This is a genomic window from Soehngenia longivitae, from assembly GCF_004684055.1.
GTDB lineage: Bacteria > Bacillota > Clostridia > Tissierellales > Tissierellaceae > Soehngenia > Soehngenia longivitae.
In genome coordinates, this window is record NZ_SRIB01000006.1 from 1 (window position 1) to 57671 (window position 57671).

Below are 57671 nucleotides of genomic sequence, written 5' to 3' on the forward strand. Positions count from 1 at the left end.
AATAGAGAAAGAAAGTCATCTTGATTTTGATTATAAAACTTATCAAAATCATTAGAAATATCACAAAGATTTAATTGCTTAGCTGAAACTGGCATAAGATTCTCCTTTCTGTTTTTGTTTTGAGTTATACACATTTTGACACTGTATATATACCCAAAATGGGGTGAATCTAGCCATTTCAATATAAACAAAGGCAGTAAATATGCGAGTTGGAGAGTTCTGCAACGAGCTACTTTTAATTCTATATAGGAGGATGCCGATTGTCTGTTTTATTTTTATAATAACATCCTCCTATTTTAACATACTAATCTTTTTTGTTATAATCAAAGCGAATCAATAATTGACAGCAAATTTTGACAGCAAATTTTGATAGGAATCCACCAGTTAAAATATAATATTGCTATTTTTGATATCAACTTTGGCACTTTCTATTGTATCCTTAAAATGGTTTATCCACTTTATATTCTATATTCTTTAATTCCATAATTCATATATGGTACAACAACACTTTTATAGTATTTTCCTTATCCCTGTTATAGACATTCTGCCAATCTATATCATTGACTATTTCCTCTCCAAATGAAAATGAAATTATTAAAACCTTATCATTAGAATTAATATATATCTCTACTATATCCATTGCCCAATTTTCGATAAAATCATATCACTAAATAGCATATTTACCATAGATATTCTCTCCTTAATCAAGCAGCATAATACTAATGCAACAAACTTATTTAGTTCAGCTTTTATAAATGATGTTCATCTAAACTCGGAAATACTTATTAAGTCTAACATATTCAATATAATCATTGCAGAGTTATTTGCTGCTATAATTTCAAATTCATCATAATTTAAAGTAGCATTATCATCTGCATTATCAGATATACTCCGTATGATAATAAAGGGTACTTCATTAATTTCTGCTACATGACCAATAGCTGCTCCTTCCATCTCCACACAATAAGGATTGTATCTACTTATAATCTTTTCTTTTAATTCATCTTCACAAACAAATGTTTCTCCAGTTACAATTCTACCGATATGATAATTATACTCTTTAGGTGACATATTTTCATAAGCTTTAACTGCTATTTCTACTAATTGCTTATTGGCGGTAAAAAATTCTTTAAAAGGAAAGTAAGTCTTCATCTGAGTTTGTCTAACATCATGGTATGTAACATTTTCTGAAATAACAATATCACATAAGCCCACCTTTTTATTCAAACTTCCACCAATACCAGTATTAATAATTTCTGTTACATTAAATCTATCAATTAATATTTGTGTGCAACTGGCAGCATTTACTTTCCCTATACCACATGAAGTTAAAATTATATTCAAGCCTTTATATTTTCCTATGTAGAATATAAATCCAGCATATTTTCTTTCATCTTCTATTATTATTTTATTCTTTATCAATTCTATTTCAATATTCATTGCACCAATAATTCCAATAGTTTTCAACTATACATCCTCCCTTATTATGCACTTATCTACATACACGTAACTACCATCATCCTAATATATTTATACTAAATAAATGTCAACTATTACTATTTAAGAACCAAAATCCCGCTAAATGCAAGTTAAAATAAAACACTTTTTCTAAATCAAAAAGAGTTTCCAAATAGGTTTAAGAGCTATTTACCCTTAATATCTTTTCTCATAAAAACGGCTGATAAAAATCATAATAATAGGATCTATAACTATCATGCTACCTGCTATAATAGCAGGTATGTACCATTCATACACTATAAATACAACTGTTATGATTCCAATGAATGAAATTAAAACAACTGAGTTCATAGCATTTACTTTATCTCTTATCATTTCATTTCTTTCATCTTTTGAGAGAATATTATATTCTTTATCTTTTGCAATCATTTTGTTATGAATGACATTTACATGTGTAATTGCGAGTACAAAAGAAAATAAAATAGTGACAGCTGTTTGAGTTGATCTATTTAAATCTAGAGTAAAAATAACTATTAGCAAAACTAATGAAATTAAGTATCCTAAATACCATTTTTTATTATTCTTCATTTTCATCCTCCTTGTAAATAAAAATTTCTTCAATTGGCACGCCAAAGTATCTAGAAATTTTAAATGCTAAAATAATTGATGGATTGTACCTGCCATTTTCTAGCGATCCAATTGTTTGTCTAGATACTTCAAGAGCTGATGCTAATTCTTCTTGGGTGATTCCTTTTTTCTTTCTAAGTTCTTCCAATTTGTTTTCCATATTACCTCCTAAAAAAGTAAAGCATGCTTTACATATATTATATCAATTATTTTTTTATATGTAAAGTATACTTTCCGTTTATATGAATTTAAATTTTCATGTTACATACAAAAAAGAGAGCAAGTCTTATTTGCCCTCTCTTCTTTTAAAAATAACAAAATTTATTTATAGTCAGGAAATCTCTCTAAAAATACCTCATTTGCTTTCAATAGATTTTCATAATATTTATCATATGATGGTGATAGTTTTCTCATAGCAGGTATAAATATGTCATTATATCCACTACTTTCTCCAAAAGCCTTCATAGTTTCCATTAGAATTCCATAAGGAGAGGATAAATATTCATCAGAATCCTTGAAATCTTGGTATTTTTTGATTTCCTCTGAGTAATCCATTAGAAATTTTTCAGGGTTTTCAATGCTTTGTAATTTGTTGTTTTCTATTTCTTCAATTCTGTCATCTGTCCAAAAATCTAGTGCCTCATCAATCTCATTTAGGATGTCATGTGGTAATTCTGGTGGATTTATGCTGTCTAAAAAATCAATAATTGTGTTATAAGCTTCTTCTTGTTCTTCTGTCTTGATGGGTTCTTCCAAAAATCTACTAAAATGAATTAAATAAAACCTCCCATAAAACCCTGGGAATATCTCTAATAGCCTTTCCTTTATAGATTTCTTTTTGTTTAATTCTCTAATTTCTTCATTTATCTCTTCTAAGTCTGCATTGTATAAAAGTTTTTCTAACAATTCAGTTTGTTTGTTCCTTAATTCATTTTCAATTTGTTTGTTGATAATACATTTTCTCAATTCTTCTTTGGAAAATTTTGATTCTGTGATTTTTCTTATTTCGTTTAATGATAATCCTAGCGATCTAAATAGACTCACTTCTTTTAATTTATTAACATCAGATTCGCTAAATTCCCTATACCCATTTTCATCCTGTTTTGGATTTATGATTCCTTTTTCTTGATAATAATTTATAGCCTTTTTTGTTAATCCAGTAATGTTTGCTACTTCATTTATTTTCATAAAAACACCTCCTAGATTAACTATAAGCTATTCCCTAAGGGATTAGTCAAATCAAAACTAAATTTATAATATTTTAATTTATAATTCTAATTATTCGACAATCGCTATAGCATTTAAGTCAATATTATTAAACTGATTTTTCAACATGTCATTGTGAGTGACCATTATAAAAGAATATTGACTAGACAATTTATCAACTAAAAAATTCATGTTGAATATAAGAAACAAGCCGCATAATTAATATTATCCAAAAGTCCGGATTAACGGGTTATCCTCAATTCCCCTGATACTTATTACATCAATATTTGTTGAAGAACAGTTATTGTTTATGTTAATTCTTATTTCTAAATTTTAACCTTAAAATATTAAAATATACAGATCCTGTAAGATTTATAAGAATATGCATTAATATACTCATCCAAAGTGAACGAGTTAGTAAAACTAAAAATCCTATTGCATTGCCTATAATGACAATCATAAAAAATCCAAAAATATAATCTTTGCTTAATTTAAAATTATATTCATAGTTGATATGAAATAAAGCAAATAATATGGAACTTATTATTACGAAAGGTTCTTCATATTTTATTATTGGAAATTTATTAAGTAAATTCATTAATATAATACCCCTAAATAATATTTCCTCAAAAATAGGAGTAATAAAGCAAAAATAATAAAACTCTTTACTATCCCAACTCAATGCTGCAGCACTTTTGAATAGATTCTGACTGTTTAAAGAGTAATATGCCAACAATCCCAGTATCCATGGAATTATATGCTTGAAAGCTTCTTTAATATATAAAATATCTCCCCAAGGTTTATATTCACCAGGTATAACAAAATTTAGTAATATTAGTAACACAGAGCCCCATATGAAAGTGAAAGGACTAGACCAAAGCCGCCTATTCTCACTTAGCCAATTTCCTTTATATAAAATCCTCTCTAAAATTGTATAGAGAAAAAATGCTAGTATTATAATTATCAATTTCATATAATCATTTTTCGTATGATTAATTTTAAAAACCATACTCTCCTTATATAATATATTTAGATTTTAGAGGAGAATCTATTTAACCTTTAACATAAGTTAACAATATGATCTGCAAAATTAATTAGTTCAGGATTATGCAAAATTATTATAAATATAGTATATCTTGCATGTCAATTATTGGTATTGATTTCCAAACATAATCACGAAATTTATCTAAATCTTTTAAAGCTAAATATCCTTCCGCATTATTACCATTATATACTGCTTTTTTCATAGAATTTAAAACTTGATAAGGGTTGTCAAGCCCTGAATATATTTTAATATGTGGTTCTAAAACTTTTGTATCTGTTTTACTTAAACATTTTTTTATAACTAAAGGACTTAACTTTCTAAAATCCGAAGGTGAACTTGCTACACTATCTATTTGTGCTGCTAGTAAAATAAATTTAACATCTGTTAATTCATTGCCTTTTTTCCCTAATACTTTAATATTATTCCTAATTCCTTCCTGAGCTCCAATTATATATGAATTAGGAAAATGACTTGTATTTAATTTACTCTCAAATGTAATGATATTATTACAGCCCTTTATAGGTACTAACTTATATTTCAAAGAAGCATAATAAGGATTTCCTTCTTCAAACATTCTTATCTCTGATATAACCTCTTCTAATATAGTTTCTTTCAAAGCTATTTTAGGTTTTGTAGTCTCACACAATATATTGAACCTTTCTTTTAAAATCCAGAGTATATAATCTATTAATAAATGGCCACTAACTCTACATGTTATTACATTATTATCCGCACTAACTATACTAAAGTTATTATTCTCTAATTCAATCATTTTAAAATATTTCATATAATTTTTATTATGGGATTCATATACTTTAAATCCAACAGTGTAAAGTTTATTTGGAAAATAATTAATTTTAAATTGATATCCATTTTCAGATATTATATCTCCTACTGCAACATTCGGTATATCCTTGACTACAGCTATATCATTTGCAGATACAATTTCACAATTATCCAAGCGTGTTCCATTTATACAAAATAAATTATTTAATTTTATTTTTCTAGAATTAATATTTATATGTTGTTTTATTCTAAGAGGTTGATTAAATAATCGAATATATATTTCATTTCCTGTTGAGTAATGATTCACTTTGTATACTAGTCCATATATGCCTCCTATAAAATTATTCACATTAAAACTTTCAATTGAATCAATTATCTTCGATATGTTTAATTTGTTTAATGCTGATCCATATATAATAGATATCACATTATCTAGATAATTGTTTTTCTGTAATGTACTAATTTTATCTTCTACTTCTTGCAAATTATCACAAAGATCTATTTTATTTATAAATAATATTATTGGTGTTTTTTCTCGTTTAAGCAATTTGATGACTTCATATATATACAATGTATTATTTTGATTACATGCTAATACAACTATTGCTAAATCAATTGCTTTAATTGTAATATTTACATTATTTATAAAATCAATATGTCCTGGATTATCTAATAAATTATACTTATTAGAATTTCGATAGAATGATACTGTGTTTTCTTTAAAGGTGATTCCACGCTTCCTTTCAATTTCTAAGTTATCAACTGTAGTATTTCCTGCCTTGATTGTACCAGAACTAGTTATTACCCCTAAATATTCCAACATAGCCTCTGTTAGTGTTGTTTTCCCACTATCTACATGTCCATAAATTCCTATATTTATCGTTTTAATAGTTTTTATACCATTCATATCCTAACTCCCCATATGGAACAAATAAATAATTATCATTGTATTTAGTTAGTTTTTTTATAAATTACCATCCTTAATGATTTCAAAACTAAATTTATAATATTTTAATTTATAATTCTAATTATTCGACAATCGCTATAGCATTTAAGTCAATATTATTAAACTGATTTTTCAACATGTCATTGTGAGTGACCATTATAAAAGAATATTGACTAGACAATTTATCAACTAAAAAATTCATGCTTTTATCATCTAGATTTGAGTCGAATTCATCTATTAATAATATATTAGGATTTGTAATTAAAGCACGTGCTATTGCTAATCTCTTTTTTTCTCCTTCAGATAATCCAATAGAATCTATATTTAACATATAGTTTAAATCATAGTTAATTTTCTTTAAATAATTATTTAGACCTACATATGAGAATATATCTAATAATATTTCATGGCTTATTTCCCTTCCTAACAAAACATTGTTAGCTAAAGTATCATTAAAAATATATGTGTTCTGTGGAATATATCCAATTTTATTTGTAAATAGTATATTCTCTTTATATATATTATAGTTATTAATCATAATATTTCCTGCACTTGGAGGCAATACTCCTATTATTGATTTTAAAATTGTACTTTTCCCTGTACCGTTATTTCCAGATAAAACGTAGTTGTTAGGAAAATCAAAAGATAAATTTAAATCCTTTAGTATGATATTATCATCATAACCTAAAGTGCAATCCTTTATGTTAATACTTTCAACATCTTCATCTTTTATTTGAAAGTTTACTATAGGATTTTCACAGATAAATTCATTTATTTTATCTTTTGATAAGAGTAGACTTTGTACTCCTCTATATAAACTTGTTATAGAGCTAAATAAGAACGTAAGCCCAGTAGAAATTTGTAAAATCATAAGTAGGGAGTTAAATGGCATTTTACCGATAGATATCAAATAACTTCCATACACTATAACTATTATAGTCAAAAAAGATTCCAACAAAATTCCTTCAATTATTCCCAATCTAGTTTTTAATTTACTATATATATGTTCATATTTGTTTAAATTTTTATTTAAATCTGTTAGTTTATTAGTTATATATTCTTCCATAGAGTACATTTTTATCGTTCTAAGATTATTTGACATTTCATATAGAAACTGGTTTCTCTCAGTTCTCCATTCTCTTATATCATTCATGATTTTTCTTAATTTCTTTTGAAAAAAAAGATTAATAATTATAAAGAAAACTCCACTCATTAATATAAGAAAAGCCATAACTATTGAATATCTACTTAATATTATAATAGAAATTATCCCTGCGATTATGGCCTGTAAGAATATTGCTAACGGCCAGCTATATAAGCTAGATACAGCTTCAGAATCTTGCTGGAGTAAAAATAGTCCTTTATTATTTTCTATATTTTTCCTAGCTTTTATTAGATGCTCCATGACATTAAGTTTTAATAATCTTCTGTATTTAGCTTCTGTATTCTCCATGATATAGCCCACTAAAGGGATAATTATCCAGAAATAAATGCATGCAATAACTATGATTATTAGTAATTTTAAATAATTTATATCTTTGCCAAATAAAATCATATAAATATAACCTAATAAAATATTAGCTAAACTAGTTTGAAGTATGTTTAAAATAAAGCTGATTATCGCTAAAGGATTTAAAACTTTCTTAAGTATTTTATTTGTATTCAAATTAAGCCTCCTTCATTAAGGTACCATCCATATTGAAAACATAATGACTGTCAAAAAATTCTCTTATGTTTTTATTATGAGTGATAACTATTATAGTAGAGTTAGCTTTTGTTATTAATTCATATACTTTGTCTATTCCACTAACATCTAGAGCAAAATCAGGTTCATCTAATAGCATTAACTTTCTTTGTGAAAACAAAGCTCTAGCAACTAAAACTCTCAATTTTTGACCACCTGATAAGTTTTGCCCATTTTTTTCTATATATTCTTTCTCTTTGCAGAGGCTTTTTAATTCTAAATCTTCAATTATTTTTTCTAATCTAATAGCTTCATCATCAGTCAAATCAGTTTTCAGTGCTATATTAAATTCCACACTTTCTTTAAAAAATTCTTGATGGTCATCTACAATAGCAATATTTCTATATATAGTTTTTTCATTTTTATATGGATCTACTCCAAATACTTTAACCTTTCCATTTGTTGGTTCTATTAGTCCATATATAAGTTTAATCAATGTAGACTTTCCTATACCTGAAGGTCCTGTGATAAGAACTTTTTCGTTTTTATTTATGGATAAATTATTTTGATTAAGAGTAGAGCTTGAATGGACTTCATAAGCAAAAGACATGTTACTGATGTCCACATGAATTTCCTCATTGTTTGCTGGAAGATTATTATAAGTTTTAGCAGTGTTAAGCTTAGTAAAGTTTTCTTCATATACATCCAATATCTTTAGTTCATAAACTATTCTTAAAAACTTAGTAAATGGTAAAGAAACCTGATTTGTCAATCCAACCATCATTATAAAATCTCCATAGCTTAACTCTCCATTTAATATTAGCTTTAAGGATACAAAGCTAAGTACCAATATAGGTAAATACTCGTTTATCAGCCCAGGTATATAAGATATGTACTTAACTTTTAAGGTTGATTTATCACTTGAATACATTATATTTAATAAGTCATCAAATTTGTTGAGCACATAGTCATATATACGTTGTGATCTAACAAAATCTTGATTTTGCATAATATCTTGTTCATATGAATTTAAGTTGTGAGTTATATTAATATTCGATTTTAATTCCTTTCTGATTTTCTCCGAAATTAATACATTAAATAAAGATGAAACTATAATTATTGGTATCAAAATTAACCCTATTGTATAATTTATTCTTATCATAAATATAAAAGAAAAAATAAATGAAATAGGGTAGAAAAATATTTTTTCAATATTTTTTTCTATGAATTGTTTGATTCTTAATCCATCTCTGGTCAGTATATTATTAATTTCATATCTTCCATAACTATCAAGCATATTTTGATTCATCATTGTTAATGAATTCATAGTGTTTAATAATAATTGATTTTCTGCAGTGTATGAAATCTTTGTTGACATATAATCCTTGGTTCTATCTATTACAATCTTCAATATAGTAAACCCTATAAAAAACATACCGATTTTTAGATTTAATTGTCTTAATACTAATGCTTCTTGAACTATATTCCCAGATAGGAAAATATTAAATAATGTTATAAAAACTGATATGAGTGATAAAACATAAAGATTTATAAGCTCTGTTGGCTTAATATACTTATATAAAAATCTAATATTTTTAATCAATCGCAAACCTCCATTTACTTTGATAAAAACAAAATAATATAGTAATGCAAAGATAGTAAAATCAGTGCACCAAATTCCTAGCTTTTTTTCATCAAGGGAGGATTCAAGATAACAATGCTTACATCTAAGATTACTTTTATTTGTTCTTTGTATTAAAAGTCTTTACTTCTTTCTTCATTTCAATTTCTGTCGATTCAAGTTTTGATACTTTTTTATTATTATTTTCTTTCTCAATAGATTCTAATTTTTCTTTTTTCATATTTTTGAATGAAATAGTTAATCAATTCTCTCATAATGTGAGATTAAATTATGGTTTTAAGGCTGTAATCGGAACCACATAAACCCCATCATCCCTTAAATATGCAGCCTTGCAAATTCCACAGACTACGCACATAACCTTTGGTGGTTTTCCACCATCAGCTATTACTTTGTTCTTTATTCTTATCAATGTATTTGCTGCTTCATCAATCTGATTGCTACCAAGCTTTATCTCTATGGCAATCCAGTCTCCATTCTCTAATTCTACAACTGAGTCGATCTCATCCCCATTATAATCTTGATAGTGATATAGCTTGCCATTAAAGGATTCTGCATAGATCCTCAAGTCTCTTTCACATAGTGCTTCAAATAGAAAGCCTAATGTGTTCAAATCATTAATAAGCATCTTCGGAGTTGCATTCAATAAGGCACAGGCTAATGAAGGGTCTACAAAGTGCCTTTTATCCATTTTTTTCAGTTTAGTTGATGATCGTATATTTGAAGAGAACGCCTTCTGATTCTCTATCAGGAACATTCTTTCAAAAAGAGTCAAATATGTTGAGATGGTATCTTCATCCAGATCATCTTCTTCGTGTTCCCTTATATCTTGTCTTAAAGTTCTCATTGAAACTGTTGTGCTTTCATTCCTGGCCAATGACCTAAGGAGAAGATTCATCTTCCGAGTGTTCCTATTGATCCCTTCAAGTCTATATATATCATGGTTGATAGTTGCATTTAAATATTCTCTTGCAAGAGTGGTATACTCCGATGCTTCAATACCTAAACTCCCTGGCCATCCCCCCCTTATTATTAGGTTTATGATCCAGTCTAAACTTGCCTCATCAACCCCAATGTTCTTGTAGTTCCCGTTGCAAATTTCAAAAAAGGAAATCAGCCCAGATGAATCCTTCGACTCGTACAAAGACATTGGTCTCATCCTTAAAGTTGATATTCTCCCTGCACCACTATGCAGAATCCCCTTTTGCGCAGGAGTAGCGGAACCTGTCAATATAAATTGCCCCTTTTTACCTCTTCGGTCCACTTCAAATCTTACTGCATCCCATAGTTCAGGAACTTCTTGCCATTCGTCTATCAACCTTGGTGTATCCCCCTCCAAAACTAGTTTGGGATCTATTTTTGCCAAAGACTTGTTCTGGAAATTTCCAGCAGGATCTCCCAGATTTCATTCGGTCACTTTTCCATTTTTCATTCGGTCACTTTTCCGTTTTATATTCGGTCACTTTTTTAATTTATGACTCTTGCATTAACAAACTATATAAACAAGAAGAGCTAAACACACTTACTAGAAGATTTGGCTGCTTTTATACTTTATTTGAATTTTCATAGTCTACTCCATGAATTCCTGAATAAATCCTGTTTCCCCAAAATTTCTCTAAATTTTAATCGAAAATTCCTCTTTCTGCAATCTCTTTTTTTATGTTCTTAAGTGTTGCAAGCTCCTCCTCTGTTGGAGACGCATCAAAATAGCCAGTTGATGGTGATAATTTTCTCATACTAGGTATGAATATGTCATTAATGGATTAGTCAAATCAAAATTATATTTTTTCTTTAAGTGTATTAATTACTTTTTCTTTAACATCCTTATTTAATTTATCTAGCTTTAGTTCATAGTTTATATAATCCCAGAAAGCCTCTACTATGTTTTCTTCATCAAAGTATATTACTACACCATTATCATTGGCGTCCCAAACAAATAATCCTACACCTTCTTTTAAATAAAAATTATAGTTCCTGACATTTTCGCCAGTTAGAAGCATTAGATTATAATCAGGATGGTTTTCTAATAAATAAATACAATTTTTTAAATGCAATAACAGCTCTTCACTAGAATGATATAAATCTTTCCCCGAAAGAAAATTATATGGTTTATTTTTAGAAAAATCTTCTTTTGATTCTAATATGTCGCTTTCTAGTATTTCAGTGAACGAATTTTTATTCAAAGTTTCAGGTAATTTAAGGATGTTTTCTTCATATATGTCTATAAGATCTTTAGGGAGATTTAAAGTTTGTTTGTCTGAAATAGAATTATATAATTCTATTGGCATAGTCAATATTGATGGATATGAGGATTTAAATACTGTATTTCTCTGAGTCTTTTCGAACTCAAATAATTTCATATAGTATTGTATCTTTGTCTTTTCCGTGAATATTTCTGCTAAAGGTTTACAAAGGGCTTTGTAATTTAAGTATTCTCTTTTTAATGCATCAATTGTTTTTTTATCAAAAGTCAATATATTTGCTGTGTTTTTTATTTCATAAAATACAGATGTTGCTTCTATTGCAGCGGTATTTGATGCAACAAACAATGTTCTTTGAAACACACCATCTCTTTTTTTAGGGTAATAATAGGGTTTAACATGGCCAGTTAAATAAAACGGCATCCATCCTCTAATTGCAGATAGCATCTCATCAAAGTTTCTTGTTATCGTGTGTATGATCTCGATTTCATTACCTTTTTCTATGACTTCATGCATGAGAATGCTCCATTCTCTAAAAAAATTTAGATCATCAATGAGCCAACTTAAGTTTTCATCACTAAATAAAAGTAATGTCTGGGGTTTTTCTTCTTCTATGACAAGATTTAGAAATTTCAAAGCAGCTTCTCTCTTTCCTTCAATACCGAAGTATACCTCAAAATCTTTTTGTATCATGCTCTTATCTATTCTCTCAGTCATTATATGTTTTTTATTTTCTTCATTCCCTAAATTAACATACCTAATCAAAATTGAGTCAATGCTTTCGTCATTTTCATCACTTAGCCATTGGATGATATTTTCTTTAAATGCTTTACTATCTTTTTCGGATTCAATTTTAAGCATTTTCGTAAAATACAAGGCTATCATGTCAATGTATTCGATATTATTAGGAAATTTTCTCTCTCCTCTTCTCAATCTACTTATATACGAGGGGTCTAATTTAAGGTAATGAGCAAGAGAACTGTTTTTGGTATTGGTTATACTCATCAACAAGTTTAATTTTTCATAAAATTCCATATTTTCACCCCATTCACATTTTATCTCTTAATATTACAAGTAAAAGATGTTTTTGTCAACTAAAATGACAAGAATTGTGTAGTTATTCTATGATAATGTCATATTAAATTTATTCTGATAAAATGTCAGTATGAGAGAGGAGATATTTAATATGACTCAAAAAGAAATATCTAGACTTAGAGTCATCAATCAAACTATTGATAGAATATTAACCATTCGTGAAGCTGCTGAGCTTTTAAACCTAAGTGAACGCCAAGTATTAAGGTTAAAGAAAGGGGTTGTAAATGAAGGACCTGCGTTCATTATCCATAAAAATAGAGGTAGAAAACCTAAGCATGCGACATCGGATGAAACTAAAGATTCAATCATCAGTCTTAAAAAAACAAAGTATAAAGAGGCTAATTTAAAACATTTTCAGGAATTATTAGATGAACATGAAGATATTAAAGTTAGCTATTCTACTGTTCATAGAATTTTGACTGATGCTGGAATTAAAAGCCCTAAAAAACATCGCAAGCGCAAAACACATCATAGAAGAAAAAGAAAACCTCAAAAAGGTATGTTGGTACAAATTGATGCTTCTCCACATATGTGGATTATTGGCAATGATTCTTTTCACCTTCATGGTGCTATTGATGATGCTACTGGTGAAATCCTAGCTCTTTATTTTACTCCTAATGAGTGTATGGAAGGCTATTTTGAGATAGTTAGGCAAATTATCTCAAAACATGGTATTCCTATTAGCCTTTATTCTGATTCTCATACTATATTTGTATCACCTAATAAAGGAAAATTATCTGTTGAAGATCAATTAGCTGGAAAAACTGTTAATTTAACTCAATTTGGTAGAGCTATGGATGAACTAGGAATTAATATCATTATTGCTAGTTCCCCACAAGCTAAGGGCCGAATTGAAAGGCTATGGGAGACTCTACAAAGTAGATTGCCTGTTGAATTTAAAATTCATGGTATTACTACTATGGAGGCTGCTAATGCTTTTTTAGATGAATTCATTAATGAATATAATGAAAAATTTAGTGTCTATCCAGAAAATCCTGAATCTGCTTTTAGACAACTGGATTCAAATATTAATCTTGACTATATTCTTTGTATAAAAGAAGAACGTATGATTATTGAAAATGCTGCTTTTTCTTATGGTGGTAAATATTATCAGCTTATGATAAATGACAAAATATCTAATGCATTACCAAAGACTAAATTAACCGTTTTAACTAGCAATAAAATTGGAGTCAAGGCAATGTATTCAAATGTGGTCTATGATACAAAGGAGTTAGATGAACGACCTAAAAAAGCAATTTCTAATCAGCCTAAGAAAAAGATTAGCCAGACTAAACCACCTAAAGATCATCCTTGGAGAAAACCTTATAACGAAAAAACCATACCCTATGTGGAGAAAAGTCTGTATGAAACAGATACAGAAATCGACGAGATCTTAAAAAGATTGTTCAACTCCACTAGAGCATGGTTATAAAGAGATCCCACTCTTTAGAATATCATACTCATTTTAAAGCTCTTTTTCAAGAGGTTTGTTTTCCTATGCCTATTTTAAATTATAAATTCACAGACACCATTATTTAAGCGTTTATGCCGCAAGAGCCTATTGATATGGGGTGGATCCCTCTGGTAAAATCTCGAGGCGGAAAGCCGCCTATTATGATACATTCCCGTCATAAGTTATTGCCCAGATGGATCAGAGGACTCATGTCAATAGGACTGTGGAATTAATACGGTTGTTATGTTCTAAATGTTGGTGACATTTTCATTGAATAAAACTCTATATTATTAGGTGACATTTTCACTGACTATTGACACTATTTTTTGGGGTACTTTTAGATTAACATAAACAACGGGCAAAGTTGATAAATACGGTTATGAAATAGAAGACCGAGAATACAATGTCAAGGACTATGATAGAAATCTGGTCATTGACGATCGAACAAGAGTGGTGGCATCCAAAATCACGGAGTTTCTGAGAAAAACAGATCGGTTTAGCAAGACAATTGTTTTCTGTGTGGATATTGAACATGCTGAGCGAATGCGCCAAGCCTTGATTAATGAAAATAAAGATTTATACGCTGAGAATGATCACTATATTATGCGGATCACAGGTGACAATGATATTGGGAAAGCACAACTCGAGAACTTCATCGATGAAGAAAGTACCTATCCAGTCATCGCAGTAACCAGTAAGCTTATGACCACTGGTGTGGATGCCAAGATGTGTAAACTTATTGTGCTAGAGAATAACATCAACAGCATGACCGAGTTCAAACAGATCATTGGTCGTGGCACAAGACTTCTAGAAGATTACGGAAAGACCTACTTTACAATTATGGACTTTAGAAATGCCAGCAGACTCTTTGCTGATCCTGCCTTTGATGGCAACCCGGTAATGTATAGAGAGCTTAGTGGTGATGATCCGGTAGATGATCCAGAAACACCCATAGACGAAGATGAAGAATGGACTGACGAGAATACAGGTACCGATGGTGTCAAAGAAAACGAGGGTGAATATGGAACAGGCGATGTTCCACCATTCGATGATGATGGTGAAGATAAACCGAGAAAATATTATGTTGGTGATGTCATGGTAAAAGTCCTTTCAGAAAGAGTTCAATACGTCGATAAAGACGGTAAACTCATTACAGAGAGCCTTATTGACTACACTAAGAAGAACATCCTCCAGCAATATTCAAGGCTGGATGATTTTCTACGCACCTGGACAGAAGCCGAGAAAAAACAAGCTATAATTGATGAACTACAAGATGATGGGGTGCTACTTGATGCAGTGCGTGAAGAGTTAGGAAAGTCTGAGCTGGATGACTTTGACCTCATTTGCCACATAGCCTATGACAAAGCACCACTGACAAAGAAGGAAAGGGCAGAAAATGTGAAGAAGAGACATTACCTGTACAAATACTCAGATGTAGCTAAAGAGGTTATTGAAGCCTTGCTTGATAAGTATGCCAATGATGGAATCAAAGAGATAGAAGATACAAAGGTGCTTCAACTCAAGGAGTTTCAGAAAATCGGCAGCCCAATGAAGATTATTAAAGCTTTTGGTGGTAAGGAAGCTTATCTTAAGGCAGTACAGGATCTGGAAAACGAAATATATTATGCATAAATAATAGAAAAGGCAGGTAGATAAAATGGCGATTAGTAACTTTGTGAAACGAATCCAGGATGTGATGCGAAACGACTCAGGGGTCAATGGTGATGCTCAGAGAATTGAGCAGATCGTGTGGATTCTATTCCTTAAAATATATGATGCCAAAGAAGAAACGTGGGAATTGTTAGATGACAATTACAAATCCATCATCCAAGAAGGACTAAAGTGGAGAGATTGGGCAGTAGATAGAAAAGATGGAGAAGCACTCACAGGAGATGGACTTCTTGATTTTGTCAACAACACCCTGTTTCCAACCCTTAAGAATCTAGAAATTGATGAAACCACGCCAATGAGACAGGTAATTGTCCGCAATGCCTTTGAAGATGCCAACAACTATCAGAAAGATGGTGTCCTTCTAAGACAGGTGATAAATATCATTGATGAGATTGATTTTACGGAATACAAGGAACGTCACGAGTTTGGTGCTATTTATGAGTCGTTCCTTAAAGACCTCCAAAGCGCAGGTAATGCTGGTGAGTTCTATACACCGAGAGCAGTGACGGACTTTATGGTTAAAGTGGTGAAACCTGTCCTGGGCGATAGAATTGGAGACTTTGCTTGTGGCACCGGTGGATTTTTGGTCTCTGCACTGAATGAACTGGACAAGCAAGTGGGAAACTCTCTGGAAAATAGAGAAATCTACAACAATTCTGTCTTCGGGATTGAAAAGAAGGCATTGCCCCATATGCTTTGTGTCACTAATATGTTGATCCATGATATTGATGATCCAAACATCCTTCATGGTAATGCACTGGAGATGGACTACAAGGATATGCGAAAAATGGAGCATTTTGATGTGATTCTAATGAATCCACCTTATGGAGGAAGTGAAAAAGACAGCGTGAAGGCTAACTTCCCAACAGTACTTAGAAGTTCTGAAACAGCAGATTTATTTATTAATGTAATCATGTATAGGCTTAAGAAAAATGGGAGATGTGCAGTAATCATTCCGGATGGTTTCTTGTTTGGTACAGATAATGGGAAGTTCAATATCAAGAAAAAGCTCTTCAGTGAGTTCAATGTCCACACAGTGGTGAGAATGCCACATAGTGTCTTTGCGCCTTATACATCCATTAGAACTAATATATTGTTTTTCGATAACACAGAACCGACCAAAGAAACCTGGTTCTATCGTGTGGACATGCCAGAAGGCTATAAGAACTTCTCCAAGACAAGACCGATGAAACTGGAGCATTTCAACGATGCCCTAAACTGGTGGGAAAATAGAAAAGAAATTGAAATGGATGGCTTTCCAAAAGCAAAGAAATATTCAATTGATGAAATCGTAGAAAGAAGCTACAATATTGAACTCTGCGGGTATCCTCATCAAGAGGAAGTAATCCCTGAGCCGATGGAATTGATTCAAGAATATCAGGAGAAGAGAGCATCACTGAATGCAGAAATTGATCACGTATTAGAACAGATTACTTCTATGCTTGGAGGTAATTAAATGAATGCACAGGACTTGAAAAACAGCATCCTTCAACTTGCCATACAGGGAAAACTTGTAGAACAGCGAGAAGAGGAAGGTACTGCAAAGGAATTGATTGAGAAAATCAAGCAAGAAAAAAAGAGACTAATCAAAGATAAAATAATAAAAAAAGAAACCCAACTGAAGGATTTGACAGAAGATGATATTCCTTTTGATATTCCTAAAAATTGGGAGTGGGTCAAATTGGGAGAAATTGTCTCTGTAAATGGAGGTAAGAGAATACCAGCAGGAAGATCATTGGCTGATGAAGATACTGGATATAAATACATTCGAGTAGCAGATATGAAGAATGGCAGCATTTTATTAGATGACATAAAATATATACCTCGTGATATCTATCCAAAAATAAAAAATTACACAATTTCGAAAGATGATATTTATATAACAGTAGCAGGTACGATTGGGCAAGTGGGTCTAGTTCCTGATGAATTAGATAATGCTAATTTAACAGAAAATGCGGATAAATTAGTCATTTATTTCAATTTTAAAGAATTCATGTATTATATGCTGAGTAGCAATTTTATTCAATATCAAATTAGGGAGCATACTACAAAAGTAGGACAACCTAAACTAGCTATTAAACGGATAAAAGAGTTGATTATTCCTCTCCCCCCACTAGAAGAACAAAAACGCATCGTAGCAAAAATAGAAGAGCTGATGCCTTATGTGGATAAATACGATGTAGCTTATTCGGAATTGGAGGAGCTGAATAAAAAGTTCCCAGAAGATATGCAAAAGTCTATTTTGCTACATGCCATTCAAGGCAAGCTAGTAGTGCAGCGAGAAGAAGATGGAACAGCTGAAGACCTTTACAAGCAGATTCAAGAAGAGAAGAAAAAGCTGATTAAGGAAGGCAAGATTAAAAAGACCAATGCACTTCCAGAGATTACTGAGGATGAAATACCATTTGACATTCCGGAGAATTGGAAGTGGGTTAGGTTGGGAGATATAGTCAATTTTAATATTGGGAAAACACCTCCTAGGAATGATGCGAAATATTGGAATGAAGATTATAATTGGGTATCAATTGCTGATATGATCACTAGCGGATATATTATAGAGACAAAAGAGAAAATTAGTGAAGCTGCATTGTCAGAAAAATTTAAGATGGCACTTGTTCCAAAAGGAACCTTACTTATGAGTTTTAAACTAACGGTAGGGAAAGTAAGTATTTTAAATATTGATGCAGTTCACAATGAAGCTATTATATCTATATATCCTTATTCAGATATAGAGAACATAATTCGTAATTATCTGTTTACAATGCTTCCACAATTATCAACGTATGGGGACACAAAAGGAGCAATTAAAGGAAAAACACTAAATAGCACAAGTCTCAATAATTTACTAATTCCTCTCCCTCCACTAGCAGAACAAAAACGCATCGTGGGAAAAATTAAAGAACTTCTACCTTACACGAAAAAATTAGCAAAAAAAGTGGATTAAGATACCAAAAGAAAAGATTAAATTAATAAGATGAATGAACTAATTATATAAGTAGTCAATGGACCTACTGATGAATGAAAGGAATGATTTACATGGCAGAAATAAAATATGAAATTAAACAAACCGTGGGTACTCTTTCGGAAAATAACAAAGGCTGGTCAAAGGAACTGAATTTAATCAGCTGGAATGACAGGGAGCCTAAATATGACATCAGGGATTGGGCACCTGAACATGATAAAATGAGCAAAGGTATAACCTTATGTGCCGAGGAGCTTAAAAAGCTTAGGGATTTATTGAATGAAATGAAACTCTAAAGGTGGAGATTATGTACAGTATTAAGTGGAAACAAGCTGCTAGGATTGAACCGGTCACTTTTTCAGAACTAAATATGACTGAAAATGATATTGAAGAAATTTTAAGAAACAGTATTGATATGATCTGTGATGAAGAGGAATCTATGCTTATTTTCAGTAGACAAGTTAAAAATGAGAAGAATGGAAGAAGTGATTTGACTGCAGTCGATAACAATGGAAATATTGTGCTTACAGAAATTAAGAGGGATCGCAACGATATTGAGTATCGCAGAGAAGCTTTTGAGTTTCAGGCAATAAGATACGCCGCTAGCTATGCAACTATTGAAAAGACCGACGATTTAGTAAAAAAATTTACGCTCCATATATTGAAAAGTACAGAAGTGAATTTGAACTTGGTGAATTGACTTCATATGAACTTGGAATTCGAAAACTCAACAATTTTCTTCGAGTTAATGATGCTGAGAAAAACTTTAATAAAAAGCAGAGGATAATCCTTATAGCATCTGATTTTGACGAACAGACACTTTCTGCTGTAGCATGGTTAAATAGTAACAACGTAGATATGAGTTGTTTTAGACTTACCCCTTACAAAATTAGTGATGAGATATATTTCTATGTTGAAAAATTGCTTCCTGTTACAAAATATGATGATTATTATGTGAATTTAATGGATAAATCTATTATCATCTCTATTCCAAGTGATAAGAAAATTACACGTCGTTCTTTGCCCAAAATTGACCTAATGATTGAGTGGGGCGTTGTCAAAGAAGGAGATATTATATATTATCGTAGCCAAAGGAAAGGAAGATGAGGGTACACTTCTTTCTAATGGAAATGTTATTGTAAACGGAGAAGAAAGATCTATGCAAGCATGGTTGAAAGAGGTTTATGGATGGTCTAGTGTGCAGACTTATGTTTTTGCTGTACACAAACGAACTGGAAAAACTCTGTCTCAGATTCGTGAAGAATATATGGCCCAAAAGGAGAGGGATAATACTGAAATATAGAAAATGAGAAGTTAAGCTGATAGGAGTATGAGGAATGGTGAACTAATCTCTTTTAGAGATGTTCTACAATACTTATTATATAATGGAATATTTGATGAGCTTTCATTTTATATAAAATAAAATCTTCCGAGATTGGACACAATTCCTATGATGTCGGATGTCCAGATGAATAGCCCTTGTTATGATATAATAATAATCAGTAGCCATATACAAATAATTTAAGGATCTATGGTTGAACTGGTTGGTAAAATATATGAAAAATGAAGATAAGAGGTTTTGCAAGTGGAATTAGGTCTTGAAAATGATTTAATCATTCGATGCGATAGGTGTAGTTCAATTCATATAATCGATAAAGATTCTTTAGATGTAGATACATATTCATACGAGCGTAATATGGGTTTTGAGGTCGAATATGTCTTTGCCGGAGAATATAGTTGCGAAAAATGTGGTAATTTTATGCACTATACAGTTAGAGCATATGAGTATCCAGTCGGAATATTAAATTATGAGGATTATGAGAGCCGAGGATGTACTTTTGCACAAGCACCATCAATAGCAGTCAATTATTATGAATTTGACTACAGAAATTATGAAGAAGTGGAAATAGGTACAGAAGTTAATCGTGCTTATTTAAATATTTATAAGGTTTTACATGATAGAGAGGAAATATATAATCTTTCATCAAGAGAATTCGAGGAATTTGTTGCTGAATTATTTAGGCAGCAAGGATTTGATGTAGCATTAACTCCAGAAACAAGAGATGGCGGATGTGACATTATCGCCACTAAAAATATCGGAGGGCTTCCATTTATGTTGCTTATTGAATGTAAAAAGCATGCAAAAAGAAATCCTGTTGGAGTTAGTTTGGTAAGAAGTTTGTTAGGAGTACAAGCTGACCGTAAGGCAAATAAAGCGGTTTTGGTAACTACTTCAAGTTTTACAAAACCAGCAAGACAGTTTGCTGAACGTCAGCAACATTTGATTTCACTAGTAGATATCAATGACTTGATGCAAATGATTCGGTAGTGATAAATATTATTAGCAAATAGAGGTATGCATAATAGCTCAGAGCCGTAGTTGTAAAAAAAAAAAAGAAAAGGCAAATAAAATATTACTGAGCTTGCAAGCATTGTTCGTTCTAAGATGTTTATAATAAATTCAAAGAAGATTATGCAGACGATTAGGAAAAATCAATCAGATTTATTTGCTACATGAAAACCGTTATAAAAAAGAAAAGCAGATTCGATATCTAAACCTAACCAATACATGAATAATATGTACACTTTTGGCAAGGAAATATTTATTTTAAAAGTGTCAATTTGTTCCCATTAATGAGTACCAATAATGGATATGTTTTAATCTACGAGTGTGCATATATTCTCAATGATAACAGGGGTTTAAAATGCAAATTCGGTAACTATCAACTTATTTCCCAACATATTGACGGCGGTATTGATGTTAAGGGTTGATGAATATAGCATTCAAAATACTGACAAATAAGGGTTTCCAAGAGTGAAGAATTTTTGCTTAATATCTAGCATTGCCTTTTAGCGAAGTATTTATATACTCTGGCTTTTTATTGCTTTAGTGTATTCATATTAAACGATATTTGATAACTACTTATACATTTTAGCAGAGATAAAAAGTGTTTCATTTTAACTTGCATTTAGTATTGAGGAATAATTCAGTCAATTAGTATTGATTTTAATAGAGAGTATGATATATTGAGGGTAAGTATTAAATAATGTAAACTTTGATAAATTTAATGAGGTGAAAAGAATGAATAGATTGAGAAAATCCTTCTAAGACAATAGGAGGAAGATTTTACCCTTCTATTGTTATGAAATAATTAAATAGGAGGATAAAAAATGAAAAAATATATAAAAAATAACTGGGTGCTGTTATTTCTTACGGCCATTTTTTCTTCATTAACTGCAATATTTGCTGTAAGCGTCCAATTTCTTAAAGGAGATGTATTGGATTATGCTTTATCAAATAATTTTGATAAAACCATAAGATATGGTTGTTATCTTGGTATATTTATAATTGCAGAGCTAGGGTTCTATTATCTTTATGATATGTCTAGGGGAAAATTCGCTGTTGATTCTATGAAAAAATTAAGAGCAGATTACTTTGACAGCTTAATATCCAAGGATTACCCGAAATTTTTGACAAAGAAACAAGGTGAATATATTGCACAATATACTAATGAAATGGAGATAATTGAAAATCAATATTTTGGAACTATTCCAATGCTAGCTGAGATTATAATTAAAATAGTAATTGTAAGTATATCGCTATTTATTTTAGAATATAGAATAGCAATAATTACTTTAGTTCTCCTAACATTGCCTTTATATATACCTAAGCTAATTGAAAAGAAATTACAAAGAGCCCAGGTAGAATTTGTTGATCAATTTGAAAAGCATATAAAGGAGATAACAGATTGGCTTAGAGGATTTGAAATGATTAAAAATTTTTCTATAGAAAGAATTATTAGTGAAAAGTTCAGAGTATCTAATAATATCACTATGGAAAAGAACTTAAGAAAAAGACAAATAAATTACCTAACCAAATCTATTTCAGCCACACTTTCATATTTCTCTCACTTTATAATATTAGTATTTGCAGCATACCTGGTATTAAAGGGGGATTTTACAGCTGGACAGTTTTTTATTGCTGTTGGTATGATTGACCAATTATCATATCCAATAATATCCTTATCCTACTTTATACAAGATCTGATATCAGTAAAACCAGTAAACAAATCAATTCTAAAATTTATTGATGAAAGAACAGTTAAGTATGCAGATGTAGAAATAGACAAAGAAGATTTTCAAGAAGTGATATTTGATGATGTATCTTTTGGATATGAGAACCAAGAACATATTTTAAAAAATATTAATATGAGATTTATGAAAAACAATCAATATTTATTGCGAGGAGCAAGTGGTTCTGGGAAAACAACGAGTATGAACCTATTATTAGATTATTATAGGCCAAGTTCAGGTTGTGTAAAAATTAACGATATACCAGTAAATGAAATTAAAAATTTAAATGACATTATCACTGTAATGAGGCAAGATGCAATATTGTTTGAAGATACATTAAGGAATAATTTAACGATGTATCAAGATATATCTGATGAAAAGTTAATTGCTGCGTTATTTAAGGTGGGCCTAGAAAATTACGCAAATAGTGAAAAATTAGATATGTTAATTCAAGAAAATGGAGTGAATCTTTCAGGAGGAGAAAAAAGGAGAATTACATTGGCTAGGTCGATGCTCCGAGAAACACCTATACTAATTTTAGATGAACCGTTAGCTAATCTAGATGAGAAAAATGCTAAATCAATTGAACAACAGCTAATATCAATTAAGGATAGAACTTTAATTATTATTTCACATCAATTCACAGAAATGAATAGTTTTTATGAGGTTTATGTCTTTAATTAATCTAAATCTACTACTTAATGTTTGAGAGGTGAATATAATGATCAATAAAAAATGGTGTGCACATAAAGTTTAGGTAATAGACAAAAAATTTATTGAATCAATTTAACAAAAGATAATTTATAGATGAATTGCAGGCTTGACAAGTCTGCAAATTTTTTACATATTGGCATTATAGTCTAATGGTGTTAGACTATAATTGTCTAATATATTGTGGGCAGTTGCTTTTATTAGACTAATTTTACCTATCATTTGAAAGTGGTATGAGCTTGATTCCAGCAAATCTCGCCCCTATTTCTAACGATATTTTATACGACACATCTTCTAATATAAATGGGGGTATGGTTAACATTAATCAATCTATCAGTGGTGCTCTACCAGAGGCAAATGTAGCCGCTAATGTAAATCCAATGCAGTTATGGGTCTTCTTTGGATCAATGCTTTGGTTTTTGGGAATTGCAGTACTTTTAATCTTTGGGCTGGTATCCCTTAGAAGAATTAAAGACAGATAAAAAGATTTTAGGTAATTTGAAATAACTTTTTTTCTATTAGGGAACAACAAAAAAGTTGATGAATATACAAATGAATTGAATTGACAATCTATAAAGACACCATAGAAATCACTGAAAAGTTAAAAGCTCTAGAATGAGGGCTTAGATAAATTAAGAGAATTTCAACGGGGAGGAATCAAATATGTTAGGAGCTATTATTGGGGACATCGTCGGTTCTCGTTTTGAATGGAATAACAACAGGAGCAAGCAATTTGCATTAATGACTTATAAATGTAGCGTTACAGATGACTCTATCATGTCTTTGGCAATAGCAAAAGCTTTATTGGAAAGCAAAGCAGATTACAGTGATCTTTCTGAGAATGCTGTAAAATATATGCAAGAAATCGGAAGGCATTATCCTGATTGCGGATATGGCGGGAAATTTAGTAGGTGGATTTTCTCAAACAATCCTCAACCTTATGGTAGTTATGGAAACGGAGCTGCAATGCGTGTCAGCCCATGTGGTTTTGTGGCTAACGATCTAGACGAAGTTAAACAACTATCAAAAGCAGTGACTATTGTTACGCATAATCACCCAGAAGGGTTGAAAGGTGAAGAAGCTACAGCGGTTGCTATTTTCCTAGCACGTTCTGGAAAGAGTCTATTTGATATTCGTAATTATATAACGGAGAACTACTATTCGCTAGATTTTACACTTGATGAAATTCGTGACAGTTATGAGTTTAATGAAAGCTGCCAAGGGACAGTGCCTCAAGCATTGGAAGCTTTCTTTGAGTCAAAAAATTTTGAAGACGCAATTAGGAATGCTATATCAATAGGTGGTGACAGTGATACACTTGCAGCCATTACAGGAGGCATCGCAGAGGCCTACTATGGTATACCGACAGATATCAGAAAGCAAGCTCTTACCTTTCTTGATGAGCGATTACTTAAGATATTGGTAGAATTTGAAAATAAGTATCCATCAAAGATGGAAAAACCCAATGCTGTTGATAGTGTTGACATTGAAAGAAACAAATAAGTAAGGTTTGAGATAGAAAATCGATTTTTACATGGTTAAAAGGACTTCAAGATAACCTAGTGTGATTCATTTCACTATTCGAATTATCTCGATGTCAGTAAGTTTAAGGCATTTGACTGTGTGTTGCTAATACGTCCTTTTTCCTGAAGAATTAGGAGTTGAAGAGCTTTGTATGAGTATATGTTTGAACAAAGAGCGTTGTTTAATATTCCATGGATTATGGCTTGTATGCTCTACACCGTAGGGGATCAAACATCGTGACCTAATAAAAATTGCAACAAAATCAAGGGAGTTGATTATATGTCAATTACAATTAAACGAAATACCGGATGGCAAGGGATAGCTTTAAAAATGTGTATAAAAGTAAACGGAGAAAAGGTCGCTATGGTCGAGGAGCAAAAAAAGGCGGAAGTCAATATTTCTCGAGATAGAGCATATGTACAAGTAACACAATCTGGGATTAAGAGCAATGAAATTGAGGTTGAAGATGGGGACATAGTATAATTGCGATCATTATTATTGGAACATTAGACATTATTAGTTTATTTTTATTTAAGGGATTTCATATAAAAGTATCTGAGAGAGAAGAATAATCTGATATACAATTTAGTAATCTTTAATTACATATAATATTTATTTTACGAAATACTATTATTTCTATGACATTAAGAAGAAAATCTTGATGCCTTTTTTTAAGTATAAAAATGAATATATTTGTTATTTTGAAAATATTAGTCTAACCATGTATATTGTATTATAATAAAAATAAACATAAAGTCATCTTAGAACAAGTTACTTCAGATGAAAGGTGGAAGAATATTGCTTATTATTTATTTATATACACAAGGAGGCAAGTAATGATTAGAGTTGGAATAATTGGCTGCGGGAAAATTGCTCAAGTTAGGCATATTCCTGAGTATTTAGACAATAAAAATGCTAAACTAATAGGACTGTTTGACAGAACAGCCGAAAGATCTAAAGAGCTAGCTGACAAGTATAATGTAATACAATATAAAGATTATCACGATATGCTTAATGATGATAATATTGATGCTGTTAGCATTTGTTTAGCTAATAATATGCACGCTAAAGTAACAATTGAGGCTTTAGAAAAAGGGAAACATGTACTATGTGAAAAACCAATGGCTACAAATCTAGAAGACTGCATGATAATGGCTAAAACTGCCAAGGAAAACAATAAAAAATTATTAATAGGTCATAATCAGAGGTTAACAAAGGCACATATCTATGCAAAAAAGCTAATTGCGGATGATATAATTGGGGATTGCTTAAGTTTTAGAACTACATTTGGACACACTGGTCCTGAAACGTGGAGCATAAATCCAGGTTTAAATGTATGGTTTTTCAATAAAGATATCGCTTCAATGGGAGTTTTAGCTGATCTAGGTATTCATAAGACTGATTTAATCAACTATTTGTTAGATGATGAAATAATTGAAACAACTGCTATTTTATCGACTTTAGATAAAAAATATGAAACTGGTGACCCGATTTTAGTTGAGGATAACGCAATATGTATATACAAGACAAAAAAAGGGGCCATAGGCACTATGACCGCTAGCTGGACTTACTATGGGGCTGAAGATAATAGCACCGTCATCTATGGGACTAAAGGAATAATGAGGATTTATGACGATGAGAAATATGCTATAAAAATATTGTTAAGAAATGGAGAAAAAATAGATTTTGATTTAGAAAGAATTCAGACAAATGACAATCAGACTAAAAGTGGAGTTATAGACGAATTTATAGATTGCTTAGAGAAAAACACTGATTCTGTCCTTTCTGTTGAACATATACTTCCTTCAATGAAAGCAATCTTTGCCAGCATAAATTCATATATTTCAGGAACCACTGTAAAAATTGAGTAAATATGGTATATTAATAGTTAATATTATTAATCAATATTAATTGTATAATTATCGTATAAACATATGAGAGGAGCCATTATGGAAAACAAAACAAAAAAATTAGTTCAAGCTTCAGTACTACTTGCAATAGCAATCATATTCCAAATAATAGGGAGAACTATACCTGAAATCAATCAGTTTATAGTGGGGCCTATAGTCAATATGGTGCTTATTTTAACTGTTTACATTTGTGGAAGATGGTTTGGGGTAGGTGTAGGGATATTAACTCCTGTATTAGCTTATCTTGTGGGTCAATTAGCAGCGCCATTAGCACCATTTATTCCGTTTATTATGGTAGGAAATGCTATATATGTACTGACATTTAGCATCTCTATGGAAAAGGGTAAAATTCAGAGGATTATCGGAGTTATTATTGGATCGGTTTTAAAATTTTTATTTTTATCATTTTCTGCAAAAAATCTTATATACGTCTTTGGATTAGAGTTTCCAACTAAAGTAGCGAATGCACTATCTGCAAGTATGAGTACTCCTCAACTCATAACAGCTTTAATTGGAGGTGCATTTGCTATAACAGGTATAAATATATTGCACAAGAGGAGAATAATTTAAATTTTTTTGGAGGTAAAAATGGAAAAAATATTTTACAATGGGAAATTTTATCAAGGAAGAGATATGTTCAAACAAGCCATGTTTGTTAAAGATGGGATCATCGAAAAAATAGGGACAAATGAAGAAATATTGTCTTTGAATAAAAATTGTGAACTAATAGATCTGCAAGGAAGAACTGTTATACCAGGCTTTAATGATTCTCATCTTCATTTAGAAGGTGTAGGATATAGATTATCAAACCTAAATTTGTACGGGCTTCAATCCATTGATGAAGTTATTGAAAATGCAAAAAAATATATTATAGATAATAAAATTGACGACGTATTGCTAGGAAATGGCTGGAATCAAGATTACTTTGTTGGTGAAAAAAGATTACTAAATAGACATGATTTAGATCAAATTTCAAGAGATATACCTATAGTGTTTACAAGGGTTTGTGGCCACATTCTTGTAGCAAACACAAAGGCTTTAGAAATATTAGAAATAGATGAAAACACATTAGATGTAGAAGGCGGTAAAATAATTAGAGAAGATGATGGATTTCCGAATGGAGTATTTTGCGAAAATGCAATGAAACTTTTCAACAAATTCTTAAATACGACTACTGCTGAACAAAGAAAAAAATATATTAAATTGGCAATTGCTCATGCATTAGAAAATGGGGTAACATCAGTTCAAACAAATGATGTCAGTGGCGATAATTTCGAAGAAGTACTGTCAGCTTATAAAGAGATAGAAAAAGAAGGGAAACTTTATATAAGGATTACACACCAATGCGCGTTTGAAAATATTTCAGCTATTTCTAGATTTATTAATAATTTCAATGAAAGAGAATACAATACGAATTTTAACAAAATCGGACCTATAAAATTATTTGCAGATGGATCTCTTGGAGCAAGAACGGCATATTTAAGAGATGAATATAAAGATGATATAGGCAATAGTGGTGTTAATATATACACAGATGAAGAACTTGATGAAATAACAAAATACATTGATTCAAATAATAGACAAATGCTCATACACGCGATAGGGGATGGAGCTATTGAACAGGTTCTTAATTCATATGAAAAGATAATTAACAATGGCAATAAAAACAGACATGGGATAGTACACTTACAAATTACAGATGAAGAAATTATAGCAAAGATGAAAAAATTAGAGTGTTTGGCATTAGTTCAACCTATATTTTTAAATTATGATATTCACATTGTAGAAGATAGAGTTGGGGAAAGATTAGCAAAAACATCTTACGCATTTAATACTTTGGTGAAAAAAGGTGTGCACGTATCACTAGGAACTGATGCTCCTGTGGAAGATCTTAATCCATTTAATAATATTTACTGCGCAGTGAATAGAAAAGATTTAAGTGGTGAGCTTGACAAATCGTGGAATGAAAGTGAAATAATGGACATTTATGATGCAATAGATGCATATACTAAGGGGTCGGCATATGTAAGTTTTGAAGAAAGCATCAAAGGTAGATTAGAGGAAAATTATTATGCTGATTTTGCTGTGTTGGATGATGATATATTTAAGATAGATGCAGAAAGAATAAAAGATATTAAAACAGTTATGACAGTAGTAGGCGGGGAAATAGTTTATAGAAAGCAATAGAACAATATAATTTAAAAATATAGAATTATCACCTGAATTATATGGTTTTTAGAGCGGATTAGCTAAAGGTATCATATTTTTCAGGTATTTTTTTATGTTTCATAACTTTTGATTTAGAAATTCGAATAAAAATCATGTAAAACAATATAAATATATTGAAAAACGATAAATAATCCTTTATTATGGAGTAAAGGAGAGATATTATGTACGATATAATTATTATTGGAGCTGGTCCTGCTGGTTCTAATCTAGCGAGATTAGTGAGTAAAAAGAAGAAAGTATTGTTAGTAGATAGAAGAAATTTTAGGAATATGTCTAGCTATAATGAGAAACTGTGTGGAGGATTGTTGGCTCCAGATGCACAACTTATGTTTGCAAAATTAAATTTATCCTTACCAAATAATGTTTTAGTAAATCCACAGATATTTGCAGTGAAAACAATTGATCTAAACAGCAATATAGAAAGATATTACCAGAGGTTTTATTTGAACATCGACAGATTTAAATTTGACAGTTGGATGTTTGAAATGATACCAGATAATATCGATAAAATGCTCGATACTGTTTTTATTAATTGTGAGAAAAAATCGGACAGAGTAATTGTAAAGCTTCGTACACAAAATAAAGAAACAGAACTTGAAACTAAACTGTTAGTTGGCGCTGATGGCGCAAATTCTGTAGTAAGAAAGAGTGCATATAATAATCATAAATGGCCTAAACAATACCTTTCAATTCAAGAAGTCTATGAATCAAAGAAAATATTGCCATATTATATAGCAATATTTGATAATAATATCACTGATTTTTATTCTTGGGTAATTCCAAAAGAAAATACCATATCAATTGGTGCTGCTTTAGATAAAGTTGATGCTAAAGAAAAATTTGAATTGTTGAAAATGAGATTGTCAAGTAAGGGTTTTGATTTTTCAAATTTGGTCAGTAGAAAAGGGACTTTTATAAATAGAGCTACTCGCAATAACGAAATTTATTATGGGGAAGATAACATTCTGTTAATTGGAGAAGCTTCAGGATTAATTAGTCCAAGTTCTGCTGAAGGCATTAGTTACGCACTGTACAGTTCAAGTATTCTTTCTAATTGTATAAATGACAATCAAAATGATGATGTAGGAAGAGTATATAAAAATAAAATGTCTAAAATGAATTTAAAAATGACGTTAAAACACATAAAATCGCCTTTTATGTTTAATAAAAATTTGAGAAAAATTGCTATGAAATCATCATTTATGAGTATAAAAGGCTTGTAGATGTATTCAATTAAATATGAAGAAGCACTAAGAGATAGGCTTAAGGACTATTTTTTTAGTGCTTCTTCAAGAGTATGCCATGGTAAAACTGCACATTTTACTCTTGCGGGCATGTTCGATATATTTTCAAATGCAACTGCATCTTCTAATTTTTCTAATTCATTATCATCTTCAATTTCTTTTTTTATCATTTTTATAAATAATTCGGCTAGTTCTAACGCATCTTCTGTACTTTTGCCTTTGATGAGATCAATCATTATTGAAGTTGAAGCTTGAGATATAGCACATCCTGAGCCTGTGAAACTAGCATCTACAATTACACCGTTTTTTTCGATCAGATTGAGAGTTATATCGTCTCCACAGCTTGGATTGTGACCATGTTCAACTATTGTTGGATCATCTAAGGCTCTTTTATTTTGAGTATTTTTATTATGTTCCATTATCAATTGAGTATAAATTTGACTAAGATCCATATCCTAACCACTTCCTTACATTTTTGATACTTTCAATGAATACATCTATATCTTCTAAACTGTTATATAGATAAAAACTTATTCTCACGCTTGCATTTATTCCCATATATCTCATAAGTGGTTGGCAGCAATGGTGTCCAGCTCTACTTGATATACCATAACTATCTAACACAGTGCTAACATCATGAGGATGTACGTCTTTTACATTAAAAGAAATAATTCCTCCATGCTTTTCTAAATCCATTGGTCCGTAAATATTGATATAAGGAATTTTTAACATTTCTTGCATCGCATATTCAGTAAGTATTTTTTCATGGTTTTCAATATTTTGCAACCCTATTTTTTCGAGATAATGAATTGCAGCTTCAAGACCAAAAGCACCTTCGACATTTTGAGTTCCTGCTTCAAGTTTGAAAGGTATTTCTGCATATGTTGCATGATCTTCATAAACATATTCAATCATATCTCCACCTAATAAAAAAGGAGGCATGTCATCCAACAAATGCTTTTTCCCATATAATACTCCTATGCCCATTGGACCTAGCATTTTATGTGCAGAGAAAACCATGAAATCAGCATCTATATCTTTTACATCTACTTTCTTATGAGGGATACTTTGAGCGGCATCTATTACTACAATTGCACCTTTTTCATGGGCTATTTGACTGATTTTTTTAACAGGGAATATAGTACCTAAGACATTAGACATTTGTGCAATTGACACTAATTTCGTTTTATTATTTATTTTTTCATATTCCTTTTCTGGGATAATGCCTTCATCATTTACATATAAATAATTTAATTTTAAATTTTTATCTTTTGAAAGTCTCATCCAAGGCAATATATTGCTGTGATGTTCAGAAACACATAGGAGTATTTCATCTCCTTCTTCGAAAAAACCTGATAAGCTAAAGGCTAATAGATTAAGTGATTCAGTGCAATTTTTTGTAAATATTATTTCATCTTTAGAATTTGCATTTATAAATTTTTTTACTGTCTCTTTTGCACTATCATAGAGAGAGGTTGCCTCAACACTTAATGTATAAGCACCCCTATGAGGATTAGCATTGTGATTATTATAATAATCTGAGATAGCATCTATTACATTTCTAGGTTTTTGAGTAGTTGCTGCATTATCTAAATATACCAATCGATTTCCGTTAATTTTTCTCTCTAAAATAGGAAAATCATTTATAATTTTTGGATCAATTAAATTCATCACTTATATTCTCCTTTCAATCTCGAGAAGAATGATCTTTTTTAAATTCTCATCAGGAATTTTTTCAAGTATTGGGTTAAATGATGATTCAACTATCAATTTCTTTGCACTAAATTCATCAAGCCCTCTACTTTGAAGGTAAAATAATTTATTTTCATCTATCCTTCCAGCACTAACAGCATGATTTCCATCTACATCATCTTCGTGGCACATCAAAGCAGGGATTGAATCGCTTTTTACACTAGGACTTAATAAGGTGGTATATTCAGATTCACTACCTTTTGATTTCTTAGCACCTTTTAGAAATTCTAGATTTCCTCTAAAAACTTTGACTGAATTATCTTTTAAAGCTCCTTTGGATTGAATATTACTTTCACTTCTTCTGCCTTTATGAATCATCGTGTAATTTAAGTCCAATTTTCTGTTCCCATCACCTAAATAAATTGAACTTAGATTAGCTGAACTATTTTCACCATGTAGATAATTTGTATAATTAACAGCAGTTATTTTAGCACCTAGCTCAATGGTTATCAAATTAACTTTTCCACTATCCTTTATGAGTATAATATTTGTGTCAAAATTGTTGCTAGAGCTATTTAGCCTTTGTAGCTTTATTATATTAAGGGATGCATTTTCATTTACAGTTACATCAGTTAAGCCGTTGTGAAACAAATCAGTTGTGTCATCACTTGCATAATCAAATATTAATGTCAGTACAGAATTTTTCCCTACATCTATTAAGTTATGATCTATCAATACAGGATTGTTGTTATCCAAGTAATAATTAATTAATAATGGTTCTTTTATTGTTACATCATCATCTAATTTTAACTCAATACCAGCATTATTATGATTTTGTGGTATTTTTTCTAGTTCCTCACCTAATCCTCTGTAACTATCTAATACAGGGCGATTTTTTCTATTAATTGTTTTTGTGATTTTTAAATTCATTCCATTTATATTTGGCAAAAATTCATTGTTATATTCTTTAAATTCTGGTAAATTTAATTCTTTTAGTCCGATTCTTTTCCAGATCATTTTATCAACTCCTAACCTATCGCACCTTCAAGCTCAATATTAATCAAATTATTCAATTCAACTGCGTATTCTAAAGGCAACTCTTTAGTGATTGGCTCTACAAATCCTCGTACAATCATAGCTTTGGCTTCTTCTTCAGAAATACCTCTGCTCATTAAATAGAATATAGCATCATCACTGATTCTACCAATCTTAGCTTCATGTCCTATATCGATATTGTCATTATCTATTTCAATGATAGGTAATGTATCTGACTTGGATTCGTTATCTAACATTAAAGAAGTACATGAAACAGTTGATTTACATCCTGTTGCATTTTTACTTACTCTTAATAAACCTCTATAAAATGCATGTCCACCGTCTTTTGAGATAGACTTAGAATTTACTGTAGAAGTCGTATTGTTTGCAGCATGAACGACTTTTGTCCCTGTATCGAGATATTGGCCTTTTGCAGCAAAAGTAACTCCAGTAAACTCAGATCTTGCACCTTCTCCTCTCAAAATACTCATAGGATATAGCATTGATACTTTAGACCCAAAGGACCCAGATACCCACTCTATAGTTCCGTTTTTATCGACTACAGCTCTCTTAGTGTTTAAGTTATACATGTTTTTAGACCAATTTTCAATCGTGCTATATCTTAAAGTTGCATTCTCTTTAACAAATAGCTCAACACATCCAGCATGTAAATTATTTACTTTATATTTAGGTGCAGAACAGCCTTCAATAAAGTGGAGGTAAGAATTTTTTTCAACAATTATTAAAGTATGTTCAAATTGACCTGCGCCTGGTGCATTTAATCTAAAATAAGACTGAAGTGGTATATCTACTTTTACTCCTTCTGGAACATAAACAAAAGAACCACCTGACCAAACTGCACCATGCAATGCTGCAAACTTATGATCTGTTGGGGGTACTAATTTCATAAAGTATTCTCTTACAATATCTTCATAATCTCTTAAAGCTGTCTCCATATCAGTGTATATAACGCCCTTATCTACTAATTCTTGCCTAATATTATGATAGACAACTTCGGAGTCGTATTGTGCGCCTACGCCCGCTAAGGATTCTCTTTCTGCTTGTGGTAGTCCTAGAAGTTCGAAAGTATTTTTTATATCTTCAGGCACGTCATTCCAATCATGTTTCATTTGTGTATTGGGCCTTATATAAGTTACGATATTGTCCATATCTAAATCACTCAAATCAGCCCCCCATTTTGGAAAAGGCTTTTGACTGTATATTTCTAAAGATTTTAGCCTGAAATCTCTCATCCACTCCGGTTCATTTTTTTGTTTTGAAATATCTAATATTATATCTTTAGTTAGACCGCTATCAGTTTTAAAACTATAGTTTAGCTCATTTTTTATATCATATATTCTTCTATCAATATCTTTTACATTAGTTTTCTTTTTTTCCATTTTTTACACCTCTATAAGCCTGCAAACTCATTTTTAATTTTTTCATATCCATATTCATCAATTTCATCTGCTAATTCAATGCCTCCAGACTTGACAATTCTTCCATTTAATAAAATATGGACAAAATCAGGCTTAATATATTCTAGCAATTTGTTATAATGAGTGATTATTAAAAAAGCATTTTCATCATTTCTTATTTTGTTTACTCCTTCTGCAACAATTTTTATTGCATCGACATCCAATCCAGAATCAGTTTCATCCAATATAGAGAGCTTAGGATTCAAAATTGACATTTGCAATATTTCATTTTTCTTTTTTTCTCCTCCAGAAAAGCCTACATTTAAATATCTAGAAGCATATTCTTCATTCATACTTAATTCTTCCATTTTTTTATTTATCAATCTTTTAAATGGAATTATTTTTTGTTGCTCATCTGTAATAGCGGTTTTTGCAGTACGCAAAAATTCCTCAACTGTTACCCCTTCTATTTCTTCTGGGTATTGAAAAGATAGAAATAGTCCCATTTTAGCTCTTTGGTGGGTTTTTAAATCGTTTATTTTAGTATCGCAAAATATTATTTCACCATTCGTAATCTTATATTTAGGATGTCCCATCAAAGTATAGGCAAGAGTTGACTTCCCACCACCATTTGGACCCATAATTACATGAATTTCTCCTTTATTAACTTTTAGGTTTATTCCTTTTAATATTTCCTTGTTATCATCGGCTACTTCTACTTTTAAATCATTTATAGTTAGTAAATTTTTAGACATTTAATCTCCTCGCTTTTTAACAATGATAATTACTATCAAACACTTAATTATTATATACCTATACTTTAGCGTTGTAAACATATTGTTTTACTAGGAATTAAAAATTTTTCAATTCGCGACTAATATCGAGTATAATATAATTATATTGCGTAAATAATACAAGAAAAAGGTAAGAAGAGGTATATAATGGAAAATTACGTAGACTTATTGAAAGATTGCATACTGTGCCCAAGAGAATGTCATGTCGATAGAATTAAAGGGGAAGTAGGGTATTGCGGAGAAACATCAGAATTGCGTTTAGCTAGAGCGAGTCTTCATATGTGGGAAGAACCTTGTATATCAGGAGAGGAAGGTTCTGGGACTATTTTTTTCACAGGATGCTCTTTAAGATGCGTTTACTGTCAGAATAATATTATTGCAAATGGGTCATTTGGCAAAGCCATAGATAATGAGAGGTTTATTGAAATATTATTTGAGTTGAAAGACAAAGGAGCACAAAATATTAATTTAGTTACCCCAACTCATTTTATCCCTCAAATAATTAGGGCATTAGATTTTGCTAAAAAACGAGGGTTGGATTTACCTATTGTATATAATACTAGTGGTTATGAAAAAAAAGAATCGATTAAACTATTGGATGGTTACATTGATGTGTATTTACCTGACTTTAAATATTATGATGAAAGCATTTCTATTAGATATTCGAATGCTTCCAATTATCGAGATTATGCGAAGGAATCAATTAAAGAAATGGTAAAGCAAGTTGGCAAGCCAAAATTTAATGAAAAGGGATATATGACTAAAGGAGTTATAGTTAGACATTTGGTGCTTCCAGGGTTAAATGAAGATTCTAAAAAAATCATTGAATATTTGCATAAAGAATACGGAGAAGACATATATTTAAGTATAATGAGTCAATATACACCTTTAGATCATGTTAATAAATATCCTGAGATAAATCGAAAACTAACAGAGGATGAATATAACGAGGTGGTTGATTTTGCGATATCAATTGGAGTAGAAAATGGTTTTATTCAAGATGGAGAGAGTGCACAAGAAAGTTTTATACCACCGTTTAATTATGAAGGAGTGTAATTAGTAAACACTCCCTATATATACGTTCTCTTTTTTAGTTCATAAATGATATTTTTACCTTCAAATATAAATATTGCTGCTAGTGATATTATGCTTACAGTTACAGATATTATTGAAGGAAATATTATCTCAACTAAATCTAAAGCAATAAAAATGATAGGTATTATGCCAAAAAAAGTGTCTATCAGTATATATGTGATGTAATCATTAATACTTAATTTTAAGACTAATGCTAAAATATACATAACTAACATCGCTAATATACATATTATTGGAAACACAAATTCTATTGACCAACCATTAAATCCTGTATATATATCCCAAAAAATGCATATAACTGTTATTATAAACACCTGCCAAATTATTTTTTTAGGCAGATGTGTTTTTTTCTTATAAGGAAGAAGAAATCCAACCAAACACTAAGTAGTCCAAATAAAACTAGAATGGGCCAATTAATATTTGAGGGAAATAGAAAATATATAGCAAAACTCAGAACAATTAACGCTATGCTAATGAACCCCATAATTTTTAATGCTAGATTTCTTTTATAGATGGATGGTATTTTAGGGAATATTTGTTCGTGTTCTTCATTTATATTTTCTAATTTATTCTCACATAGTGGGCAATTTTCTCTATCTTCGCGGGTGTAGACTTTACAGTATTCACAGTATTTCATTGTATTCCTCCATCAAAAATTTGAAATGATTTCCACTTCTATACCATTGTTAGTTAAGAATGTGAAAAAATTTCTCTGTATATCAGTTTCTTTAAAAGGTGAAATAAAAGAAATTGTCAATTTATCTTTATATGAACACATCACAATTTGAGGTCTTCTTGCACTTACACATATACTAAATTGATTAACATATGGTTCAAATTCAGGTGGTAATTCTATTTTCCCAACATTTGAGAAAGAAGAGGTAATTTTTCTATCGGCAAGATTATTTGCAAATTTCAGTATTAAATCTTTTATTGGTAATGGTACAATTCTTGCCAAAGGGTTTTTTTCTATAGAAATCAATTTATTCAGATGTGAATTTAATTTTTCTTTTGTTAACTCTGATTTAAAGCTATCGCTTACAACATTTACTATTTTTTCTAAATTATCTTCTCCTGTTGGGTTATAAATAATATTCATTGTGCTAAAAAAATTTCTCGCAGTATAAGATTTAAAATACTGTCTTAAATTAATAGGTACAGAAATAACAACTGGTAAGTTTTTAGATCTACGAGGCATATCCTCTATAGTTGAATATATCAGTAAAGAAGTTAAGAATATCGTCACTGTTGTATTATATTTATGAGATAGGGCAATTACTTTCTGTGTAGACATGGTTCCCTCAATTAATTTAGTGATATTTTCTTCTGTAAAAGACCCTTTTATTTGAAAGGCTTTTCTCAATTTTTTATCTTCATTTTCAGTTATTTTTTCTTTGCTGTAGTATTTAGTGAAGCTATCATCCATCATTTGGCTAATTGCAGCTTTATGACGAAGTTTTAAGTTTTTCCCATAAAAGGCAGCTGCATATTTTTTAGTGAGATATAAATGAATAATAGTTTCCATAAACCAGACGACTCCAGCTCCGTCTGTAAGAGCATGAAACACTTCTAAATTGATCCTTTTATTAAAATAAGACACTCTATACAACAAATTTTTTTTCTCTTTATCATATAAAGGTGCACATAGTGGCATTGACTCTATTTCAACTATTGGTTTTTGGCTAGAATACTCAAAGTAATACCAAAAGACTCCTCTCCTAAGCACATAATTAAATATAGGAAAGAATTCGACAGCTTCATTTATAGAAGCTTGGAGGGCATCTTTATCAACGTAATCATTCAATTCAACAGAAATTCTGAAAACTTTAGTATCCCTGCTTGTATAAGTAGCAGGGAAAATTTTTGAAGCATTATCTAATTTAATCCAATTTAAATTTTCATTTTTTTGCTCTTTCATATAATCACCTAAAGCAAATCATCTACAAATTTACTAATAATAGAATAAGTTTCTTTTATTGCACTACTTTCAATTGGAGAATTCAAAAATCCATGGACAGCGTCTTTTACTCTGAAAATATGAACAGTGTTACCAAATGATTCAAGTTTTTTGCCATAAGCTTCGCCTTCATCTCTCAAAGGATCATATTCAGCTGTAATAACCAAGGTTTCAGGTTGATTTGAGAGATCATTAGATAAAATAGGGGCTACATACGGACTTTCTCTATCTTCATAATTTGGTACATAAAGATCCATATAGTCTTGAATTCTCTTAGATGTTAATATATAGCCCTCTCCTAATTCAGTGACTGATTTAAAAGGGGAACTTTCAGTATGGTCATAATTAGTCGCTGGATATATAAGTATTTGTTTTTTTGGAACTATTTCTTTTCTATCTCTTAGTAGCAGAGAAACACATGCAGCTAGATTTCCTCCTGCACTATCTCCAATTAAAAATATATCTTCTTTAGTACATGACAATAGATGTAAATTATTGAGAAGATATTTTGTAACCTGATAACAATCTTCTAATCCACAGGGATAAGGATATTCAGGTGCGAGTCTGTAGTCAACAGATATAACTCGCCTATTTGTTTCGTTAGCTAATCTTGAACATAGATTAGTGTATGAATCAATATCGCCAGTTACCCAGCCTCCTCCATGAAAAAATAGTAAGACTTGATTATTTTTCTGAAACTCAGGGATAAAAAGTCGAACAGGTATTTCATTGCCATTTGAGTAGATTTTTTCATCTAACTTCTTATAAACTGGAGTTATTGCTGGATTTAAAATTTTTTGTATGAACCTATGTGATTTATAGTGTTCCTTAATATTTATATTTATTTTTGAAACAGTATTTAAAATTATTTTTTTAAATGGTCTCATGAGCTCTCCTATTATTAATTATGAATTATTAATTTTCATTTTATCACAGTTATTAAATATGTATATAATTTTTTATATACATATTTATTTTAATATATTATAATGTAATTAGGTACTCGAAATAGTCAAGAGGTGCAAAATGAAAACAAATGATAAATCTAAATTAATACTAAATGGCAATATATACAAAGCACTGTTGTCTTTATCAGTTCCAATAATGATTAACAGCTTAATACAAACCTTATATAACTTGGTAGATGGCATATGGGTAAGCAAAATATCTTCTGTTCATTTTGCAGCTACTGCATTTGTTTGGCCTGTAAATTTTTTATTTATTTCTATCGGGATAGGTTTATCGATTGCAGGCACTTCAATCATTTCTCAACTTATAGGGGCGAACAAGATAAAAGAGGCTAATCGTCATGCAGCTCAATTGATTGTACTAACAGTATTATGTGCAATCACTTTCAGTGTAGTTGGAATAACATTGACACCGTATATTGTAAAATGGATGGGAGCTACTGGGGACTTAGCTAAATATAGCATAATCTACTTGAGAATAACTTTTCTTGATATGGTGTTTATGTTTTTGTTTTTTAATTATTCATCAATCATGAATTCACAAGGGAACACTGTACATCCAACAATATTTAGTGGCATATCTGCTGTTTTAAACACAATATTGGATCCTATTTTTATTTTTACTTTTGACTTAGGGATTGCTGGAGCTGCTTATGCAACACTTATATCAAGAATTTTGCTAGCCGTTATTGGTTTTATACATCTATATAAAGGTAATTCTATGATTGTTCCAAGATTTAGAGGTTTTAAATTTGATAAAGAGATTATAAACAACATAGTAAAAGTAGGGTTGCCCACATCAATCGGGCAATCTGGTGCTGCTATTGGATTTATCGTATTAAATATGTTTATTGGATCTTATGGTACTGCTACGATCGCTGCCTATGCGATGGTAAATAGGATTACTTCTCTTATTTCTCAGCCAGCCATGGGATTAGGATCTGCTTTAACAGCAATAGTAGGACAAAACACAGGAGCAAATAAAGAGAATAGAGTAAGAGAATCTTTTCATAAAGCAACATTATTAACTTCAGTATTTGGATTTATTGGATGTTCTATCTTATTGATTTTTGATATAGAAATAATTAATTTTTTTATGCAATCGAAAGACGATCCTTCAGTTATAGAATTATCAGTAAATTATTTGAAATACATATCGTGGTCTATGCCGTTGATGGGAATTTTTTCAGTATTACAAGGCCTATTTCAAGGTACTGGCAAAACCAAATATTCTATGACAATGGAAATCGGAAGACTTTGGTTTGTCAGATTGCCTATGATTCTCCTCTTTAAGAATTTTACTGATTGGGGAGCTTCTGGCATATGGTTTTCAATGAGCTTTAGCAATCTTATAGTATGCCTCTATGGATTTTTGATCTACTTGAAAGGAAATTGGAAGAGCAGTGTTATTAAATTGGAGTCTCTATAACTTTTCCCCGCATGATTTGCAATAAGTTGAATCTTCGTCATTTAAAGTTCCACAGTTTCTGCATTTTATTTTTATTATTTCTTTATTTGCACTTTTAGTGTCAAAATTTGACATAACATCATCAATTACTCCACCCATGGCTTTACTATATGGTTTTACATCCTCTCTTGCTTTTTCTGGATCTAATATAATTCCTGAACCAGCAATTCCTTTGGCTCCAATTATTCTTATTATTTGGCCTATAGCTATCATAAAAAATCCTACTAATGGAACTATTGGATTGAAATTAAAAATGTTACCAGTAAAAATCGCAACAAAATTACTTAGAAATAAAATTATTCCTATAATTGACAGAATCATACCAAAATAATACAGCATTTTTCGACTTCTTGGAAATTCATCAGACATTTAATCACCTTCTTTTTTAATTTAATTAATTATAACATACGTTTATGAAATCATACAATTTAATCAAATCGATTGACTAACATTTTTAAATGGTATAAAATTGTATTGTAGGAAAATTCAATCAAGAAAGGAGAAGAGAAATGGAAAAGAAAGAGGAATTTAAACCTTATATTCCCGCAGAAAAAATAATTTCAGAGTTTTCAGCTGTTTCTATTTTATTAGGAATTTTATTATGTATTGTTTTTGGAGCAGCGAATGCTTACATTGGACTTAGGGTTGGTATGACAATAAGTGCTTCAATACCAGCAGCGGTTATATCTATGGGAATAATTAGAGGGATCATGAAAAGAGACTCAATTCTAGAGAACAATATGGTCCAGACAATAGGCTCAGCAGGTGAATCATTAGCAGCAGGAGCTATATTTACTATGCCAGCTTTATTTATATGGGCTGATGAGTTAGGAATGGCTGCACCATCGATATTAAGAATTGCATCGATTTCTTTAGCTGGAGGGATATTAGGAGTTTTGTTTATGATTCCATTGAGAAAAGCATTGATAGTCAATGAACATGGAGTTTTACCTTATCCAGAAGGAACTGCTTGTGCAGAGGTGCTTATTGCAGGCGAAACAGGAGGAAATAAAGCTAAAACAGTATTCCAAGGTTTAGGAATAGGATCTCTATTTAAATTCGTTGCTGATGGAATAAAACTATTTCCATCAGAAATTGAATGGGCAATTCCAGGGTATAGAGGAGCTGCAGTAGGGATGGATACATTACCAGCTCTACTAGGTGTGGGCTTTATAGTAGGACCACAGATAGCTGCATTCATGTTGTCAGGAGCAGTGTTAGGCTGGCTAGTAATCATACCTTTGATTGCTCATCTTGGGCAATTTGTACCAGAAATAATTTATCCAGCAACCGATCCTTTAAAAGATCTTGTACTTGGTGAAGCGGGTTATTGGGATATTTGGGACAATTATATCAGATACATTGGTGCGGGAGCTGTTGCATTTGGAGGAATTTTAAGTCTTATAAAATCTCTTCCTCTTATTGTTAGAACATTTAAAGATGCTATGGGAAATTTAAGGACCACTTCAGGGGAACATCATTCAACAATAAGAACAGATGAAGATATGTCCTTAAGGACAGTAATGATCGGGAGTTTAGTTATTGTTGTCTTTATTGGAGCGACTGATTTTATTCCTGTTGGGATCATGGGAGCAATAGTGATTGCAGTGTTTGGTTTCTTTTTTGCTACTGTATCATCTAGACTTGTTGGGATAATAGGGAGTAGCAATAACCCAGTATCAGGGATGACAATCGCTACACTTTTAATCACTTCAATCATATTCAAGGCTACAGGTTTTGTTGGCGAGGCTGGAATGATAGGTGCTATATCAGTTGGTTCTGTTATTTGCATAATTGCTGCTATGGCTGGAGATATGTCTCAGGATTTAAAGACCGGGTACTTAGTAGGAGCAACACCTAAAAAACAACAATATGGTGAAATTATTGGTGCTGTTGCAGCAGCTTTAGTTATAGGCTATATATTGTTGCTTCTCAACAAGGCATGGGGATTTGGTTCAAATGAACTGCCAGCACCACAAGCAATGATGATGAAAATGGTTGTAGAAGGAGTAATGGGAGGACAACTTCCTTGGCCACTTGTATTTATTGGAGTTGGAATAGGTATCGTAGTTGAACTTTTAGGAATTCAAATTCTTCCATTTGCAGTAGGACTTTACTTGCCAATCCATCTAAGCGTGCCAATTATGTTAGGTGGAGTAATCAGAGGAATATTAGAAAAGAGACATAAAGAAGATAAGGAATTAGACAATAAAGTAGAATCTGGAGTACTTTTCTCATCTGGGCTGATCGCAGGAGAGGGCGTCATTGGTATAATACTTGCTGTATTAGCTATAATACCACTTTCAAGTGGAAAGAGTGTAGGAGAAGCTATAGCAATTGGAAATAATATATTAGGACAATGGGGTTCACTAATACTATTCTTAGGATTGGCATATATTTTGATCAGAAAATCTTTCTATGCTAAGAAAGAGAATTAACTAATGGATAGATATGAATAAAAAAAATAAAACTAACAATAATTATTTGGACTTAATACCTAAAAAATCACCTAAAATTAGCATTAAGAATAAAGAAGAAGGCACTGTTCAACTAATTGTTCCAAGAGATTCGCGTTTCGAAAGAATAGTTAGAAAAGTTTTCTTTACTCCAGAGACATATAAAATTGATTTGGATGAATTTGGAACGTTCATTTGGATGAAAATAGATGGAGAAAAGACGATATATGAAATTGCTGAATTATTAAAAAATGAATTTGGAGAAAAGGCTGAACCTCTATATGACAGACTTATAAAATTTATGGTGATTTTAGAGAATAACAAATTTATATTTATGACTAATAAAGACCGCAAGCAATAATTGCGGTCTTTATTTTTGATGTTAAAATATAATTAAGGAAAGGAGATGATTAAAGTAAAAAACAAGAAAAAGATTTTATTTGTGGCAATGACAATTACAGCATTTTCTCAAATTTATTTAGGATTTTCTCAATCGGATTTTAGAGTTTCAGCAGGGATAATAGCTTACACAATAGCTATGTATAATTTTGATGATTTAAAACCCATTCCTATGGGAATCATTACAGCAATTTTCATTTATATAGCTAGAGTGCTTATGCTAGCTATATTTAATCAACACATTGTCATATTTAATTTATCGTTTGCAATAGAAATAATTTTTTATATTTCTTATTCAATAATTTATTATTTATTTATAGACAGAAAGAATAAAGATAATTTAAATTATGTCTTTTTTATTATTACTATTGCTGATTTTATATCTAATACTATTGAAATTATAGTAAGAAGTTTTGTCTATTCACTATCTCTCCAACCCAAAATATTTACAACTATATTACTAGTAGCTGTCTTAAGGTCTACTATTGTTTGGATTGTTCTATACTTTTTAAAAAATTATAAACTTTTACTCATAAAAGAAGAGCATGAAAAGAGATATAGAAAATTACTTTGGATTATGTCACAATTAAAGACAGAAGCATATTTGATGGAGAAAAATATGCAGAATATTGAAGATCTTATGGCCGATTCATACAAATTATACGAGCTTATTAATTTAAATGAGAAGAGTGAATTATGGAAAGAATACTCATTAAATATTGCTAGAAACATACATGAAATAAAAAAAGAAAATGCCCTTGCAATAAGGGGGATATTAGATGTCACTGAAAAGGAATTAAATGATGAAAAGATGAAATTTTCAATAATTATGTCAATCTTACACGAAACAGTGATTAAGGAAATCAAACGAATTGGCAAAAACATAAATTTACATATACAAATTGACGATGATTTTTATACAGAAAAACACTACTATTTGATGTCTGTTTTTCGTAATTTATTTATAAATAGCATAGAAGCTATTCCAAAATCTTATCAAGGCGATATTTTTCTAATTCAGAAAAAATTAGATGACAAGTATATATTTATAGTAAAAGATAACGGCATTGGAATAGATGAAAAAGAAATTGATGATATATTCAATCCTGGATTTTCAACAAAAATTAATTATGAAACAGGGGAAGTTAGTAGAGGATTAGGTTTAACAATAGTTAAAAAGATAGTAGAAGAAGAACTAAAAGGCGAAATTAGAGCTATTTCTAGCATAAAAGACGGAACAGAAATAACTATTATGGTTCACGCAGAAGAACTGGAGGTGTAAAAAATAAAGATATTTATTGTTGAAGACGATTTAAATGTCATAAAAATATTAGAAAAAATCGTAGAAGATAGAGAACTTGGAGAAATCACAGGATATGCAAAAGATGGTATCGAAGCAATAAACAAGATTATAGTATATCAACCAGATATAGTCCTAATTGATTTACTCATTCCTAATAAAGATGGAATAAATGTAGTTAAAGATTTTAAGAATGTTAATAACAAACCTGTATTTATAATGATATCTCAAGTAAGTTCTAAAGATTTGATTGCTAAAGCTTACGAAAGTGGAATAGAGTTTTTTATCCAAAAACCAATTAATGCAATTGAAGTTGAAAATGTAATTAAAAAAGTAAATGAAAAATTGGAAATGCAAACTAAACTAAATTCGATTAAAAAATTGTTTGATTCAAATAAAAGTAATGACGAATCTAATGAAAAGAACTATGAAGATAAGATAATATCTATTTTACAGAAAATTGGAATACTAGGAGAAACTGGCAGCAGAGACATCGTAAAAATTGTCATGAAATTAGTTGAAAATAAGCAGTATAAGAATGATTTTACTTTAAAGGAAGTACTAAAAGATTATGGATCTAACACTAAGACAGTTGAGCAAAGGATCAGAAGGGCAGCAAATGTAGGATTAATTAATTTAGCAAATTTAGGTATAGAAGATAATTTGAATGAAGTTTTCTTAGAATATTCGAATAGCTTATACAGTTTTGAGCAAATAAAATTAGAAATGGATTATATAAGAGGGAGGAGCAACAAAAGAGGTAAGATTAATTTAAAAAAATTTATTGAGGCTATTTGTTTGTATGTTATTAGTGACTAGATGATTAAAAATTTTCAGAAATTATTTTGAGTTAATTTGTAGCATTTTGAAACTTTCTGAAACCAACAACTTATACTCTAATAAAGTTGTTTAAATTATGGAGGTGTTGGTTTTGGAACAACTAATGGAAATCGTTAACATGGTTAGCAAGGTGCTCTGGGATTATATACTAATATTTGGATTAATGGGAATAGGAATTTTAATGACTATAAGATTAAAATTTCCACAATTTTCAAGAGTATTTCCAGCACTTAAAAAAATGATTATTGGAATAATAAAAAAGGAAAAGCCAGAAGATGGAAAAATGTCGCCATTTCAAGCATTATCAACTTCAGTAGCGGCTCAAGTTGGCACAGGCAATATAGTAGGAGTTGCCACAGCGATTGCATCAGGAGGACCAGGTGCAGCCTTTTGGATGTTACTAGCTGCTTTCTTTGGCATGGCAACAATATTTAGCGAAGCAGTACTGGCACAAAAGTATCGTGAAGAGCAAAACGGAGAGTTGGTTGGTGGACCTGCATATTATATGAAAAATGGATTAAAATCTAACAGACTGGCGAAATTTTTCGCTATCACGGCAGTAATAGGCCTTGGAATTGTTGGAGTAATGGTCCAATCAAATTCAATTGCAGGAGCTGTAAATAGTGCTTTTGGAGTTTCTATTATCATCATTGCCATTCCATTAGCTTTGATTGTTCTCAAAATACTAATGGGTGGAATGGATAGTATTGGTAAATTTTCAGAGAAAGTCGTGCCGGCTATGGCGTTAATGTATATTTTAGGAAGCTTAATTATAATAGTATTTAATATAAGTAATCTTGTACCAGCAATTAAGAGTATATTTATTGGAGCATTTACGCCACAAGCAATTGGAGGTGGAGCTCTGGGAATTACAATCCAACAGACAGTAAGGTTTGGTTTAGCAAGAGGGTTGTTTTCAAATGAGGCAGGGCTTGGTTCAACACCACATTCACATGCTGTAGCAGACACTACTCATCCTGCGGAACAAGGATTCATAGCTATGATAGGAGTATTCATTTCAACTTTTCTGATATGTTTATCAACAGTGATGGTCAATATCACATCAGGCTCATATAATGCTACAATTAGCGCCTCTGAGATGGCAGAAAGTGCAACTGTGATGACACAAAATGGATTTTATTCTATTTTTGGGAATTTTGGGGCTATGTTTCTTGCAATATGTCTTTCGTTTTTTTCATTGACCACAATTGTAGGGTGGTACTTTTTTGCAGAAGCAAATGTTAAGTTTCTATTTGGTTCTAAAAAATCAACTCTGACCTTTTTTAAAATAATATCAGTTTTAGCTCTATCAGTTGGTACATTTATAAATCCTACTTATATATGGCAGTTAGTGGATTTATTTACAGGATTAATGGCTTTGCCAAATATAATAACTTTATTTATTTTATCTAGAGAAGTGAAAGAAATTTTATGCGACTATGATAGATGTAATAAACAAGGGTTTATTCATTGGGAATATGCTTATGAAAATATAGAAAATAATAAACAAAAACATAAGAAATTAAAAAGTGGTTTAAGCACAACGATTATTAAATAATTAAAAGACCATAGAAGCAAAAATCAAAAATATTTAGAACCAAAGATTATTCCATATATTAACATAGAAAATAACTCAGTCGAAAAACCGACTGAGTTATTTTCGTGCTGATTTAAAAATTACTTTTATTCACAAAGTATGACTCGATAATTATATTTATTTATGCTATACTAATCATTAGAAATTAATTATAATCACCATATATAGAGGTTGATAACATGAGCGATATTAAGAAAATTTTAAAACTTGGAGATAAAATCCTGATTATATTTATAGTAGTATTATCAGTATCTTGGATATTGTATATTCCGGTACTTTCAGAGAATTTAAATGAGAAAGTGGCAGTAGTAAAGATAAAGGATGAGGTTATTTTTAGGCATGAAATAGATGAAAACAACGATGAAATTGTGCCATTTGAATTTGAAGTAAAGAATAGAAAATATACCGGATACTTAGAAATAAAAGATGGAGCAGTAAGGCTTCAAAGATTACCAGAAGAAATTGTGCCTCTTGGCATTCACAACGACATGGGTTGGATAAATAGTGAATACGAAATAATAGTCGCATTGCCCATTAGCATGACTGTGACCATTGAAAGCAATCAAAGTGAAAACCAAGAAATAGATTATATAGTTCAATAGTATAATTTAATTAGTGCAAACACAGCTAGATGCAGAGGATAAGCTATATAAAATAGCAGCTGCATCTTTTTATTATAAAATCCTAATTTATTATTATAAAAATAAATAGGGATAAGACTAAAAAGAGCATAATTTTGAAGATAAGATCCTGTGAAAATATTTGCTAAAAAGATTATTATACCAGAAAATAAGAGTTGTCTTGATCTATCGTAGTTTCTGGTAAAGTAAAATACAAGTATATATATAATACCAATGAAACTATAGTCAACAAACAGCAATGAGGAAATCAAAAATGAAAAAAAGATTATAAGTGGGAAATATTGTTTTTTTTCTGAGAAAATTTTGTCAATGTAGTATATTGTAATTAAACCTATAAAAAGCGTAAAGAATATATTTTGGTGCATAGGGTATATTCGACCGTAGAAAGCTAAATCAAATGGGATTTCTGATATGAGCGCAAAAACTAACAACCTAGTAGCATATTTTTTTATATTAGATGTATGAATAAATCCTTGTACCAGTAAAAAACAATATATCGGGAAAGCAAGCCTTCCAATAATTCTAAACAATATAATATCTGAGGCAAATACTGCTCCATAATGGTCTATAATCATCGTTATAAGTGCAATAAGTTTTAATATAAAATTAGTCATATCGATTCTCCTTTATTATTTATCCAGATTATAACATAATTATATAAAAAGAGGTGGAGAAATGGGAAAAATAATTGAAGTTAATAATTTAGTTAAGTCATTTGGGGAAGTAAAAGCAGTTAAAGGAATAGACTTGTTTGTAGAAGAGGGGAAATTATTCGCTTTTTTAGGGCCAAATGGAGCAGGGAAAAGCACAACAATTGATATTTTGAGCACTTTAAGAAAAAAAGACAGTGGTGAAGTGTTGATAAATGGATATGAACTCGGCAAAGAAGATCAATCTATAAGAAATTGCATTGGGGTGGTATTTCAAGATAGTTTATTAGATGATTTACTTACAGTTAGAGAGAATTTATATATCAGAGGTAATTTTTACGGGAAAAAAAGCGATGAACTAAATGATATCATAAGAGATGTGAGTGAGAAATGTGGTATATATGAGTTATTGAATAGAAAATATGGGAAACTCTCCGGTGGTCAAAAAAGAAGGTGTGATATTGCTAGAGCATTGTTAAATATTCCTAAGATTCTTTTTTTAGACGAGCCAACAGTTGGATTAGATCCACAGACGAGACAATCCATTTGGAATACTATAAGAGGAATACAAGAGAAAACAAACACTACAGTCTTTATGACAACTCACTACATGGAAGAAGCCAGTAATGCTGATTATATAGTGGTAATTGATGATGGGAAAATAGTAGCATCTGGGAGTCCGCAGGATTTAAAATCACGATATACTACGGACAAACTGATAATGTGGACGGAAAAGGAAGAAGATGTTTTAAATTATTTAAAGTTAAATAATTATAAGTATTCAACGAAGAATGATGAAATTATTGTCGAATTAAATAGTTCCAAAGAAGCAATACCTATTTTAGAAGCAAATGAAAATATAATAGTGGGCTTTGAAGTTATAAAAGGGACACTTGATGATGCGTTTATATCCATTACAGGAAAGGAGATAAGAGAATGAAATCACTACTTATTAGAAATATTAAATTGTTTTTTAGAGATAGAGTGCAGGTTTTTTATTCGCTCCTTTCTACATTTATTATAATTGGTCTTTATGCTCTTTTCTTAGGAGAAAATATTAGCTCTTCCATAGGCGATTACGAGGGAACTAGGTTTTTAATTGACAGCTGGATAATTGCAGGACTACTAGTTGTAACTACTATGACTACATCCCTAGGCGCGTTGGGGATAATGGTTGAAGACAAACATAATAAGATAATTAAAGATTTTGCTTCTTCACCACTTACTTCTCGAACCATGATGTTTAGCTATTTTTCAAGTTCTTTACTCATAGCTCTGATTATGGCAGTGATTACATTCATTCTAGGCGAAATATATATAGTTATGAATGGAGGAAATATTTTAGGATTTAGGGATTTAATACTAGCCTTTAGCCTAATTTTTTTAACGGCATTAACTTCAAGTTCAATGATGCTCTTTTTTATAAACTTTTTTAGCAGTATGAATGCTTTTGCAGCCATGAGCACTGTTACAGGAACTTTAGCGGGATTTTTAACTGGAATTTATGTCCCCATAGGCATATTGCCACAGTCAATTCAAACACTGATAAAGCTATTTCCGCTATCACATGCAGCTTTACTTTTTAGAAATATATTCATGGCAAAACCAATAGAAATAACATTTAGATTGGCAGAACAGAAATACTTAGATGATTTTAAATTTGAAATGGGATTGATATATGGTATTGGCGAGAAGAGTATGAGTTTTACACAGCATATTTTTTTTCTAATAATAACAGCTGCCTTTTTTTTATTTCTGTCTATTAAACTATATGATTTTAGAAGAACAGAAAAGTGATTTATGTGTGTAAATAAAGTTACAATGGGTAAAATTAAAATAGTAAATGAGGAGGTGTTTTTATGCTATATTTTGCATATGCAAGCAATCTAAGTAAAAAATACATGGCGAGTCGTTGCCCAAATGCTTTACCGCTAAAAAAAGTCATATTGAAGAATTATAAATTGACATTTAATGAATTGGCGGACATAATACCTTTTGAAGGGGAAGAGGTAGTTGGAGGGTTGTATCTAATTTCGAAACAAGAATTAGAAAAGCTAGATATATTAGAAGGATATCCAGATTTATATGATAGAATAGTAGTAGAGCTTGAGGACGAATTTGGAAATAAATATGAAGCATTAGCATATACGATGGTTGAAAAAAGCTTACAAGCACCACCAGATAACTATTATAAAATCCTTGTAGAAGGTTATGAGGATTGGGGAATAGAGTTAGAACGACTTGAAAAAGCAAAAAACATGGAATAATGCGGAGGTTAGAATGATAAAAGACTTAAATGAGCAAAAAGTAAAGATTCATAAGACAGCATTTGTTGCAGATAGCGCTGATGTGATAGGAGATATAATAATAGGTGAAAATAGCAGCATATGGTATGGAGCAGTCGTTAGAGGTGACATAGAAAATATTGAAATTGGGAAATATACAAATATTCAGGATAATGCAGTAGTTCATACTGAAACAAATATTCCTACTAAAATAGGTGATTACTGCGTAATAGGGCATAATGCAATAATTCATGGTTGTACTATTGGAAATAACACTTTGATAGGCATGGGAGCAATTGTTCTAAATAGAGCTGTGGTAGGTAATAATTGTATAATCGGTGCGGGAACAGTAATCACTGAAGGCAAGGTAATACCAGATAATTCAATGGTAATTGGAATTCCAGGCAAAGTAGTTAGGACAGTTACAGAAGAAGAAATTATTTCAATAAGAAACAATGCAATAAGATATAGCGAATTGTATAAAAAACATATAGACTAATTCGCATATCTTTGTTATAGTTTTTTTGAAACAATAGACAACTATTAATGGAGGGAATAGTATGGACTACATGGAAAAGTATAAAATGTGGGTAGAAGATCCTTATTTTGATGAACAAACAAAGTTAGAGTTAAAGAATTTAACTGATGAAAAAGAGATAGAAGATAGGTTCTTTAAGGATCTCGAGTTTGGAACAGCTGGCTTAAGAGGAAAAATAGGTGCTGGTACTAATAGAATGAATGTATATACAGTATCATTAGCTACTCAAGGTTTAGCGAGTACAATACTAAAGAGAGGCGAAGAAGCAAAAAAAAGAGGAGTAGCAATAGCATATGATGTTCGAATGTATTCAGATAAATTTGCTGAGATTGCTGCTAGAGTTTTAGCTGCAAATGGAATTAAAGTATATTTATTTGATGGCATAAGACCAACACCGATGTTATCCTATACAATCCGAAAACTAGGTACAATATCTGGAATCGTTATAACTGCAAGCCATAATCCTAAGGACTATAATGGTTACAAAGTATATTGGGAAGAAGGCTCTCAAATATTAGATGAAATTGCAGACGAAATACTATCTGAAATTTCGAAAATAGGGCATTATAAGAATGTCAAAATGATGAATTTTGATGAAGCAAAAGATAAAGGATTAATCGAGATCCTAGGTAAAGAGATCGATGATCAATATACTAGAGAAATATTGAATATGGCAATTAATGATGAAAATGTTGACAAGGATATAAAAATTGTCTATACGCCACTAAACGGAACTGGCAACAAGCCTGTAAGAAGAGTCTTAAAAGAGAGAGGATTTAACAATATTATAGTTGTTCCAGAACAAGAAAATCCAGACCCTACATTTGCTACAGTAGGATATCCAAATCCAGAGGATACTAAAGCATTTAAATATGCAAGAGAGCTTGGGCTTAGAGAAAAAGCAGATTTACTATTAGCTACAGATCCAGATTCTGATAGAGTTGCAGTAGCTGTAATGAATGATAATGGTGATTATACTTATTTAAATGGAAACCAGACAGGTGCATTGTTAGTAAATTACATTGTAACTCAAAGACATGCTAAAAATGATCTATCCTCAAATGCAGCAATTGTAAAAAGCATTGTTACTGGAGATTTAGGAAAAGCAGTTGCAAAAAAATATGGCGTAACAACGTTTGAAACACTAACAGGATTTAAAAATATATGTGCTAAAGCTAATGAGTGGGATATTACAGGAGAATACAAATTTTTATTTGGATATGAGGAAAGTATTGGTTATGTCTATCAAGATTTAGTAAGAGACAAAGATGCCATTGTATCTTCAATGATAATTGCAGAGATGGCTGGATATTATAAAAATAAAGGTATGTCGCTATTGGATGTATTAGAGAATATGTATAGTGAGTACGGTTATTATGCTGAAAAGCAAATATCAATTGTTTTAGAGGGAATTGAGGGTCAGTACAGGATTAAGAGAATGATGGATGATATAAGACATCAACCTATTATGTCGATAGGTGAAATGATGCTTAAAGACACTATAGACTATTTAAGAGATGAAACAGATGCAGGCAAGTCAAATGTATTGAGGTTTTTCTTAGATGACGGATCATGGTATGCTATTAGGCCATCTGGTACTGAACCAAAAATAAAAATATATATTTACACGGTAGCTGATACTAAAGAGAATGCAAATGAAAAAATAGAATTAATTGAAAAAGTGGTTCTACACAGAATTGAATCTGTAAATTAAATATTAGCGTATTACTTGGAGAGCGAAAATGCTCTCCATTATTGTTTTTTGAAAATTTAAGTGCTATAATATTTAGTGAGTCTAATTACATATTAAGCGAGGCGAAGTAATTTGAGTGAAAGTATTGTAAAAGAGAATAAAAGAAGTGAAATTTTAAAAATAGCAACTCCAGTTTTTGTTGAGCTGTTATTAGGTACATTATTTGGCATGATAGACATGATGATGCTTGGACATTTTGGAAGCCATGAAGTATCAACAGCTTCTATTGCCGCTGTAGGGATAACAAATCAATTGATTTTCATTGGGCTATCACTAGTTCAGGCTTTAAATGTAGGCGCTACTGCAATGGTTGCAAGATATATTGGAGCTAAGAGAGAAGACAAGATTGAATCAGTTGTAAAACATATCATCATTTTAACTCAGCTTTTATTAGTTGTTCCTATATTAGTTCTCGGATTAGGATTTACTGAAGAATTAATGCATTTTTTTGGGGCAAAACCAGATGCTATTGCGATAGGGAAAGATTATTTTAGGATAGTTACTTTAGGGTTTGCTTTTCAAAGCTTTAATTTTTCAATATTTGCAGCATTAAGAGGTGCTGGAGACACTAAAACTCCAATGAAAATAAATATAAGAGTAAACTTATTAAATGTCGTAGGAAACGCAATTTTAATATATGGTTTGTTTGGAATCAAACCTTTAGGAATTACTGGAGCTGGAATATCAACGACTTTTTCCCAACTCGTTGCTTTGTTTCTCCTGATAACACATTTAAGAAAAAGCCATAGCGTAATTAAGCTAAACATTAAAGATAAGTTTCACTTTGACAAAGATGTAATGTATAATTTAATAAAGATAGGACTTCCTGCATCCTTAGAACAGATTGCATTTAGACTTGGAGTTTTGATGTTTGTTAAGATAGTTGCGTCGTTAGGAACTGTAGCCTATGCTACTCACCAAATATGCTTAAATATTTTAAATTTGTCTTTTACTCCAGGACAAGCTTTTGGCATAGCTGCATCAACATTAACTGGCAGGGCACTAGGCTCTGGTGATCAAGATGAAGCTGAAGGCTACATAAAAGAGTCCCAAAAAATTGGGGTTGTGATCTCAATATTTATGATGATTTTATTCTTCTTTTTTGGCAAATATGTAGCGATGTTATATACGGATGATCCTGATGTATTAAAAGAAGCTACTAGAATCTTAAAATTAATGGCTTTTACTATGCCATTTCAGTGTTCACAATTAATTCTATCAGGCGGGCTAAGAGGAGCTGGAGATACTGTATGGACATTGATATCTACTTTTATTGGAGTACTAGGGGTTAGAATTATAATCGCTTATTATCTTGTTCTGGTGTTAAATGTTGGACTAATAGGTGCATGGATAGCTGTATTTATAGATCAATTTATTAGGTGGCTAGTAATTACATTGCGATTTAAGACTAACAACTGGAAATATATTGCATTAAGATAAAAGAAGATCTCTTTTTATAATTTCTGCAAAATTTTTAGCAGTAGTTTGTACATTTGGAATTTTATTGATGTAACCGGGATCATTTGCAGTCATTTCTAATGAGAAATATGGAGGTAATTCAAAAGTCTTATTTATATTTAAGCTACTAATTAACTGTTTAGAAAGAGCATCTGAACCAGAATAACCTGAAACAACTACTCCGAAAATTCTTTTATCATAGAATTTGGTTTTTCTAAATAGGGCTGTTAGTCTGTTTATTGTGGCTACAATATTTGCAGTCAACATATCATTGTAATTTGGACATAAAAATACAATAGTAGAAGAATCAAGTATAGAAGGATATACTTCTTCTACTATTATTCCACCATAATAACATTTGGATTGTTTACCAAAATATTTGCAAGTCTTGTAACCACAACCTCTACAATCTATTATATTTCCATTTCCTAAGTTTATATCTTTTACATATAGGTCTTTTAAATTATCTTTAACCATATCCCAAAGCATAAGGGTATTAGATGTCTCTTTATTTGAAGAATGAATCGCAACAATATTTTTATTTCGAAAAAATTCTTGTTCGGAAAATAGTTTTCTCCCTAGTTCTTGAGATTTCATCAGAAGTATTTCTTCTAAGGGAAGATTATAAATTTTTTGCATAGCAATGAAATTATCTAAGTTTTCATTAGCTTCAACTATTGGTCTTCCAGGGAAACGACATCCTAACCTATTCATTAAATATATTACTTGTTGAGCATATGTCTTTGTGAAATTATTGTAGTTGCTATGAATGAGGATACTAGCTTTAGAATTAATTAAAGAATTAAAACTCATTTGAGTTAATTTATCTAACATTGAATTTAGATTATTATTTGTGCCAATAGAATTTAATTCTATTGCTAATAATATGTTTTTATTTCTTAAATCCTCATTATGAGTTAATTCACTAATTTTAATTATATCATTATCTTCAATTGCTGATTCTATCATTTTAAATAGCATTTTACTTGGTTCTGACGGTATTAATAATATATTTTCTTTCATATAATTCTCCTTAGTTCATCATAGGATGTCTCAATTCTTTGCCTTAATTTTTCATCTAAATTGTTCTGTTCAATTTCAATACCTGAATTAGTTAGTCGCATCTTACTTCCAAAAAAAGCATCTCTCATCAAAGTTGATCCATAGAAAAAGTCACCATTTATGGTTGCGAGTATTGACAATGCTCCAGAGGACAAGCTGGGAGCTACATAGGGTTTAAAGCCCAATTCCCTGACCTCTACATTTGCATTAACACATTTTTTCGTTAACTGCTCTGATTTAACTTCATCATAATTAATGATGCTATCAGCAACAACTAATCCACTACCATGAGGGCCAAAAACTCTCCCTTCATTTTTATAATGCACAAATGCTGGGTCTTTCTCTGCATAATAAACCGCTCTTGCATTCATGACCCCTAAACCATAACCGATAATCTGATTAGAAGCTAGACCATTAAAATCATATATACCACTGTCATTTTTATTGCTTTCTAAAAAAGCGACTTTACATAATAATTCTACGGGATCGCTTATAACTGCAAATATACCTTTAAATCTATGATCCCTCGCTATTTTTGCATATTGACTTATTATTTTACTGTTTTCTTCGAATTGCACCATTCTATAATCACTTAATTGTTCACCTACTTTAGGAATTCCTTTTGAAGCGCAAAATACAAACATGTCACATTCAAATAATTCGTCTTCATTAAGAATATTAATTTTAGGGAAACAGTCTACATTAAAAGGAATTCTTATTTGCTTTAATTCCTTTTCCCATCTCATAAGCTTTTCTTCATTTCTGTCATATATCCCAATTTCAATATCTTTTCCTAATAATACCAAACCAATCAATAGTGTACTTCCTACATCACCTAATGCCATGACATTGATTTTCCATTTATTAGGAAGTTTTTTCAACTCATCTTTCCATGTTGGGTAATTTGTATTTATTGATTTAATCTTTCTAGCTGCAATTAGTTTTTCAATAATTGGATTAATTGCATAACCAGTAACATCATTTTTATATAAAATACTCACTGATTCATCTTTAGAAAACAATTGAGATACATCATTTACACTAAAAGCTCTTCTCGAATGCATAGGATTATTTTTGTTAAGAAAATAGATTGTTTCATCTATCGAGTTAAAAAAAGTATTTTCTTTTATCTCTTCTAATTCTTCATATTTATCCATTGAAAAAAATTTACAACCATTAAATCTGTAATAATACATATTTACATCCTCCTTTTAGTTATAAGGTGATTCAAGCCTTTTGAGATAATCTAGATCTTTTTTTATAAAGTCCGAAGGCTTCATCAAATTCTTAGCATAATGATTTTGATCAATATCTGGTATTCTAGGGACAAAAAGAACTTCTCCTAATGTATTTATGTTTAGATTTTTTTCATTTATCTCTTGGTATACTTTTTCAATTTCACTAAAAATTAATAGAGCATTTTCTAAACATATTTTTGAGAGTTCATATATCTTTTGAATTGATGAATCTTCTATATATTTAGGATAAACATAAGGGAGCAGAAGATTGACGCTAGTAAGTAAATTAGCATTTGATTGCTCCCCTTGAATCATATCTCCTCCTAAAAATGGGTATTGAGCACTTTCATTTACCCATAGTTTTAAATTTGGGATGAAATAGGCACTATCTACATCAATATTCATCAATTCAGCAATTTCTTTTCCTCTGCCTGAGAGAATGCCAACTAATAGTTTAGATATTTTTACCTCCTGCTCTAAGAGATTTGGAACAACTATTTGAAGTCTATATCCATTGTGTAATATGTCATCCACCAAAATTACAGGTCTATTGAAAGATTTA

53 protein-coding genes and 2 pseudogenes (1 of these 55 running past the window's edge) are annotated in these 57671 nt (G+C 30.8%); 31 read left to right on the plus strand and 24 right to left on the minus strand.

What is annotated here, in order from left to right:
• Positions 1-762: 762 nt before the first annotated feature.
• From E4100_RS05050 to E4100_RS05095, 11 genes are all read right to left on the minus strand, one after another.
• Positions 763-1467 carry a 5'-methylthioadenosine/adenosylhomocysteine nucleosidase gene (locus E4100_RS05050; protein WP_135270955.1) on the minus strand — a complete coding sequence of 235 codons (705 nt, stop codon included), beginning with the start codon at positions 1465-1467 and terminating at the stop codon, positions 763-765.
• A gap of 186 nt (positions 1468-1653) precedes the next feature.
• A complete protein-coding gene (locus E4100_RS05055; RefSeq protein WP_135270956.1) occupies positions 1654-2046 on the minus strand; it encodes a DUF2178 domain-containing protein in 393 nt (130 codons plus the stop codon).
• Positions 2036-2245: a helix-turn-helix transcriptional regulator gene (locus E4100_RS05060; RefSeq protein WP_135270957.1), complete on the minus strand. Its 210-nt coding sequence runs from the start codon at positions 2243-2245 to the stop codon at positions 2036-2038. The genes E4100_RS05055 and E4100_RS05060 overlap by 11 nt, the downstream gene beginning before the upstream one ends.
• A 161-nt stretch (positions 2246-2406) precedes the next feature.
• On the minus strand, positions 2407-3273 hold the full coding sequence (locus E4100_RS05065) for a MerR family transcriptional regulator (protein ID WP_135270958.1): 867 nt from the start codon (positions 3271-3273) through the stop codon (positions 2407-2409).
• A 331-nt stretch (positions 3274-3604) separates the two neighbouring features.
• Complete coding sequence (locus E4100_RS05070; protein ID WP_135270959.1) at positions 3605-4300, minus strand: CPBP family intramembrane glutamic endopeptidase; 696 nt, start codon at positions 4298-4300, stop codon at positions 3605-3607.
• A 109-nt stretch (positions 4301-4409) separates the two neighbouring features.
• Positions 4410-6029, minus strand: a complete 1620-nt coding sequence (locus tag E4100_RS05075; RefSeq protein ID WP_135270960.1) for a GTP-binding protein — start codon at positions 6027-6029, stop codon at positions 4410-4412.
• 121 nt (positions 6030-6150) lie between these two features.
• Positions 6151-7734: an ATP-binding cassette domain-containing protein gene (locus tag E4100_RS05080; protein WP_135270961.1), complete on the minus strand. Its 1584-nt coding sequence runs from the start codon at positions 7732-7734 to the stop codon at positions 6151-6153.
• 1 nt (position 7735) lies between these two features.
• On the minus strand, positions 7736-9355 hold the full coding sequence (locus tag E4100_RS05085) for an ATP-binding cassette domain-containing protein (RefSeq protein WP_135270962.1): 1620 nt from the start codon (positions 9353-9355) through the stop codon (positions 7736-7738).
• Between the two features lie 136 nt (positions 9356-9491).
• Positions 9492-9614, minus strand: coding sequence for a hypothetical protein (locus E4100_RS09545; RefSeq protein ID WP_282097109.1), 123 nt, complete (start codon positions 9612-9614; stop codon positions 9492-9494).
• A gap of 48 nt (positions 9615-9662) precedes the next feature.
• The gene (locus E4100_RS05090) at positions 9663-10757 is read right to left on the minus strand and encodes an ATP-binding protein (RefSeq protein WP_209315283.1); all 1095 of its coding nucleotides are present in this window, start codon (positions 10755-10757) and stop codon (positions 9663-9665) included.
• A 412-nt stretch (positions 10758-11169) separates the two neighbouring features.
• A complete protein-coding gene (locus E4100_RS05095) occupies positions 11170-12627 on the minus strand; it encodes a hypothetical protein (protein WP_135270964.1) in 1458 nt (485 codons plus the stop codon).
• Positions 12628-12778: 151 nt separating this feature from the next.
• Here E4100_RS05095 and E4100_RS05100 point away from each other — a divergent pair, with 151 nt between their 5' ends.
• The 17 genes and pseudogenes from E4100_RS05100 (at position 12779) to E4100_RS05165 (ending at position 30444) form a co-directional block, all read left to right on the plus strand.
• Positions 12779-14119 (plus strand): ISNCY family transposase, encoded by a 1341-nt coding sequence (locus E4100_RS05100; protein ID WP_135270965.1) that lies wholly within the window; start codon positions 12779-12781, stop codon positions 14117-14119.
• A gap of 387 nt (positions 14120-14506) precedes the next feature.
• A pseudogene (locus E4100_RS05105) lies at positions 14507-15772 on the plus strand (type I restriction-modification enzyme R subunit C-terminal domain-containing protein); the annotation flags it as partial.
• Between the two features lie 25 nt (positions 15773-15797).
• Complete coding sequence (locus E4100_RS05110; protein ID WP_135270967.1) at positions 15798-17267, plus strand: class I SAM-dependent DNA methyltransferase; 1470 nt, start codon at positions 15798-15800, stop codon at positions 17265-17267.
• Positions 17268-18755, plus strand: coding sequence for a restriction endonuclease subunit S (locus E4100_RS05115; RefSeq protein ID WP_135270968.1), 1488 nt, complete (start codon positions 17268-17270; stop codon positions 18753-18755).
• Between the two features lie 92 nt (positions 18756-18847).
• Positions 18848-19069 carry a YdbC family protein gene (locus E4100_RS05120; RefSeq protein WP_135270969.1) on the plus strand — a complete coding sequence of 74 codons (222 nt, stop codon included), beginning with the start codon at positions 18848-18850 and terminating at the stop codon, positions 19067-19069.
• Between the two features lie 11 nt (positions 19070-19080).
• Positions 19081-19473 (plus strand): PDDEXK family nuclease, encoded by a 393-nt coding sequence (locus E4100_RS09405; RefSeq protein ID WP_209315285.1) that lies wholly within the window; start codon positions 19081-19083, stop codon positions 19471-19473.
• Complete coding sequence (locus tag E4100_RS09410) at positions 19470-19880, plus strand: hypothetical protein (RefSeq protein WP_209315286.1); 411 nt, start codon at positions 19470-19472, stop codon at positions 19878-19880. Before E4100_RS09405 ends, E4100_RS09410 begins: the two co-directional genes overlap by 4 nt.
• Positions 19881-19932: 52 nt before the next feature.
• Positions 19933-20076: a hypothetical protein gene (locus E4100_RS09560; RefSeq protein WP_209315287.1), complete on the plus strand. Its 144-nt coding sequence runs from the start codon at positions 19933-19935 to the stop codon at positions 20074-20076.
• A 282-nt stretch (positions 20077-20358) separates the two neighbouring features.
• Positions 20359-21102 (plus strand): restriction endonuclease, encoded by a 744-nt coding sequence (locus E4100_RS05130; RefSeq protein ID WP_135270970.1) that lies wholly within the window; start codon positions 20359-20361, stop codon positions 21100-21102.
• A gap of 842 nt (positions 21103-21944) precedes the next feature.
• Positions 21945-23531, plus strand: coding sequence for an ABC transporter ATP-binding protein (locus E4100_RS05135; protein WP_135270971.1), 1587 nt, complete (start codon positions 21945-21947; stop codon positions 23529-23531).
• A 338-nt stretch (positions 23532-23869) separates the two neighbouring features.
• Positions 23870-24040: a hypothetical protein gene (locus tag E4100_RS09300; protein WP_167792083.1), complete on the plus strand. Its 171-nt coding sequence runs from the start codon at positions 23870-23872 to the stop codon at positions 24038-24040.
• A 181-nt stretch (positions 24041-24221) separates the two neighbouring features.
• Positions 24222-25061, plus strand: coding sequence for an ADP-ribosylglycohydrolase family protein (locus E4100_RS05140; protein WP_135270972.1), 840 nt, complete (start codon positions 24222-24224; stop codon positions 25059-25061).
• Between the two features lie 300 nt (positions 25062-25361).
• On the plus strand, positions 25362-25565 hold the full coding sequence (locus E4100_RS05145; protein WP_135270973.1) for a hypothetical protein: 204 nt from the start codon (positions 25362-25364) through the stop codon (positions 25563-25565).
• Between the two features lie 353 nt (positions 25566-25918).
• Positions 25919-26953: a Gfo/Idh/MocA family protein gene (locus tag E4100_RS05150; protein ID WP_135270974.1), complete on the plus strand. Its 1035-nt coding sequence runs from the start codon at positions 25919-25921 to the stop codon at positions 26951-26953.
• A 78-nt stretch (positions 26954-27031) separates the two neighbouring features.
• Entirely contained in the window at positions 27032-27562 is a 531-nt protein-coding gene (locus tag E4100_RS05155; RefSeq protein WP_135270975.1) for an ECF transporter S component, read from the plus strand.
• 18 nt (positions 27563-27580) lie between these two features.
• Entirely contained in the window at positions 27581-29179 is a 1599-nt protein-coding gene (locus E4100_RS05160; RefSeq protein WP_135270976.1) for an amidohydrolase, read from the plus strand.
• 203 nt (positions 29180-29382) lie between these two features.
• Positions 29383-30444, plus strand: a complete 1062-nt coding sequence (locus E4100_RS05165; RefSeq protein ID WP_135270977.1) for an FAD-binding protein — start codon at positions 29383-29385, stop codon at positions 30442-30444.
• Between the two features lie 47 nt (positions 30445-30491).
• Here E4100_RS05165 and sufU read toward each other — a convergent pair whose 3' ends face one another.
• The 5 genes from sufU to sufC are packed head-to-tail and all read right to left on the minus strand — an operon-like array spanning position 30492 to position 35365.
• Complete coding sequence (sufU, locus tag E4100_RS05170; protein WP_135270978.1) at positions 30492-30917, minus strand: Fe-S cluster assembly sulfur transfer protein SufU; 426 nt, start codon at positions 30915-30917, stop codon at positions 30492-30494.
• Positions 30907-32136, minus strand: a complete 1230-nt coding sequence (locus tag E4100_RS05175) for a cysteine desulfurase (protein ID WP_135270979.1) — start codon at positions 32134-32136, stop codon at positions 30907-30909. The genes sufU and E4100_RS05175 overlap by 11 nt, the downstream gene beginning before the upstream one ends.
• A gap of 3 nt (positions 32137-32139) precedes the next feature.
• Positions 32140-33174, minus strand: a complete 1035-nt coding sequence (gene sufD, locus E4100_RS05180; RefSeq protein WP_135270980.1) for a Fe-S cluster assembly protein SufD — start codon at positions 33172-33174, stop codon at positions 32140-32142.
• Positions 33175-33185: 11 nt separating this feature from the next.
• Positions 33186-34592, minus strand: a complete 1407-nt coding sequence (gene sufB, locus E4100_RS05185; protein ID WP_135270981.1) for a Fe-S cluster assembly protein SufB — start codon at positions 34590-34592, stop codon at positions 33186-33188.
• Positions 34593-34603: 11 nt separating this feature from the next.
• Positions 34604-35365 carry a Fe-S cluster assembly ATPase SufC gene (gene sufC, locus E4100_RS05190; RefSeq protein WP_135270982.1) on the minus strand — a complete coding sequence of 254 codons (762 nt, stop codon included), beginning with the start codon at positions 35363-35365 and terminating at the stop codon, positions 34604-34606.
• Between the two features lie 186 nt (positions 35366-35551).
• On the opposite strand from sufC, the gene E4100_RS05195 reads away from it, so the two are divergent.
• Complete coding sequence (locus tag E4100_RS05195) at positions 35552-36460, plus strand: radical SAM protein (RefSeq protein ID WP_135270983.1); 909 nt, start codon at positions 35552-35554, stop codon at positions 36458-36460.
• Between the two features lie 14 nt (positions 36461-36474).
• On the opposite strand, the pseudogene E4100_RS09600 reads toward E4100_RS05195, so the two are convergent.
• The 3 genes and pseudogenes from E4100_RS09600 to E4100_RS05210 all read right to left on the minus strand — a co-directional run bounded on the left by E4100_RS09600 (position 36475) and on the right by E4100_RS05210 (position 39343).
• Positions 36475-37136 (minus strand): annotated as a pseudogene (locus E4100_RS09600) (DUF6320 domain-containing protein).
• Between the two features lie 12 nt (positions 37137-37148).
• A complete protein-coding gene (locus E4100_RS05205; RefSeq protein ID WP_135270985.1) occupies positions 37149-38417 on the minus strand; it encodes a hypothetical protein in 1269 nt (422 codons plus the stop codon).
• 8 nt (positions 38418-38425) lie between these two features.
• On the minus strand, positions 38426-39343 hold the full coding sequence (locus E4100_RS05210; RefSeq protein ID WP_135270986.1) for an alpha/beta hydrolase: 918 nt from the start codon (positions 39341-39343) through the stop codon (positions 38426-38428).
• Between the two features lie 139 nt (positions 39344-39482).
• On the opposite strand from E4100_RS05210, the gene E4100_RS05215 reads away from it, so the two are divergent.
• Positions 39483-40853 carry an MATE family efflux transporter gene (locus tag E4100_RS05215; protein ID WP_135270987.1) on the plus strand — a complete coding sequence of 457 codons (1371 nt, stop codon included), beginning with the start codon at positions 39483-39485 and terminating at the stop codon, positions 40851-40853.
• Here E4100_RS05215 and E4100_RS05220 read toward each other — a convergent pair.
• Entirely contained in the window at positions 40848-41261 is a 414-nt protein-coding gene (locus E4100_RS05220; protein WP_135270988.1) for a zinc ribbon domain-containing protein, read from the minus strand. The genes E4100_RS05215 and E4100_RS05220 overlap by 6 nt on opposite strands.
• 140 nt (positions 41262-41401) lie before the next feature.
• On the opposite strand from E4100_RS05220, the gene E4100_RS05225 reads away from it, so the two are divergent.
• The 6 genes from E4100_RS05225 to E4100_RS05250 all read left to right on the plus strand — a co-directional run bounded on the left by E4100_RS05225 (position 41402) and on the right by E4100_RS05250 (position 48086).
• Complete coding sequence (locus tag E4100_RS05225) at positions 41402-43330, plus strand: OPT family oligopeptide transporter (protein WP_135270989.1); 1929 nt, start codon at positions 41402-41404, stop codon at positions 43328-43330.
• A gap of 13 nt (positions 43331-43343) precedes the next feature.
• Positions 43344-43709 carry a PqqD family protein gene (locus tag E4100_RS05230; RefSeq protein ID WP_135270990.1) on the plus strand — a complete coding sequence of 122 codons (366 nt, stop codon included), beginning with the start codon at positions 43344-43346 and terminating at the stop codon, positions 43707-43709.
• A 45-nt stretch (positions 43710-43754) separates the two neighbouring features.
• The gene (locus tag E4100_RS05235; RefSeq protein ID WP_135270991.1) at positions 43755-45029 is read left to right on the plus strand and encodes a sensor histidine kinase; all 1275 of its coding nucleotides are present in this window, start codon (positions 43755-43757) and stop codon (positions 45027-45029) included.
• A 15-nt stretch (positions 45030-45044) separates the two neighbouring features.
• Entirely contained in the window at positions 45045-45866 is an 822-nt protein-coding gene (locus E4100_RS05240) for a DNA-binding domain-containing protein (RefSeq protein ID WP_282097112.1), read from the plus strand.
• Between the two features lie 112 nt (positions 45867-45978).
• Positions 45979-47445 carry an alanine/glycine:cation symporter family protein gene (locus E4100_RS05245; RefSeq protein ID WP_245196363.1) on the plus strand — a complete coding sequence of 489 codons (1467 nt, stop codon included), beginning with the start codon at positions 45979-45981 and terminating at the stop codon, positions 47443-47445.
• A 218-nt stretch (positions 47446-47663) separates the two neighbouring features.
• Complete coding sequence (locus tag E4100_RS05250) at positions 47664-48086, plus strand: NusG domain II-containing protein (RefSeq protein ID WP_135270993.1); 423 nt, start codon at positions 47664-47666, stop codon at positions 48084-48086.
• Here E4100_RS05250 and E4100_RS09605 read toward each other — a convergent pair.
• Positions 48080-48739 (minus strand): TraX family protein, encoded by a 660-nt coding sequence (locus tag E4100_RS09605; protein WP_135270994.1) that lies wholly within the window; start codon positions 48737-48739, stop codon positions 48080-48082. The two genes, E4100_RS05250 and E4100_RS09605, sit on opposite strands and share 7 nt — an antisense overlap.
• Positions 48740-48800: 61 nt before the next feature.
• On the opposite strand from E4100_RS09605, the gene E4100_RS05260 reads away from it, so the two are divergent.
• The 6 genes from E4100_RS05260 (at position 48801) to E4100_RS05285 (ending at position 54791) form a co-directional block, all read left to right on the plus strand.
• Positions 48801-49715, plus strand: coding sequence for an ABC transporter ATP-binding protein (locus E4100_RS05260; protein ID WP_135270995.1), 915 nt, complete (start codon positions 48801-48803; stop codon positions 49713-49715).
• The gene (locus E4100_RS05265; protein ID WP_135270996.1) at positions 49712-50572 is read left to right on the plus strand and encodes an ABC transporter permease; all 861 of its coding nucleotides are present in this window, start codon (positions 49712-49714) and stop codon (positions 50570-50572) included. Before E4100_RS05260 ends, E4100_RS05265 begins: the two co-directional genes overlap by 4 nt.
• Positions 50573-50634: 62 nt before the next feature.
• Positions 50635-51042 (plus strand): gamma-glutamylcyclotransferase family protein, encoded by a 408-nt coding sequence (locus E4100_RS05270; protein WP_135270997.1) that lies wholly within the window; start codon positions 50635-50637, stop codon positions 51040-51042.
• Positions 51043-51055: 13 nt separating this feature from the next.
• Complete coding sequence (locus E4100_RS05275; protein ID WP_135270998.1) at positions 51056-51559, plus strand: gamma carbonic anhydrase family protein; 504 nt, start codon at positions 51056-51058, stop codon at positions 51557-51559.
• A gap of 61 nt (positions 51560-51620) precedes the next feature.
• The gene (locus tag E4100_RS05280; RefSeq protein WP_135270999.1) at positions 51621-53312 is read left to right on the plus strand and encodes a phospho-sugar mutase; all 1692 of its coding nucleotides are present in this window, start codon (positions 51621-51623) and stop codon (positions 53310-53312) included.
• A gap of 111 nt (positions 53313-53423) precedes the next feature.
• Positions 53424-54791 (plus strand): MATE family efflux transporter, encoded by a 1368-nt coding sequence (locus tag E4100_RS05285; protein WP_135271000.1) that lies wholly within the window; start codon positions 53424-53426, stop codon positions 54789-54791.
• Here the strand turns inward: E4100_RS05285 and E4100_RS05290 are convergent.
• The 3 genes in view from E4100_RS05290 to E4100_RS05300 are tightly spaced (at most 15 nt apart) and all read right to left on the minus strand, a layout consistent with a single transcriptional unit that may run on beyond the window.
• The gene (locus E4100_RS05290; protein WP_135271001.1) at positions 54783-55832 is read right to left on the minus strand and encodes a flavodoxin family protein; all 1050 of its coding nucleotides are present in this window, start codon (positions 55830-55832) and stop codon (positions 54783-54785) included. The genes E4100_RS05285 and E4100_RS05290 overlap by 9 nt on opposite strands.
• The gene (locus tag E4100_RS05295) at positions 55829-57067 is read right to left on the minus strand and encodes a lactate/malate family dehydrogenase (RefSeq protein ID WP_135271002.1); all 1239 of its coding nucleotides are present in this window, start codon (positions 57065-57067) and stop codon (positions 55829-55831) included. The genes E4100_RS05290 and E4100_RS05295 overlap by 4 nt, the downstream gene beginning before the upstream one ends.
• A gap of 15 nt (positions 57068-57082) precedes the next feature.
• Positions 57083-57671, minus strand: the 3' end of a protein-coding gene (locus E4100_RS05300) for a cytidyltransferase (protein WP_135271003.1). The gene runs 4118 nt beyond the window's last position; 589 of the gene's 4707 nt are visible here — the last part of the coding sequence; its start codon lies beyond the right edge, outside the window; the stop codon is at positions 57083-57085.

What these genes read in the sequence shown, in the direction of transcription:
- E4100_RS05055 (WP_135270956.1), bottom strand. Translation starts at nt 2,046, where the DNA reads ATGAAGAATAATAAAAAATGGTATTTAGGATACTTAATTTCATTAGTT.
- E4100_RS05060 (WP_135270957.1), bottom strand. Translation starts at nt 2,245, where the DNA reads ATGGAAAACAAATTGGAAGAACTTAGAAAGAAAAAAGGAATCACCCAA.
- E4100_RS05065 (WP_135270958.1), bottom strand. Translation starts at nt 3,273, where the DNA reads ATGAAAATAAATGAAGTAGCAAACATTACTGGATTAACAAAAAAGGCT.
- E4100_RS05070 (WP_135270959.1), bottom strand. Translation starts at nt 4,300, where the DNA reads ATGGTTTTTAAAATTAATCATACGAAAAATGATTATATGAAATTGATA.
- E4100_RS05075 (WP_135270960.1), bottom strand. Translation starts at nt 6,029, where the DNA reads ATGAATGGTATAAAAACTATTAAAACGATAAATATAGGAATTTATGGA.
- E4100_RS09545 (WP_282097109.1), bottom strand. Translation starts at nt 9,614, where the DNA reads ATGAAAAAAGAAAAATTAGAATCTATTGAGAAAGAAAATAATAATAAA.
- E4100_RS05095 (WP_135270964.1), bottom strand. Translation starts at nt 12,627, where the DNA reads ATGGAATTTTATGAAAAATTAAACTTGTTGATGAGTATAACCAATACC.
- E4100_RS05100 (WP_135270965.1), top strand. Translation starts at nt 12,779, where the DNA reads ATGACTCAAAAAGAAATATCTAGACTTAGAGTCATCAATCAAACTATT.
- E4100_RS05110 (WP_135270967.1), top strand. Translation starts at nt 15,798, where the DNA reads ATGGCGATTAGTAACTTTGTGAAACGAATCCAGGATGTGATGCGAAAC.
- E4100_RS05115 (WP_135270968.1), top strand. Translation starts at nt 17,268, where the DNA reads ATGAATGCACAGGACTTGAAAAACAGCATCCTTCAACTTGCCATACAG.
- E4100_RS05120 (WP_135270969.1), top strand. Translation starts at nt 18,848, where the DNA reads ATGGCAGAAATAAAATATGAAATTAAACAAACCGTGGGTACTCTTTCG.
- E4100_RS09405 (WP_209315285.1), top strand. Translation starts at nt 19,081, where the DNA reads ATGTACAGTATTAAGTGGAAACAAGCTGCTAGGATTGAACCGGTCACT.
- E4100_RS09560 (WP_209315287.1), top strand. Translation starts at nt 19,933, where the DNA reads ATGCAAGCATGGTTGAAAGAGGTTTATGGATGGTCTAGTGTGCAGACT.
- E4100_RS05135 (WP_135270971.1), top strand. Translation starts at nt 21,945, where the DNA reads ATGAAAAAATATATAAAAAATAACTGGGTGCTGTTATTTCTTACGGCC.
- E4100_RS09300 (WP_167792083.1), top strand. Translation starts at nt 23,870, where the DNA reads ATGGTTAACATTAATCAATCTATCAGTGGTGCTCTACCAGAGGCAAAT.
- E4100_RS05140 (WP_135270972.1), top strand. Translation starts at nt 24,222, where the DNA reads ATGTTAGGAGCTATTATTGGGGACATCGTCGGTTCTCGTTTTGAATGG.
- E4100_RS05145 (WP_135270973.1), top strand. Translation starts at nt 25,362, where the DNA reads ATGTCAATTACAATTAAACGAAATACCGGATGGCAAGGGATAGCTTTA.
- E4100_RS05150 (WP_135270974.1), top strand. Translation starts at nt 25,919, where the DNA reads ATGATTAGAGTTGGAATAATTGGCTGCGGGAAAATTGCTCAAGTTAGG.
- E4100_RS05155 (WP_135270975.1), top strand. Translation starts at nt 27,032, where the DNA reads ATGGAAAACAAAACAAAAAAATTAGTTCAAGCTTCAGTACTACTTGCA.
- E4100_RS05160 (WP_135270976.1), top strand. Translation starts at nt 27,581, where the DNA reads ATGGAAAAAATATTTTACAATGGGAAATTTTATCAAGGAAGAGATATG.
- E4100_RS05165 (WP_135270977.1), top strand. Translation starts at nt 29,383, where the DNA reads ATGTACGATATAATTATTATTGGAGCTGGTCCTGCTGGTTCTAATCTA.
- sufU (WP_135270978.1), bottom strand. Translation starts at nt 30,917, where the DNA reads ATGGATCTTAGTCAAATTTATACTCAATTGATAATGGAACATAATAAA.
- E4100_RS05175 (WP_135270979.1), bottom strand. Translation starts at nt 32,136, where the DNA reads ATGAATTTAATTGATCCAAAAATTATAAATGATTTTCCTATTTTAGAG.
- sufD (WP_135270980.1), bottom strand. Translation starts at nt 33,174, where the DNA reads ATGATCTGGAAAAGAATCGGACTAAAAGAATTAAATTTACCAGAATTT.
- sufB (WP_135270981.1), bottom strand. Translation starts at nt 34,592, where the DNA reads ATGGAAAAAAAGAAAACTAATGTAAAAGATATTGATAGAAGAATATAT.
- sufC (WP_135270982.1), bottom strand. Translation starts at nt 35,365, where the DNA reads ATGTCTAAAAATTTACTAACTATAAATGATTTAAAAGTAGAAGTAGCC.
- E4100_RS05195 (WP_135270983.1), top strand. Translation starts at nt 35,552, where the DNA reads ATGGAAAATTACGTAGACTTATTGAAAGATTGCATACTGTGCCCAAGA.
- E4100_RS05205 (WP_135270985.1), bottom strand. Translation starts at nt 38,417, where the DNA reads ATGAAAGAGCAAAAAAATGAAAATTTAAATTGGATTAAATTAGATAAT.
- E4100_RS05210 (WP_135270986.1), bottom strand. Translation starts at nt 39,343, where the DNA reads ATGAGACCATTTAAAAAAATAATTTTAAATACTGTTTCAAAAATAAAT.
- E4100_RS05215 (WP_135270987.1), top strand. Translation starts at nt 39,483, where the DNA reads ATGAAAACAAATGATAAATCTAAATTAATACTAAATGGCAATATATAC.
- E4100_RS05220 (WP_135270988.1), bottom strand. Translation starts at nt 41,261, where the DNA reads ATGTCTGATGAATTTCCAAGAAGTCGAAAAATGCTGTATTATTTTGGT.
- E4100_RS05225 (WP_135270989.1), top strand. Translation starts at nt 41,402, where the DNA reads ATGGAAAAGAAAGAGGAATTTAAACCTTATATTCCCGCAGAAAAAATA.
- E4100_RS05230 (WP_135270990.1), top strand. Translation starts at nt 43,344, where the DNA reads ATGAATAAAAAAAATAAAACTAACAATAATTATTTGGACTTAATACCT.
- E4100_RS05235 (WP_135270991.1), top strand. Translation starts at nt 43,755, where the DNA reads ATGATTAAAGTAAAAAACAAGAAAAAGATTTTATTTGTGGCAATGACA.
- E4100_RS05250 (WP_135270993.1), top strand. Translation starts at nt 47,664, where the DNA reads ATGAGCGATATTAAGAAAATTTTAAAACTTGGAGATAAAATCCTGATT.
- E4100_RS09605 (WP_135270994.1), bottom strand. Translation starts at nt 48,739, where the DNA reads ATGACTAATTTTATATTAAAACTTATTGCACTTATAACGATGATTATA.
- E4100_RS05260 (WP_135270995.1), top strand. Translation starts at nt 48,801, where the DNA reads ATGGGAAAAATAATTGAAGTTAATAATTTAGTTAAGTCATTTGGGGAA.
- E4100_RS05265 (WP_135270996.1), top strand. Translation starts at nt 49,712, where the DNA reads ATGAAATCACTACTTATTAGAAATATTAAATTGTTTTTTAGAGATAGA.
- E4100_RS05270 (WP_135270997.1), top strand. Translation starts at nt 50,635, where the DNA reads ATGCTATATTTTGCATATGCAAGCAATCTAAGTAAAAAATACATGGCG.
- E4100_RS05275 (WP_135270998.1), top strand. Translation starts at nt 51,056, where the DNA reads ATGATAAAAGACTTAAATGAGCAAAAAGTAAAGATTCATAAGACAGCA.
- E4100_RS05280 (WP_135270999.1), top strand. Translation starts at nt 51,621, where the DNA reads ATGGACTACATGGAAAAGTATAAAATGTGGGTAGAAGATCCTTATTTT.
- E4100_RS05290 (WP_135271001.1), bottom strand. Translation starts at nt 55,832, where the DNA reads ATGAAAGAAAATATATTATTAATACCGTCAGAACCAAGTAAAATGCTA.
- E4100_RS05295 (WP_135271002.1), bottom strand. Translation starts at nt 57,067, where the DNA reads ATGTATTATTACAGATTTAATGGTTGTAAATTTTTTTCAATGGATAAA.